This window comes from Allobranchiibius sp. GilTou38 (genome assembly GCF_017565325.1).
Lineage (GTDB): Bacteria > Actinomycetota > Actinomycetes > Actinomycetales > Dermatophilaceae > Allobranchiibius > Allobranchiibius huperziae.
In genome coordinates this window covers 1-57,671 of record NZ_JAGEKN010000008.1, presented here as the reverse complement: position 1 = coordinate 57,671, position 57,671 = coordinate 1, and the positions used below count along the sequence as shown (strand labels likewise).

General features: G+C 67.8%; 52 protein-coding genes and 1 pseudogene (1 of these 53 running past the window's edge). 26 read left to right on the top strand and 27 right to left on the bottom strand.

All coding sequences use genetic code 11. The features are described from left to right. Positions 1-453, bottom strand: partial view of a mannose-1-phosphate guanylyltransferase gene (locus tag JOB34_RS11805; protein WP_208052916.1) — the beginning only. Its footprint begins 657 nt before the window's first position; only the first 453 of its 1,110 coding nucleotides appear in the window; the start codon lies at positions 451-453; its stop codon lies beyond the left edge, outside the window. Between the two features lie 170 nt (positions 454-623). Between JOB34_RS11805 and JOB34_RS11800 the strand changes: the two genes are divergently transcribed. Beyond that, positions 624-1,757: a glycosyltransferase family 1 protein gene (locus JOB34_RS11800; protein WP_208052915.1), complete on the top strand. Its 1,134-nt coding sequence runs from the start codon at positions 624-626 to the stop codon at positions 1,755-1,757. Between the two features lie 45 nt (positions 1,758-1,802). Here the strand turns inward: JOB34_RS11800 and JOB34_RS11795 are convergent, their stop codons facing one another. The 5 genes from JOB34_RS11795 to trpS all read right to left on the bottom strand — a co-directional run bounded on the left by JOB34_RS11795 (position 1,803) and on the right by trpS (position 7,026). Beyond that, the gene (locus JOB34_RS11795) at positions 1,803-2,546 is read right to left on the bottom strand and encodes a succinate dehydrogenase/fumarate reductase iron-sulfur subunit (RefSeq protein WP_208052914.1); all 744 of its coding nucleotides are present in this window, start codon (positions 2,544-2,546) and stop codon (positions 1,803-1,805) included. Between the two features lie 2 nt (positions 2,547-2,548). Beyond that, positions 2,549-4,534: a fumarate reductase/succinate dehydrogenase flavoprotein subunit gene (locus JOB34_RS11790; protein WP_208052913.1), complete on the bottom strand. Its 1,986-nt coding sequence runs from the start codon at positions 4,532-4,534 to the stop codon at positions 2,549-2,551. 9 nt (positions 4,535-4,543) lie between these two features. Continuing rightward, positions 4,544-5,269: a succinate dehydrogenase cytochrome b subunit gene (locus JOB34_RS11785; RefSeq protein ID WP_208052912.1), complete on the bottom strand. Its 726-nt coding sequence runs from the start codon at positions 5,267-5,269 to the stop codon at positions 4,544-4,546. A gap of 165 nt (positions 5,270-5,434) precedes the next feature. Further along, on the bottom strand, positions 5,435-5,986 hold the full coding sequence (locus tag JOB34_RS11780) for a 2'-5' RNA ligase family protein (protein ID WP_208052911.1): 552 nt from the start codon (positions 5,984-5,986) through the stop codon (positions 5,435-5,437). Between the two features lie 5 nt (positions 5,987-5,991). Beyond that, on the bottom strand, positions 5,992-7,026 hold the full coding sequence (gene trpS / locus JOB34_RS11775; RefSeq protein ID WP_208053077.1) for a tryptophan--tRNA ligase: 1,035 nt from the start codon (positions 7,024-7,026) through the stop codon (positions 5,992-5,994). 109 nt (positions 7,027-7,135) lie between these two features. Between trpS and JOB34_RS11770 the strand changes: the two genes are divergently transcribed. Further along, positions 7,136-7,918, top strand: coding sequence for a DeoR/GlpR family DNA-binding transcription regulator (locus JOB34_RS11770; protein WP_179482234.1), 783 nt, complete (start codon positions 7,136-7,138; stop codon positions 7,916-7,918). 52 nt (positions 7,919-7,970) lie between these two features. On the opposite strand, the gene JOB34_RS11765 is transcribed toward JOB34_RS11770, so the two are convergent. Both JOB34_RS11765 and JOB34_RS11760 read right to left on the bottom strand, forming a co-directional pair. Next, positions 7,971-9,020, bottom strand: coding sequence for a hypothetical protein (locus JOB34_RS11765; RefSeq protein WP_208052910.1), 1,050 nt, complete (start codon positions 9,018-9,020; stop codon positions 7,971-7,973). Positions 9,021-9,155: 135 nt separating this feature from the next. Continuing rightward, entirely contained in the window at positions 9,156-9,719 is a 564-nt protein-coding gene (locus JOB34_RS11760; protein ID WP_208052909.1) for a low molecular weight phosphatase family protein, read from the bottom strand. A 455-nt stretch (positions 9,720-10,174) separates the two neighbouring features. On the opposite strand from JOB34_RS11760, the gene JOB34_RS11755 reads away from it, so the two are divergent. The 8 genes from JOB34_RS11755 to JOB34_RS18145 all read left to right on the top strand — a co-directional run bounded on the left by JOB34_RS11755 (position 10,175) and on the right by JOB34_RS18145 (position 19,501). Beyond that, positions 10,175-11,590: a polysaccharide biosynthesis tyrosine autokinase gene (locus tag JOB34_RS11755; RefSeq protein WP_208052908.1), complete on the top strand. Its 1,416-nt coding sequence runs from the start codon at positions 10,175-10,177 to the stop codon at positions 11,588-11,590. Positions 11,591-11,601: 11 nt separating this feature from the next. Then, positions 11,602-13,497 (top strand): nucleoside-diphosphate sugar epimerase/dehydratase, encoded by a 1,896-nt coding sequence (locus tag JOB34_RS11750; RefSeq protein ID WP_208052907.1) that lies wholly within the window; start codon positions 11,602-11,604, stop codon positions 13,495-13,497. After that, positions 13,494-14,627 (top strand): aminotransferase class I/II-fold pyridoxal phosphate-dependent enzyme, encoded by a 1,134-nt coding sequence (locus JOB34_RS11745; RefSeq protein ID WP_208052906.1) that lies wholly within the window; start codon positions 13,494-13,496, stop codon positions 14,625-14,627. Before JOB34_RS11750 ends, JOB34_RS11745 begins: the two co-directional genes overlap by 4 nt. Further along, positions 14,627-15,241, top strand: coding sequence for a sugar transferase (locus tag JOB34_RS11740; protein ID WP_208052905.1), 615 nt, complete (start codon positions 14,627-14,629; stop codon positions 15,239-15,241). The genes JOB34_RS11745 and JOB34_RS11740 overlap by 1 nt, the downstream gene beginning before the upstream one ends. Then, positions 15,238-15,870, top strand: coding sequence for an acetyltransferase (locus JOB34_RS11735; protein WP_208052904.1), 633 nt, complete (start codon positions 15,238-15,240; stop codon positions 15,868-15,870). Before JOB34_RS11740 ends, JOB34_RS11735 begins: the two co-directional genes overlap by 4 nt. After that, complete coding sequence (locus JOB34_RS11730) at positions 15,867-17,051, top strand: glycosyltransferase family 4 protein (protein ID WP_208052903.1); 1,185 nt, start codon at positions 15,867-15,869, stop codon at positions 17,049-17,051. Before JOB34_RS11735 ends, JOB34_RS11730 begins: the two co-directional genes overlap by 4 nt. Before the next feature lie 38 nt (positions 17,052-17,089). Then, a complete protein-coding gene (locus JOB34_RS11725) occupies positions 17,090-18,163 on the top strand; it encodes a glycosyltransferase family 4 protein (protein WP_208052902.1) in 1,074 nt (357 codons plus the stop codon). A gap of 66 nt (positions 18,164-18,229) precedes the next feature. Beyond that, positions 18,230-19,501 carry an O-antigen ligase family protein gene (locus tag JOB34_RS18145; protein WP_208052901.1) on the top strand — a complete coding sequence of 424 codons (1,272 nt, stop codon included), beginning with the start codon at positions 18,230-18,232 and terminating at the stop codon, positions 19,499-19,501. Between the two features lie 21 nt (positions 19,502-19,522). Here JOB34_RS18145 and JOB34_RS11715 read toward each other — a convergent pair whose 3' ends face one another. The 7 genes from JOB34_RS11715 to JOB34_RS11685 all read right to left on the bottom strand — a co-directional run bounded on the left by JOB34_RS11715 (position 19,523) and on the right by JOB34_RS11685 (position 27,284). Continuing rightward, positions 19,523-20,806: an oligosaccharide flippase family protein gene (locus tag JOB34_RS11715; RefSeq protein WP_208052900.1), complete on the bottom strand. Its 1,284-nt coding sequence runs from the start codon at positions 20,804-20,806 to the stop codon at positions 19,523-19,525. Beyond that, a complete protein-coding gene (locus tag JOB34_RS11710; protein WP_208052899.1) occupies positions 20,803-22,293 on the bottom strand; it encodes a hypothetical protein in 1,491 nt (496 codons plus the stop codon). Before JOB34_RS11710 ends, JOB34_RS11715 begins: the two co-directional genes overlap by 4 nt. Positions 22,294-22,313: 20 nt before the next feature. Continuing rightward, the gene (locus tag JOB34_RS11705; protein ID WP_208052898.1) at positions 22,314-23,312 is read right to left on the bottom strand and encodes a Gfo/Idh/MocA family oxidoreductase; all 999 of its coding nucleotides are present in this window, start codon (positions 23,310-23,312) and stop codon (positions 22,314-22,316) included. 1 nt (position 23,313) lies between these two features. After that, positions 23,314-24,402 (bottom strand): DegT/DnrJ/EryC1/StrS family aminotransferase, encoded by a 1,089-nt coding sequence (locus tag JOB34_RS11700; RefSeq protein ID WP_208052897.1) that lies wholly within the window; start codon positions 24,400-24,402, stop codon positions 23,314-23,316. Beyond that, positions 24,399-25,004: an acyltransferase gene (locus tag JOB34_RS11695; protein ID WP_208052896.1), complete on the bottom strand. Its 606-nt coding sequence runs from the start codon at positions 25,002-25,004 to the stop codon at positions 24,399-24,401. Before JOB34_RS11695 ends, JOB34_RS11700 begins: the two co-directional genes overlap by 4 nt. Continuing rightward, positions 25,001-26,305: a nucleotide sugar dehydrogenase gene (locus JOB34_RS11690; protein ID WP_208052895.1), complete on the bottom strand. Its 1,305-nt coding sequence runs from the start codon at positions 26,303-26,305 to the stop codon at positions 25,001-25,003. The genes JOB34_RS11695 and JOB34_RS11690 overlap by 4 nt, the downstream gene beginning before the upstream one ends. 181 nt (positions 26,306-26,486) lie before the next feature. Then, positions 26,487-27,284, bottom strand: coding sequence for an SGNH/GDSL hydrolase family protein (locus tag JOB34_RS11685; protein WP_208052894.1), 798 nt, complete (start codon positions 27,282-27,284; stop codon positions 26,487-26,489). Between the two features lie 146 nt (positions 27,285-27,430). On the opposite strand from JOB34_RS11685, the gene JOB34_RS11680 reads away from it, so the two are divergent. Both JOB34_RS11680 and JOB34_RS11675 read left to right on the top strand, forming a co-directional pair. Beyond that, positions 27,431-28,804: an HNH endonuclease signature motif containing protein gene (locus JOB34_RS11680; protein ID WP_208052893.1), complete on the top strand. Its 1,374-nt coding sequence runs from the start codon at positions 27,431-27,433 to the stop codon at positions 28,802-28,804. A gap of 157 nt (positions 28,805-28,961) precedes the next feature. Further along, a complete protein-coding gene (locus tag JOB34_RS11675) occupies positions 28,962-30,227 on the top strand; it encodes a choice-of-anchor P family protein (protein WP_208052892.1) in 1,266 nt (421 codons plus the stop codon). Positions 30,228-30,295: 68 nt separating this feature from the next. On the opposite strand, the gene JOB34_RS11670 is transcribed toward JOB34_RS11675, so the two are convergent. Further along, positions 30,296-30,763, bottom strand: coding sequence for a MarR family transcriptional regulator (locus JOB34_RS11670; protein ID WP_347813841.1), 468 nt, complete (start codon positions 30,761-30,763; stop codon positions 30,296-30,298). A 167-nt stretch (positions 30,764-30,930) separates the two neighbouring features. On the opposite strand from JOB34_RS11670, the gene JOB34_RS11665 reads away from it, so the two are divergent. Next, on the top strand, positions 30,931-31,542 hold the full coding sequence (locus JOB34_RS11665) for a hypothetical protein (protein ID WP_243758028.1): 612 nt from the start codon (positions 30,931-30,933) through the stop codon (positions 31,540-31,542). Positions 31,543-31,634: 92 nt separating this feature from the next. Continuing rightward, complete coding sequence (locus tag JOB34_RS11660) at positions 31,635-33,155, top strand: LamG-like jellyroll fold domain-containing protein (protein ID WP_208052891.1); 1,521 nt, start codon at positions 31,635-31,637, stop codon at positions 33,153-33,155. 2 nt (positions 33,156-33,157) lie between these two features. Here the strand turns inward: JOB34_RS11660 and JOB34_RS11655 are convergent, their stop codons facing one another. The 3 genes from JOB34_RS11655 to JOB34_RS11645 are packed head-to-tail and all read right to left on the bottom strand — an operon-like array spanning position 33,158 to position 35,040. Then, positions 33,158-33,961 (bottom strand): HAD-IIA family hydrolase, encoded by an 804-nt coding sequence (locus tag JOB34_RS11655; protein WP_208052890.1) that lies wholly within the window; start codon positions 33,959-33,961, stop codon positions 33,158-33,160. Positions 33,962-34,003: 42 nt separating this feature from the next. After that, entirely contained in the window at positions 34,004-34,780 is a 777-nt protein-coding gene (locus JOB34_RS11650) for an exodeoxyribonuclease III (protein WP_208052889.1), read from the bottom strand. 11 nt (positions 34,781-34,791) lie between these two features. Then, entirely contained in the window at positions 34,792-35,040 is a 249-nt protein-coding gene (locus JOB34_RS11645; protein ID WP_179482275.1) for a DUF3775 domain-containing protein, read from the bottom strand. Between the two features lie 114 nt (positions 35,041-35,154). Here JOB34_RS11645 and JOB34_RS11640 point away from each other — a divergent pair, with 114 nt between their 5' ends. The 3 genes from JOB34_RS11640 (at position 35,155) to JOB34_RS11630 (ending at position 38,403) form a co-directional block, all read left to right on the top strand. Beyond that, positions 35,155-36,327 (top strand): FAD/NAD(P)-binding oxidoreductase, encoded by a 1,173-nt coding sequence (locus JOB34_RS11640; protein WP_208052888.1) that lies wholly within the window; start codon positions 35,155-35,157, stop codon positions 36,325-36,327. A gap of 105 nt (positions 36,328-36,432) precedes the next feature. Then, positions 36,433-36,864: a hypothetical protein gene (locus tag JOB34_RS11635; RefSeq protein WP_208052887.1), complete on the top strand. Its 432-nt coding sequence runs from the start codon at positions 36,433-36,435 to the stop codon at positions 36,862-36,864. 39 nt (positions 36,865-36,903) lie between these two features. Continuing rightward, complete coding sequence (locus tag JOB34_RS11630) at positions 36,904-38,403, top strand: peptidase S10 (protein ID WP_208052886.1); 1,500 nt, start codon at positions 36,904-36,906, stop codon at positions 38,401-38,403. Here JOB34_RS11630 and JOB34_RS17900 read toward each other — a convergent pair. The 3 genes from JOB34_RS17900 to JOB34_RS11615 form a co-directional block, all read right to left on the bottom strand. Next, positions 38,393-39,355 carry a hypothetical protein gene (locus tag JOB34_RS17900; protein ID WP_179482283.1) on the bottom strand — a complete coding sequence of 321 codons (963 nt, stop codon included), beginning with the start codon at positions 39,353-39,355 and terminating at the stop codon, positions 38,393-38,395. The two genes, JOB34_RS11630 and JOB34_RS17900, sit on opposite strands and share 11 nt — an antisense overlap. A gap of 285 nt (positions 39,356-39,640) precedes the next feature. Beyond that, on the bottom strand, positions 39,641-41,185 hold the full coding sequence (locus tag JOB34_RS11620; RefSeq protein WP_208052885.1) for a hypothetical protein: 1,545 nt from the start codon (positions 41,183-41,185) through the stop codon (positions 39,641-39,643). Further along, entirely contained in the window at positions 41,185-41,991 is an 807-nt protein-coding gene (locus tag JOB34_RS11615; protein ID WP_208052884.1) for a hypothetical protein, read from the bottom strand. The genes JOB34_RS11620 and JOB34_RS11615 overlap by 1 nt, the downstream gene beginning before the upstream one ends. 650 nt (positions 41,992-42,641) lie before the next feature. Between JOB34_RS11615 and JOB34_RS11610 the strand changes: the two genes are divergently transcribed. From JOB34_RS11610 to JOB34_RS11570, 9 genes are all read left to right on the top strand, one after another. Next, complete coding sequence (locus JOB34_RS11610) at positions 42,642-43,079, top strand: adenylyltransferase/cytidyltransferase family protein (protein ID WP_208052883.1); 438 nt, start codon at positions 42,642-42,644, stop codon at positions 43,077-43,079. Between the two features lie 67 nt (positions 43,080-43,146). Further along, complete coding sequence (locus JOB34_RS11605; protein ID WP_208052882.1) at positions 43,147-43,890, top strand: CDP-alcohol phosphatidyltransferase family protein; 744 nt, start codon at positions 43,147-43,149, stop codon at positions 43,888-43,890. Further along, the gene (locus JOB34_RS11600; protein ID WP_208052881.1) at positions 43,887-45,080 is read left to right on the top strand and encodes a glycosyltransferase family 4 protein; all 1,194 of its coding nucleotides are present in this window, start codon (positions 43,887-43,889) and stop codon (positions 45,078-45,080) included. Before JOB34_RS11605 ends, JOB34_RS11600 begins: the two co-directional genes overlap by 4 nt. Next, entirely contained in the window at positions 45,077-46,252 is a 1,176-nt protein-coding gene (locus JOB34_RS11595; protein ID WP_208052880.1) for a DUF1972 domain-containing protein, read from the top strand. Before JOB34_RS11600 ends, JOB34_RS11595 begins: the two co-directional genes overlap by 4 nt. Continuing rightward, a complete protein-coding gene (locus JOB34_RS11590; protein WP_208052879.1) occupies positions 46,249-47,352 on the top strand; it encodes a Gfo/Idh/MocA family oxidoreductase in 1,104 nt (367 codons plus the stop codon). Before JOB34_RS11595 ends, JOB34_RS11590 begins: the two co-directional genes overlap by 4 nt. After that, positions 47,349-48,251, top strand: a complete 903-nt coding sequence (locus tag JOB34_RS11585; protein ID WP_208052878.1) for a hypothetical protein — start codon at positions 47,349-47,351, stop codon at positions 48,249-48,251. The genes JOB34_RS11590 and JOB34_RS11585 overlap by 4 nt, the downstream gene beginning before the upstream one ends. 2 nt (positions 48,252-48,253) lie before the next feature. Continuing rightward, positions 48,254-49,642, top strand: a complete 1,389-nt coding sequence (locus JOB34_RS11580) for a phenylacetate--CoA ligase family protein (protein WP_208052877.1) — start codon at positions 48,254-48,256, stop codon at positions 49,640-49,642. Beyond that, entirely contained in the window at positions 49,618-50,703 is a 1,086-nt protein-coding gene (locus tag JOB34_RS11575) for a glycosyltransferase (protein ID WP_208052876.1), read from the top strand. The genes JOB34_RS11580 and JOB34_RS11575 overlap by 25 nt, the downstream gene beginning before the upstream one ends. Positions 50,704-50,753: 50 nt before the next feature. After that, positions 50,754-51,707 carry a glycosyltransferase gene (locus JOB34_RS11570; protein ID WP_208052875.1) on the top strand — a complete coding sequence of 318 codons (954 nt, stop codon included), beginning with the start codon at positions 50,754-50,756 and terminating at the stop codon, positions 51,705-51,707. Positions 51,708-51,738: 31 nt separating this feature from the next. Here the strand turns inward: JOB34_RS11570 and JOB34_RS11565 are convergent, their stop codons facing one another. The 5 genes and pseudogenes from JOB34_RS11565 to JOB34_RS11545 form a co-directional block, all read right to left on the bottom strand. Further along, entirely contained in the window at positions 51,739-53,070 is a 1,332-nt protein-coding gene (locus JOB34_RS11565; protein ID WP_208052874.1) for a hypothetical protein, read from the bottom strand. 12 nt (positions 53,071-53,082) lie between these two features. Next, positions 53,083-53,757 (bottom strand): hypothetical protein, encoded by a 675-nt coding sequence (locus JOB34_RS11560; RefSeq protein WP_179482305.1) that lies wholly within the window; start codon positions 53,755-53,757, stop codon positions 53,083-53,085. A gap of 1 nt (position 53,758) precedes the next feature. Next, positions 53,759-55,252 (bottom strand): polysaccharide biosynthesis tyrosine autokinase, encoded by a 1,494-nt coding sequence (locus tag JOB34_RS11555; RefSeq protein WP_208052873.1) that lies wholly within the window; start codon positions 55,250-55,252, stop codon positions 53,759-53,761. Between the two features lie 22 nt (positions 55,253-55,274). Then, a complete protein-coding gene (locus tag JOB34_RS11550; protein ID WP_347813840.1) occupies positions 55,275-56,816 on the bottom strand; it encodes a lipopolysaccharide biosynthesis protein in 1,542 nt (513 codons plus the stop codon). 46 nt (positions 56,817-56,862) lie between these two features. Then, positions 56,863-57,671: pseudogene (locus tag JOB34_RS11545) on the bottom strand (hypothetical protein); the annotation flags it as partial.

The window sequence follows — 57,671 nt, the reverse complement described above, 5'->3', positions numbered from 1 at the left end:
GATGGTGACCAGCTTGCCGGTCCGCGCGACGTGCACCGCCTCGGTGACGCACTCGCAGAACGCGACCACGTCGTTGATGACGTGGTCGGCCGCGAAGGAGCCGATGATCGCGGCGGGGTTGCGCTGCTCCAGGATCGCGGCGGCCAGTCCGATGGCCGGCAGCGACTCCCGTCTCGAGGGCTCGGTCAGGAGGTTGTCGAAGCCCAGGGTGGGCAGCTGCTCGCGTACGGCGTCCACGTGCGGTACGCCGGTGACCACCATGAACCGCTCCTCGCAGAGCGGGACGAGGCGGTCGACGGTGCCCTGCAGGAGGGACTGGCCGGATCCGGTGAGGTCGTGCAGGAACTTCGGCGACGACTCCCGCGAGAGCGGCCAGAGCCTCGTACCGGAACCGCCCGCAGGGATGATCGCCCAGAAATCGGGGATCGCCGTCGGCAGGAGGGATTCGGACATAGTGGAACGCTAACCGAAAGGTCAGCGCATCGGAGCCATCCGGCCTGCTGCTGGACACCTCGTCTGACGGGCGCCGCTCACCGACCGTCGACCGCTCTTCACCGGATGATCACCCGGCCCGGCACCACGCGTTCACCCGCGCGTCGTCAGGCGCCGCGACCGTCGACGACATGCGGGTCGCCATCGTCTCCGAATCGTTCCTGCCCACCCTCAACGGCGTCACGACCAGCGTGTGCCGCGTCGCCGACCACCTGTTGGACGGCGGGCACCAGGTCCTGATCGTCTGCCCCTCACCCGCCCCCACGTCGTACCGGGGAGCACGGGTGCACACCGTCCCCGGAGTCACGCTGCGCGACTTCCGGGTCGGTGTGCCGTTCCCCGACCTGTCGAAGGTCCTGGCCGACTTCCGGCCGGACGTGGTGCACGCGGCGTCGCCGTTCGCGCTCGGCGCCCGGGGCATCGCGGCGGCCCGCGACCTCGGCGTGCCCACCATCGCGGTCTTCCAGACCGACATGGCGACCTACCTGTCACAGCACGCCGGCACCGCCTCGAGCGCCGTGGAGCGCGTCGTCTGGCACTGGCTGCGTCGCGTGCATTCCCTCGCCGACCTCACGCTGGCGCCCAGCGCCACCTGCGCGGCGGACCTGGAACGGCACGGCATCCCGCGCGTCGCGCCCTGGGGTCGCGGAGTGGACACCGACCTCTTCCGCCCCCGCGAAGCCGCCGACACGGCGACCCACAAGCTGCGCCGCTCCCTCGCGCCGCAGGGACAGACGATCGTGGGGTACGTCGGTCGCCTGGCGCCCGAGAAGGAGGTGCACCGGCTCGTCGAGATCGCCGACCTGCCGGAGGTCGCGCTGGTCGTCGTCGGTGACGGGCCGGGCCGCGCCAAACTGGAGCGGCTGCTCCCCCGGGCGCGCTTCCTCGGCTACCGGCAGGGAGCCGAGCTGGCCCGGGCGTACGCCGCGTTCGACGTCTTCGTGCACACCGGCACCTGCGAGACGTTCGGGCAGACACTGCAGGAGGCCATGGCCTCCGGGTTGCCGGTCGTCGCACCGGCCAGGGGTGGGCCGCTGGACGTCATCCGCGCCGGCGTGCACGGCCGACACTTCGACCCCGACCGGCCGGGCGCGCTGCAGGAGGCGGTGCGCGGGGTGCTCGCGGACCCGCTCGGCCGCCGCCGGATGGGTGCGGCCGGTCGTCAGGACGCGCTGCAGCGAGGTTGGGCGCCGGTGGTCGATCAGCTGCTGTCCTACTACGGGCTGGTCACGCACCCGGCGTACGACCGGCGCGTCGCCATATGACAGCGCCCGGGTCGCAGGGACCCGGGCGCCGCACAGACCGGTCGCTCAGTGAGCGCCCTTCTTGGCCTTGCGGAAGTCCTTGTTGAGCTGGTTGATCACGTCGAGCGGGATCTCCTTGGGGCACGCCGCGGCGCACTCCCCGATGTTGGTGCAACCGCCGAAGCCCTCGGCGTCGTGCTGGTTGACCATGGAGACCACGCGCGAGTCGCGCTCCGGCTGACCCTGGGGCAGCTCGCCCAGGTGGGCGATCTTGGCGCCCATGAAGAGCATCCCGGACGCGTTCGGGCAGGCCGCCACGCATGCGCCGCAGCCGATGCAGGTCGCGGTGTCGAACGCGCGGTCGGCGTTGGCCTTGGGCACCGGCACCGAGTGCGCCTCGGGGGCGGCACCGGTGTTGACCGAGATGTAGCCGCCGGCCTGGATGATCCGGTCGAACGCCGATCGGTCGACCACCAGGTCGCGCAGCACCGGGAACGACGACGCGCGCCACGGCTCGACGGTGATCGTCTCGCCGTCGCTGAAGGAGCGCATGTGCAACTGGCAGGTGGTGGTGACCTCGGGGCCGTGCGCCATCCCGGAGATCATCAGTCCGCACTGCCCGCAGATGCCTTCGCGACAGTCAGAGTCAAAGGCGACGGGCTCCTCGCCCTTGCCGATGAGGTCCTCGTTCAGGACGTCGAGCATCTCCAGGAACGACATGTCGTCGGAGATGTCGCGCACGTCGTACGTCGCGAAGTCGCCGCTGTCGTCGGGCCCGGCCTGACGCCAGATCTTGAGGGTGAGATTCATGGTTACTTGTAGCTCCGTTGCTTCAACTCGATGAAGTTGTAGACCAGGTCCTCTTTGTGCAGCGTCGGCGTGAGGGCCACGTCGTCGCCGTCACGGTCGGCGCCGAACTCCCACGCCGCGACGTACGCGAAGTTGTCGTCGTCGCGCAGCGCCTCGCCGTCCTCGGTCTGGCTCTCGCTGCGGAAGTGACCGCCGCAGGACTCGCGCCGGTGCAGCGCGTCGATGCACATCAGCTCGCCGAGCTCGAGGAAGTCCACGACCCGGCCAGCCTTCTCCAGCGACTGGTTGAGCGTGTCGGCGCTGCCGAGCACGCGCACGTTGCGCCAGAACTCCGCCCGCAGCGAGCGGATGAGGTCGATGGCCTTGTTCAGCCCCTCCTCGCTGCGCTCCATGCCGCAGTACTCCCACATGATGTGGCCGAGCTCGCGGTGGAAGGAGTCGACCGAGCGCTCGCCGTTGATGGATAGCAGCTTCTCGATCCGCTCGGTGACCTCGTTGCGCGCCTCGACCACGGCCTCGTGCTGCTCGTCGACCTTCTCGAACGGGCCGGAGGCGAGGTAGTCGCGGATGGTGTTGGGCAGCACGAAGTACCCGTCGGCAAGGCACTGCATCAGCGAGGACGCGCCCAGCCGGTTGGCGCCGTGGTCGGAGAAGTTGGCCTCACCCGCGGCGAAGAGCCCTGGGATCGTGGTCTCCAGGTCGTAGTCGACCCACAGCCCGCCCATCGTGTAGTGCACCGCGGGGTAGATGCGCATCGGCACGTCGTACGGCGACTCACCGGTGATCCGCTGGTACATGTCGAAGAGGTTGCCGTACTTCGCGGCGACCTGATCGCGCGACAGCCGCTCCATGGCGTCGGCGAAGTCGAGGTAGACACCGCGGCGGAAGTCGCCCACCTTCGGGCCGACGCCGCGTCCGTCGTCGCACATCGCCTTGGCCTGGCGCGAGGCGATGTCTCGCGGGACCAGGTTGCCGAACGCCGGGTAGATGCGCTCCAGGTAGTAGTCGCGGTCCTCCTCGGGGATGTCCCGGGGGTCCTTGTCGCAGTCGTCGCGGTTCTTCGGCACCCAGATGCGGCCGTCGTTGCGCAGCGACTCGCTCATCAGGGTCAGCTTCGCCTGGTGCTCACCGGAGACCGGGATGCAGGTGGGGTGGATCTGCGTGTAGCAGGGGTTGCCGAAGAAGGCGCCCTTGCGGTGCGCGCGCCACGTCGCGGTGACGTTGCAGCCCATCGCGTTGGTCGACAGGAAGTAGACGTTGCCGTAGCCGCCGGAGGCGAGCACCACGGCGTCGGCCAGGTGGGTCTCGATCTCGCCGGTCACCATGTCGCGGGCGATGATGCCGCGGGCGCGGCCGTCGACCACGATCACCTCGAGCATCTCGTGACGGGTGAACGCCTCCACGGTGCCGGCGGTCACCTGCCGCTCCATGGCCTGGTACGCGCCGATCAGCAGCTGCTGACCGGTCTGGCCGCGGGCGTAGAAGGTGCGCGCGACCTGCACGCCGCCGAACGAGCGGTTGTCGAGCAGGCCGCCGTACTCGCGGGCGAACGGGACGCCCTGCGCGACGCACTGGTCGATGATCGCGGTGCTGACCTCGGCCAGGCGGTAGACGTTGGTCTCGCGGGAGCGGTAGTCGCCGCCCTTGACCGTGTCGTAGAAGAGCCGGTAGACGGAGTCGCCGTCGTCGTTGTAGTTCTTCGCGGCGTTGATGCCGCCCTGCGCGGCGATGGAGTGCGCCCGACGCGGGCTGTCCTGGTAACAGAAGGACTTCACGTGGTAGCCGGCCTCACCGAGCGTGGCGGCGGCGGCACCGCCGGCCAGCCCCGTCCCCACGATGATCACCGAGAGCTTGCGCCGGTTGGAGGGGTTGACGAGCTTGTTCTCGAACTTCGCCTCGGTCCAGCGGTTCTCGATCGGGCCGTCGGGACACTTGGTGTCCGCGATCGGCTCGCCCTCGCGGTAGAGGTCTTGGATCAGGTCAGACATCTGCGGCCCTCACTTGATGACGCCGAACAGGATGAACAGGGGCGGGACGATGAAGCCGACGGCGACGATCACGCCGATGGCCAGGCCCGCGAGCTTCCAGTACCGCCGGGCCGCGGGCGTGCTCGCGAGGCCCAGGGTCTGCGAGGCGCTCCAGACCCCGTGGTGCAGGTGCATGAGCAGCGCGGCCATCGCGACCAGGTAGATCAGCGTCATCCACCACGTGTTGAACGTGTGCACGACCAGCTCGAACGGGTCCTGCGTGACCGACGCGCTCTGGCCGCCGGAGCCGACGTTCACCTTGAAGAAGGTGAACTCGATCAGGTGCCAGATGATGAAGAGCAGCAGCGCGAGCCCGCCCCAGCGCATCCACTTGGACGAGAACGACTGCACGACGGTCTTCTTCACCGCGTAGCGCTGCGGCCGGGCGGCCTTCGAGCGCTTCCACAGGGTGACCGCGGCGTAGATGTGCAGCACCACGCTGACCCCCAGCACGATCTCCATGATCGTGAGGAAGCCGTGCCGCGGCAGCTCCGGAGTGCCCAACGTGCGCAGGCCCTCGGCGTACTCGTTGTAGGCGGCGTGCCCGGCGAAGAGCTTGAGGTTGCCGTACATGTGCGCGAGCACGTACAGCACGAAGATGATGCCCGTGACCGCCATGACGGTCTTCAGGTAGACGCTGCTGCCCGTCTTCCCCGTGCGCTTGGCGCGCTTCGCAGGGAGGGTTGAAATAGCCACAGCCTGGAGATTACTGCGCAGTTGCGCGCGCCCCGCGCTTAGGTGGGCCTCACCCGGCGGATGTGGCGTGCGACACAGGTTGTACGCCGCGAGCGTCGGTTGTCGGCGCTGCGGCCACTTTCCTGCGTCTGTCGTCCGCGGCCGGGTGGGTTGTCGGTGCTGCGGTCACTTTCCCGCAGAGACGGGCACCCCGCGGGCGGCAGGCGTCCCGGCGAAGGAGAAGTGGCGCACGGGACGCCACACCTCGTCCGCACCGTGCTCGTAGAGGTCGAAACCCTCGACCTGGAACCGCGCCTCAAACCCCGCCAATTCGTTGAACGCGCGGTCCAGACCCTCTTCGGGTACGTCGTGGGCGACCGTCACGTGCGGGTGGTAGGGGAAGAGCAGCGTGCGGGCGACCGGGCCGGAGCGCACCTGCGCCTCGATCTGCTCGCAGCTGCTGATGCCCTCGGCGACCGCCACGAAGACGACCTCGGAGGTCGGCCGGAAGGTGCCCGTGCCGCGCAGCGTCATTCGAAAGGGGCTGTGCTGCGCGGCGACCGAGGCCAGGTGATGCAACAGCGCGTCCCGGTCGGCCTCCTCCAGTTGCGTCGGCGGCATCAGCGTGACGTGCGGCGGCACGGCATCGGCGAGGTCGTCGCCCGCGCGGCGCCGGGCCTCCTGCAACTGGGCCGCCCACGGCTCGGGCACCGCGAAGGAGACTCCGATGGTCGGCATGCAGGTCAGGCCCGCGGGAGGAAGCCGACGGCGTCGTACGCGCGCTCGAGGACGACGGAAGCGACCTCGCGAGCGCGGTCGGCGCCCTTGCGCAGCACTGCGTCCAGCTCGGCAGGGTCCGCCAGCAGCTCATCGACACGTGTCTTGAACGGCCTTTGCAGCTCGGTGACGAGTGTGGCGACGTCGCCCTTGAGCGCGCCGTACCTGTTCTCACCGGCGTACTGCTCGACGAGCGCTTCGACGGACTCACCCGACAGTGCGGCGTGGATGCGCAGCAGGTTGGCGATGCCCGGCTTGGCCTCCGGATCGAAGCGCACCTCGTTGTCGGTGTCGGTGACCGCCGCCTTGAGCTTCTTCACGTTGGCCTTGGGCTCATCGAGCATCCACAGGCTGCCGTTCTGGTTCTCCGCCGACTTGCTCATCTTCGACGTCGGCTCGACCAGGCTCATGATCTTCGCCGTACCGGCCGGGATGTGCGCCTCGGGCACCACGAACGTCTCGCCGAAGCGGGCGTTGAAGCGCTGCGCGAGATTGCGGGTGAGCTCCAGGTGCTGGCGCTGGTCCTCGCCCACGGGCACCGCGGCGGTGTCGTAGAGCAGGATGTCGGCCGCCATCAGCATCGGGTAGGTGAAGAGCCCGACGTTGGCGGAGTCGGCGCCGCCTCGCACGGACTTGTCCTTGAACTGCGTCATGCGCGATGCCTCGCCGAAACCGGTGATGCAGTTGAGGATCCAGGCGAGCTGCGCGTGCTCGGGCACGTGCGACTGTACGAAGACGGTGGAGATCTCGGGGTCGATGCCGCCGGCGATGTACTGCGCCGCCGTGACCCGGGTACGCCGTCGCAGGTCCTCCGGCGAGACCTGCCCGCCGGTCAGGGCGTGCAGATCGACCACACAGAAGAACGCCTCGAAGTCGGCCTGCATGGCCACCCAGTTCACCTGCGCACCGAGGTAATTGCCCAGGTGGAGCGAATCGTGGGTGGGCTGCATCCCGGACAGGATGCGGGGCCGATGTGCTGGCGTAGCGGACATGGCCGTCATTGTGCCAAGACCGCTCACGCGTGGCACGTTCTGGGCGCTCGACTGCTCAGTACCGCGCTGTCCCACCGAGTACAGTCCGTTGGCAGATCGAGGCAGGGAGGGACCCACGATGCTTGCGCGGCAACGGCAGGAGGTCATCCTCACCACGGTCGAACGCGACGGGGGCGTGCGCGTGGCCGACCTGGTGACCGAGCTCCGGGTGAGCGACATGACCATCCGTCGCGACATCGAGGCGCTCGCCGAAAAGGGCCTGGTGCACAAGGTGCACGGCGGCGCGACGCTCGCCGACCGCAGCATCGACGAGCCCGGCTTCAGCGTGAAGTCGGAGATGAACCCGATCCAGAAGTCCGAGATCGCGCGCACCGCAGCCTCGCTCATCCCACCCGGTACGGCCGTCGCCGTCTCCGCCGGCACCACCGCGTACGCGGTGGCGGTCGAGCTGCGTGCCATCAAACGGCTCACGGTCGTCACGAACTCGCCCCGCGTCGCGGAGCTGCTCTACGACCCGACCCGCGACGACCAACTCGTGGTGCTCACCGGTGGTGTGCGTACGCCGTCGGACGCGCTCGCCGGTCCCGTCGCCAACGCGATGCTCGCGACCACGCACGTCGACACGCTGATCCTGGGCGTGCACGGCATCGACCTCGAGGCGGGCCTCACGACGCCGAATCTGCAGGAAGCACAGACTAATCGGGCGCTGATCAAGTCGGCGAAGAAGGTGCTGGTCGTCGCCGACCACAGCAAGTGGGGCGTCATCGGCCTGTCCACCATCGCGACCCTGGATCAGGTGGACACGCTGGTCACCGACGCGGAGCTCGACGAGGAAGCGCGGCGCGAACTGTCCGGGCACGACATCAACCTGATCGTGGCGCCCCGCTCCGACGACGACTGACGCTCCCGCCCTCCCCAGCCCGAGTGGCATACATATGTTTGCGGTGCACTCCTTACGAGTGCGCCGCTCGAGGGGTTTGTCTGCCACTCGAAAGGTCGGGCACTGGCCACTGCTGCGAGTGCCCCGTGCGCAGCCCTACTGCGCGCAGGCGTCGCAGCATCGGGGTCGCGTTCCACGCGTCGTCCCAGATCCACCGGACCACTGTGAGACCAAGTGCCCGGAGGCGGTCTTCGCGCTGTTTCTCACGCCAGAGGATCCCTGCCGCCAGCGCCGATGACTGCCTGTCGTCGACGCCGTACTTCGTCTTGCCGTCGAATTCGCCCACGACGCCGAGTTCCTTCCAGAACATGTCCACCCGCCCGATGAATCCCCGGTCGTCGCGGAACTCCACCTGCAGGCTCGGCCGCGGAAAGCCGGCCGTGTAGAGCTGCACCCGGCTCAGGGACTCCCCGGCCGATTCGCCTCCGATGTCGGCGAGCGCAAGTGCCAGCGCGGCGAGCTGCCGCCCCCTACCGCCGCGCGGCACAGCGCGAAGCTCGGCCCGGAGCTCGTCGTGCGACGCGAGTCCTCGCGTGAGGACGCTGTCCATCACGCTCACCCCGGAAGCGAGTGACTGCGCCCTCGCAATGTCCACCGCCGTACGCGCCGGGCTGGTCACGCACAGACCGTCGAGCTCGATGCCGTGTGGCAGGTTCTGGGTGCGTCGGCGAATCAACCCGGGTGACCTGCCGGTCCGACCATCAGCGACCAGCATTTCGACGGACGATTGCTGCTTGCCGACGGTGGGCAGACCCCAAGCCCGGGCCGCCGTGCAGTGGGAGAACAGGCGGCCCCGCTCGGCCGAGGCGGAGATTGCGTGCGCCAGTAGCAGCAGCTGCGCATTGGCCGACAGCTGCTCCCAGCCGTCGCGATCGACGTAAGCACCGCGACGGACACGCTGCAATCGGGCGGCGTTCGATTGCTGGTCCGCCGGGCCATCCCCGTCGGTAGCGACATTGCCCGGCCCTCCGGCCACCAGGGGGAGGGCTGCAGCGGCGTCAGCGTCGATCAGTTGGATGCGGCCCGAGGGGTACGGCCGGGCAGTGAAGGAGGGCTCGTCCATCCGGCACGGTGGCATGAACGAGCGATCGCCCGCAGGCGTCATCCACAGCCTCGTCGAGTGGCATACATATGTTTCGACTGGCGTACCTACATGTGGTGCACCCGATACATATCTATGCCACTCGACAGGAGCGCGTCAGTAGGTCGGCGAGAGCTGCCTGAACGCAGCCACGATCGGCGGCAGCACCTGCTCCACCTGTGAGGCCATCCGCGCGTACGCCTCGTGCCCCTGTCGGAACGGGTCGTCGATGCCGGAGTCGTCGACGTCACGCGCCTCGACCTCTCCCCGGCGCGACGAGGCCAGCGCCACCAACCCGGCGACCCCACTCACGCCGGAGGGCACGTCAGCGGCTCCCACCAGATCGCTGAAGTCGGCGAGAGCGAAGACGTAGCGCAGGCCGCGCGGGGCGGTGCGGACCACCTCGCTGCGGTGTTCCCGCGTCGCGGTCAGCACCAGATCAGCCTGCTCGACCATCGCGGGGGTGAGCTGACGCGCGACGAAACCCTCCGCGTCGACACCACCTTGGGTGAGGAGCTCGGCCGACTCCTCCGACATCGGCTCCCCCACGAGCGCCATCGTGCCCGCGCTGGAGACCTGGACGCCGAGGTCACCGATCGACGCGCGCAGCAGTCGCTCGATGTAGGGCGAGCGGCACACGTTGCCCGTGCACACGACCAGGACGGCGCCGACATCAGTCATGCCCCGCATCGTAAAGGTCGCGCGATGCGTCTATTCAGCTGGATCGAAAGTAAAGAATTCGTCAAGAAATGGTCCGCATAAGACAGATAAACAACGGGCTCTCCAGCGATCTGCCCGCCCTGCAAAAGAGACCATGCTCTAAGGCGTCTGAGTCCTCGAAACGGCTGTTAGCGTCTACCGCGTTCTACCCGCCAGGCTGCCCACTCAGCGACGGCCATCCTCCGTGAGAGGTCTGCCTTATGGTTACGCTTCCACCCCCTGACGACCGTCGTACGACGAGCCGACACCAAACGGTGCAAAGCGGATTCGCTAAGTGACGCAAGAGTAACCTAGCCCCGCTGCAGACTCACCATGGGGGAGAGTCACGCCGTCCGGCATCACGCAGCGCCGACAATCCGCCGTCGTTATGTCGCGTGAACGACCCATTCTCAAGCTTTAGTTCGGAAAGGTTTTCCGTGGATCTTCGGACCTATCTGCGAGTCCTGCGCAAACGGTGGAGAATCGTGGTCACCACCACGATCGTCATGGTCGTGCTCGCGTCGGCATACACGCTGGCGAGCACGAAGTCCTACCAATCCACTGTGCAGTTCTTCGTGTCGACCTCCGACTCGAGCGACTCGGCGCAGCTGGCCCAGGGCAGCACCTTCAGCCAGGCCCGCGTGACGTCCTACACCCAGCTCGTCACGGCCCCCGTGGTGCTGAACCCGGTCATCGAGCAGCTCAAGCTGCCGACGACGGCCGCCGATCTGGGCGCGAAGGTCTCGGCGACCGTGCCGCCCAACACCGTGCTGATCAACGTCGCGGTGACCAATACGAGTGCGTACCAGGCGCAGCGCATCGCGGCGGCGATCGCCCAGCAGTTCCCGAAGACCGTCGAGGGCATCGAGCGCGTCTCGGCAAAGTCGGCGAGCCCGGTCAAGGTGACCACCACCAAGTCGCCGATCATCGACCGCTCCCCCGTGAGCCCGCGGCCGGTGCGCAACGTGCTGCTCGGTGTCGTGCTCGGCCTGCTGCTCGGCATCGGCCTCGCCGTGCTGCGTCAGCTGCTCGACAACCGGGTCCGCACCAAGGAGGACGTCGAGGAGCTGGCCGACAACCTCACGGTCATCGGCACGATCCCCTTCGACTCCGACGCCGCCAAGCACCCGCTGCTCCTGGCGTCCGACACCCACTCCACCCGGTCGGAGTCCTTCCGGTCGCTGCGCACCAACCTGCGCTTCGTGGATGCCGCCCACCACCACCGGATCATCGTGATGACGTCGGCGTTGGCCGGCGAGGGCAAGACCACCACCACCGCCAATCTGGCGTTGACACTCGCGGAGAACGGCCTGAGCGTCTGCCTGATCGAGGGCGACCTGCGTCGTCCGCGTCTCCTGGACTATCTGGGCCTGGAGGGCGCCGTCGGTCTGACCGACGTCCTCATCGAGCAGGCGTCGCTGGCCGACGTGCTGCAGCCGTACGGCAAGCACCGCCTCTCGGTGCTCGGCGCCGGCCAGCTCCCGCCCAACCCGAGCGAGCTGCTCGGCTCCCCCGCCATGGGCGAGACGCTGCTTCGACTCAGCGAGCAGTTCGACTACGTCCTCATCGACGCGCCGCCGCTGCTGCCCGTCACCGACGCCGCCGTGCTCAGCACTCAGGCGAGCGGCTGCGTGCTGGTGGTCGGCAGCGGTCTGGTCACCCGTGACCAGCTCGGCGCGGCACTCGGGTCGCTGCAGGCCGTCAACGGCACCGTGCTCGGTGTGGCGCTCAACCGCGTCCCCCGCGCCAATCGCGTCGCCGGTTACTACGACTACTACACCTACCGGCCGAACCCGGGTGGCACGCGCACCGCCAGCCACGCCAAGTCCGAGCACGCATCGAGCCGGAAGTAAACGACACGACCATGGACCAGCACAGCGCGGAGGGGCAGGCCGCGCACCCCCTCGTCGTGGCACACGAGCCTGCGCCGCGTACGAAGCTGCCCCTGACCTCACGCAAGCGTGAGTGGCTGGTCCAGGCAACCTGGGCGTCGGCCGACGCCGGTGTCGTGATTCTGGCGACGTATGCCGCGACGTGGTTGCGTTACGACCTGCGCTTCAACCAGTTCCTGACGATGGCGATCGTGCAGTTCGCGATCGTGGCGGCTCTCGTGCACGTGCTCGCGGGCGTTGCGGCCGGTCCCTACCGGATCGGCCACCAGCGGGGCTCGTTCGAGGAGACCGCGGACATCGGTCTGACGATCGTCTTCGACGCCGCCGTGCTGATCCTGGTCGTCATGACCACCCCGCTGTTGCACGGGGCGCCGCGCAGCCTGGCGCTGCTGGTGCCGGCGCTGTCGCTGGTCGGCATGTTCACCCTGCGCTTCATCGTGCGCTCCTACCGATGGGGTCGCACGGTGGCGAGCGACAGCACCCAGAAGGTCATCGTCTTCGGTGCGGGCGAGGCGGGTCGGCGCCTCGTGCGCGACCTGCGGCGGGACAAGCACGCGACGTACGCGCCCGTCTGCCTGCTTGACGACGACCCGCGCAAACGGCATATCAAGATCGACGGAGTCACCGTGCGTGGCGGACGCGACCGGCTACGCGAGCTCGCTGAGGCAAGCGGTGCGACGTCCCTGGTCATCGCGATCCCATCGGCCGACACCGACCTGATCCGAGACCTGCGGGCGCTGGCTGCCGACGCCGGCCTCACGGTGTTGATCCTGCCCACGCTGAGCGAGCTCATGGGTCACACGCCCCGCAAGGCGGACCTGCGGCGGGTGAACCTGGAGGATCTGCTCGGTCGACGCCGGGTCGTGCTGGACGAGACGGCGATCGCCGAGTCGATCAACGGCAAGACGGTCCTCGTGACCGGCGCGGGCGGCTCGATCGGCTCGGAATTGGCACGCCAGATCTCGCGATTCGGCCCGAAGAAGCTGATCCTGCTCGACCGCGACGAGTCCGCGCTGCACGGCGTGCAGATGAGCATCACCGGCCGCGCCCTGCTGGATGACGGCACGCTGGCTCTGGCCGACATCCGCGACCTGGATGCCCTACGCGAGGTGTTCTCCCGCGAGCGCCCGCAGATGGTCTTCCACGCCGCGGCACTCAAGCACCTCACGCTGCTCGAGCAGTATCCGCTCGAGGGTTGGAAGACCAACGTGCTCGGCACGATGAACGTGCTGCAGGCCGCACACGAGATCCATGTCGAGACGTTCGTCAACATCTCGACCGACAAGGCCGCACGCCCGACCTGCGTCCTCGGCTACAGCAAGCGAATCGCCGAGCGGCTGACCGCGGACTTCGCCGAGCTGAGCACCGGGCGATATGTCAGCGTCCGGTTCGGCAACGTGCTGGGCTCGCGCGGATCGGTCATCACCGCGTTCACTGCGCAGATCGAGCGGGGCGGCCCGATCACGGTGACCCACCCCGATGTCGAGCGCTACTTCATGCTCATCCCCGAGGCGAGCCAGCTCGTCCTCCAAGCGTCCGCGATCGGTCGGGATGGTCACGTGATGGTGCTCGATATGGGCACACCGGTGAAGATCGCCGACGTCGCCCAGACCCTCATCGACCTCTCCGGCGAACGCCACATCGAGATCGTCTACACCGGCCTGCGTCAAGGCGAGAAGTTGAGCGAGGAGCTCTTCACGCCCGGTGAGGACATCCACCGCTCCGCCCACCCACTCATCGACTACGTCGACGCGCCGCCGCTGTCCACCTGCTCCGTCATCACCGCCGAACCCCAGGATGGTGCCGAGGCGGTGGCCCTCATGCGCTACGAGGCCACGCAACCCATCCACGTGAAGGAACAGGCGTGACGCGCATCCATCTCTCCAAGGCGGATGTGTCCGTCCTGGAGGAGACCCTCGTGCTGGAGGCGTTGCGCTCCGGCTGGGTCGCCCCCCTGGGTCCGATGGTCGACCGCTTCGAGGCCGAGGTCGCGCAGCGGGTGGGAGTCGAGCACGCCCTCGCGCTGTCCTCCGGCACGGCGGCACTGCACCTCGCGCTGCTGCACCACGGCGCGGGACCGGGCACCGTCGTCGTACTCCCCTCGATGACCTTCGCCGCGACGGCCAACGCGGTCCTCTACACCGGTGCGGAGCCCGTCTTCGTCGACTCCCGGCTGGACGACGCCAACCTCGACGTCGAGCTCACTCTGGAGGCGGTCGACGAGTTGGCCGCCCAGGGCCGAGAGGTCAGCTGCGTCCTGTCCGTGGATCTGTTCGGACGCAGCGCCGACTATCAGGCACTTATGCCAGCGCTCGCGCAGCGCGGCATCCCATTGGTCGAGGACGCTGCAGAGGCGCTGGGCGCGACCCACCGCGGCAAGGGCGCCGGGTCGTTCGGCACGGCCGCCGCGCTGTCCTTCAACGGCAACAAGATCATGACGACCTCCGGCGGCGGCATGCTGCTGAGCAACGACGGCGACCTGATCGATCGAGCCCGCTACCTGTCGACGCAGGCCCGCCAACCTGCCCCCTGGTACGAGCACACCGAAATGGGCTTCAACTACCGACTCTCCAACATCCTGGCCGCGATCGGCGTCGGTCAACTCTCGCGACTGGACGAGATGATCGGCCGGCGGCGGGCGCACCGCCAGCTGTACGCCGACGCCCTGGGCGCGCTGCCCGGAGTGCGCTTCCTGGGGCGCGGCGACGGCCTGTCGGACAGCGAGGACAACTGCTGGCTGACCTGCATGGTGCTCGCCCCGGACAGCCCCGTCAGTGCGAACGACGTCATCGCCGGCCTCGAGGCCGCCGATATCGAAGCCCGCCATCTCTGGAAGCCGATGCACATGCAGCCGCTCTACGCCAAGAGCCGCATGTTCGCCGGGGGCGTGTCCGAGTCGCTCTTCGCCTCGGGCATCACCCTGCCGAGCGGGTCGGCATTGACCAGCGCGGACATCGACCACGTCATCGATGTCACGTCGACTTTGATCCAGCAGTAATGCCCACCTCCGCTGTCGCGAAGCGGGCGTTCGATCTGGCGCTCGCTGTGCCCGCGCTCATTCTCACCGCGCCCCTTCAGGCCGTCGTCGCTGTCGCCGTACGACGGCGGCTGGGCAGCCCGGTGCTCTTCCGTCAGACCCGCCCGGGATTGCACGGGCGACCGTTCCAGATGCTGAAGTTCCGCAGCATGCTCGACGAGGACCCTGCGCTTGGGCTGGTCACGGACGCTGAGCGGCTCACGCCGTTCGGCGCGAAGCTGCGCGCGACCAGCTTGGACGAGCTGCCCGCCCTGTGGAACATCGTGCGCGGCGACATGTCGCTGGTCGGGCCCCGGCCGCTCTTGATGCGCTACCTCGACCGCTACTCCCCCGAGCAGGCCCGCCGTCATCATGTGAAGCCCGGCCTGACCGGCCTCGCGCAGGTCTCCGGCCGCAACGCGGTGGAGTGGGAGGAGCGTCTGCGGCTCGACGTGCATTATGTCGACAATCACTCGATTGCCGGTGACCTGCAACTGATATGGCGCACGATCCGCCCGGTGGTCGCCCGCGACGGAGTCGCCGAGGCCGGATCGGTCTCAATGTCAGAGTTCATGGGCAGCGAGGTCGCCCGATGATTCGCGACCTCGTGGTAGTCGGATGCGGTGGCTTCGGGCGCGAGGTGCTTGAGATCGTCGCGGCGATAAACCACGACAGGGCCGACTGGCGCATCGTCGGAGTGCTCGACGACGCCCCTTGCGACGCTGACCTGCGACTGCTCAAGGAGCGCGACGTCGACCACCTCGGTGGTGTGGGCGTCCTCGCCGAACTGCCGCCCACAACGTATGCGGTGCTCGGCATCGGATCGCCGGCCGCCCGCCGTGTCATCAGCTCACGTCACCCCGGTCGGCGGTGGGCAACGCTGGTGCACCCCGCGGCCACTCTGGGCTCCGATGTGACCGTCGCGCCAGGTGCCGTGATCGCGCCCGGCAGCCGCCTGAGCACCCACATCAGCGTGGGCGCCCACGTGCAGATCGACCAGAACGTCACGGTCGGCCACGACAGCCGGCTCGGCGACTTCTGCCGTCTCAACCCCCAGGCCTGCATCTCGGGAAGCGTCGACATCGGCGCCGGCGCGTACGTCGGGGCGAATGCCACCGTCCTGCAGGGCCTGCACGTCGGCGAGGGCAGCATCGTCGGCGCCGGAGCAGTCGTTGTGCGCGATGTGGATTCAGCACGAACCGTCAAAGGAGTCCCCGCACGATGAAGCAGGTCCTTGTCCTCAACCAGTTCGCGCTACCGCGCTCACAGGGCGGTGGGACTCGTCATATCGACCTCTTCAGCCGCCTCAAGGGCTGGGAGCCGAAGATCGTCGCGGGGGATCGCAACCACTACACGCAGGAGCAGTACGCCACGGACGACGGCAGGTTCCAGCTCGTGGGTGTGCCCACCCAGTCCGGCGGTGCGAAGGCACGCCTGCAGACCTGGCTCGTCTACTGCGGCAAGGCTGCCGTCGAGGGCATCAAATATCGTGACCTCGACGTGGTCTTCGCGTCGTCCCCGCATCTGCTCACACCGTTGACGGGCTGGGCGGTGGCTCGACTCAAAGGCGCAGCATTCGTGCTCGAGGTGCGCGACCTATGGCCAGAGTCCTTCGTCGCCGCGGATCTGCTGGAGCGTGACTCCCTTCTGCACAAGGCTCTGCAGTATCTCGAAGCCTTCCTCGTGTCACGCGCCGACGAGGTCGTCGTCGTGACCGATGGCTGGGAAGACCACCTGACCAGCATCGGAGCCGACCTCGACCATTACAACGTGATCCGTAACGGCACCGAGCCATCCGACTTCACCATCGAAGGCTTCGACCGGGAGGCAGAGCGAGCGAAGCTGGGCCTCGAACGGACCACCGCGGTATTCGCCGGTGCGCACGGCCCCAAGGACGGCATCGATCTCATCCTCGATGCGGCCAAGGAAGTCCCGGACATCGACTTCCTGCTCGTCGGGGACGGACCGATCAAGGTTGCGGCCATCGAACGTGGTCGAGTCGAAGGGATCACGAACGTGACCTTCCGCGACTCCGTGCCCAAGGATCAGCTCGCGAGACTTCTCCGGGCGTGCGACATCGGCATTCACGCGGTCACGCCCCTCCCGGTCTTCGAACTGGGGATGAGCCCGAACAAGTTGTTCGATTACCTCGCGGCCGGCCTGCCGATCGTCAGCAACGCCGGCGCTCCCGTGCGTCAGCTGATTGGTGAGTCCGAGGTCGGGTACGTCGGGCCGTCCGATTCCCTTCCGAAGGGCCTGAGGACAGCCATTGACGCTGACACCGCCACCAAGACCGCGTGGAAGGAGCGCGGCACAGACATCCTCGCTGCGCAGTTCAACCGGGCAGACGCCGCAGCACAACTCGAGACCGTCTTGAACCAAGCGGCCGACCGGAGCAGAAGATGACCGCTACGCGGGCCGTTCACCTCACGACAGCGCACCCCGTGCAAGACAACCGAATCCTGCATCGAGAGTGCCGCGCGCTCGCCCAGGCAGGTTTCGATATCACTTTGGCGGCTGTGGCGGACAGCGCAGAGCCCATTGGCGGCGTGAAGATCCACCCGCTGCCCAGGCACTCCGGTCGAGCACGCCGGATGGCCCGAGGACCGTTCGATGCCTACCGATCGCTGGCAGCGCTGCGCCCCGAGGTCGTGCACGGTCACGATCCTGAGCTGATTCCGGTCCTGGTCGCGTGGAAGCTTCGCCATCCCCGCACTACGGTCATCTTCGATGCGCACGAGGATCTGCCCAAACAGGTGGCGGGGAAGACCTATATCCCACGACGAATCCGCCCTTTGGCCGCGGCCGGGGCTCGTGGAGTCGAATTGCTGGCAGATAGGTTCCTCGACCACATCGTCGTGGCCACGCCGTCCATCCGAAGGAACTTCACCAGCTCGAAGACCATCCTCGTGCAGAACTTCCCATGGCTGGCCGACTTCCCCGCCCCGCAGCCGGCGGCGGTCACGGAGCGGCCCCGCCTTTGCTACATCGGCAGCATCTCACCGGAGCGTGGTGTGGCCGCGATGGTGGACGCTGTGAACCATTCGGAGCCCGCCGCCGAGCTGGTGATTGCTGGTAAGGCCACCGACCGCGCAAAGGCCATGCTCGACGAAGCCGGACCCAGGACTTCGTATCTTGGCGCGCTCCCCCCTGGCGAGATGCCTGCGCTGCTGGCCTCATGCTCCGTAGGGCTGGCGCTGCTCGATCCCCTCCCAAACTACCTGGAATCCCAAGCGACCAAGATCTTCGAGTACATGGCCGCCGCACGCCCGTTCGTAGCCTCGAACTTTCCGGCGTGGCGCGAGATGTTCGAGGAAATCGGCTGCGGGTTCCTAGTGGACCCCCACGACAAGGATGCCGTGAGGCACGCAGTCGACACGCTCTTGCAGAACCCGGCTCTCGCCATGGAGATGGGACTGCGAGGCCGTCGCGCTCTGGAAGCCGGGTTCACTTTCGATGGTGAAGCAGCACGGTTGACCACGACGCTGCAGAAGGACAGGCGCCGTGTTGCGGTGTGATCCTCGGTCCATGCGAGCCTTAGTGGGCGAGGCCGTCGGGGTCGGGCTGATGGTTAGGGTTCCGGCGTGACTGTCGTGCGCACTACCGTGAAGAGCTCGGTTCCGACCGCCCCTGCCACCGGCATCCGGGTGGGTGAGTTGTTGCCTATCGGTGCGTTGCTGCTTCTCGGGTTCGGCGGATACGTGAAGGGTTCGAAATATCTGCACTGGATGCCCGTTGACATCACGCTGCTAGGGGCTGTCCTCGTAGGGCTGCTCGTATTCGTCCGAACCCTGACTGGGCACGCCCGCAGGCCACACGGCTGGTTCCTGCTGATCTACACGGCTGGGGCGTTCGCGGTCGGATGGCCGGCGTCCCCGTGGCACCCGTACACGCAGACAAAGGTGTCGCAGCTATGCACCCTGGTCCCACTGTGCGTGCTTGGTGGAGCGATCCTCCTGGACACCCCTCAGGCCCGGCGACTCTGGTTGTGGGCGAATGTCGCGCTCGGCTTGCTCATCGCCGGCCTGGTTCACGTCGACCCATCCCTGTCGGCGGCCAGCGTGGGCCGTGCCGCGATCGACGGCGGCAACACAATCGGTACTGCCCGCGGCGTCGGGGCAGCATTCGTCGTGCTCGTCGTGGTTGCGCTGATGAATCGCACATATCGCGTATGGGCGTCCATCGTCGCCGTGCTCGTGGCGACTGTCCTCGTCGACGCGGCATCACGTGGGCCCGCCCTGGGTGCGGTGATTGCAATCATCGCGGGTGTCGCGTTCAGCGCGCGTGCGGGCCGGTCAGCGCAGCGCACGTTTGCCGCTGTCACTGCGGTTGTCGCTGCTGCTTACTTGCTTATCAAGCAGTCGACCACTCCACGACGGTTGACTGACTTCAACGACACATCGACCCAAGCTCGCCAGGTCCTCTGGGGCAGGACAGCCCGCTTAATTACTGACCACCCGCTGGGCGTTGGCTGGGGCAAGTTGTGGGATGCTATCCCATCAAACGAGGCGTTGTCGTCCGGATACACCCAGTACCCCCACAACCTCTTCTTAGAAGCGGGATCTGAAGCGGGGTGGCTGGCGCTCGTCATGGTGGTCGTTTTGGTGATTACGACCGTCCGATTGCAGCGGCAGAGGGCCACAGGGTGGGTGGAAGTCGCAATGTTCTGCCTGTTGCTGTTCCACCTCGTGAACGCACAGGTGTCGGGGGACATTACCGCCAATCGCGGCCTCTGGGTTGCGTTCGGTGCAGCCTTGGCGGCGTCCGCAGGAGACTCGAAACTTCGTGATGGCCGTGTGCGCCGCGCTTACGGCCATCTCCGGCAAGGCAAAAGACCCATCGAAATACGGGCTTAACCAGTGCCGAACTCTTGCGCCTCAGAGCGGACCATTAGCGGCGGACCTCATGCAACCAGGCAACTCAATTGCGAGTAGCCCGTATACCAAGCACTGGCCCGCCGAGTAGCACCAGATCGCCGACGTTATCGACGAACCAAGCAATGCGGGTGCGGCGAGTGACGCCAAGACGACGGCGAGCCGAGTGACATCCCATCGCAACAGCTTATTGCTGTGCCCACTGAGATTCATGAGTTGGGAGAATGGCGACACTGCGAATTGCGCCCACGCGCCCACCGAAAGAGCCGCCAAAATACCTCCGACCCCATCCCATTTGCTGCCCAAAACGACCGGACCGAGAATGGGGCCGAGAACAAGCGCCAATGCACATGGGATGGTGCCCAGAATTGCCTGATCCCGCATTCCTTTGAGCACCGTCATGCGAGCACGGCCGCGATCGCCACGTCGCAAGATTGCGCCAACCTGGCCGACGCTAGCGGTGGCCACGGCCTGGCTGACGAGGCTAAGCGGGCTGACCAGGACACGGACACCCATTGCGAGAATCCCAACCGCAGCGTGGCCGAAAAGAATTGAAGTCGCCAGCACGACGAGTTGGCTCGCGAGGCTGTTCACAAGAGCGCTGCTTCCCGCGACTGCGGCGGTTGCGCGGTGCCTTTTCCACACCGTCCTTGACTCACTGCCGCGAACAGAGGAAAAGGCCGGGCGGGCCCAGACCGCACGCGCTGCGAGGAATCCAAACAACAAGGAAGAAACGCCACTACGGGCGACGCCAAAGGCGGTCTGAACCACACCAAGGCCAGCACCTTGCAAGAAGTTCGCGATCCCCAGACGGCGATACTGACCTTCCCGGGTCAGCGCTGCCGACCCCACGAGCTGCAGGCTCGCCACAAGGACCAGCACCCCGGTAAGCGCCCACCACCAGCTTGTCTTGAAGAGCACAGATATGCCGATACCGACGACGGTCAGGAGTAGGCCCGCAACGATGCTCGCCAGCAGACTGAGCCGCAGGAGTGAACTGCCTTCCGCGTGATCAGGCACTTTCTGAGCGATAATTTCGAGCCGGAGCGTCGAGACTCCGACGAATACAGACGCGACCGCAGTAATCGTTGCGAAGAGACCGTAGTCCGCCGGGGAATAGAGGCGACTGATCACCGGGGTAAGGCCCAGCGAGACAGCGAAACCGGCCGCCGACCCTATGAAGACAGTGGCGGAAGCTCGTCGAACACTGGTCTCGGCTGGTGCTCCGAGCTCCAACTCATCCTGGGCCGCGACCGCACGCTCGATTTCACCCCCGGCCGACGTCACACCACGCTCCGCGGTGAAGCCGCTGCCACAAGCGCAGCACCAAGCAGATTAACTCCCGACGGATCGCCCTTCCGTGCCTGGTGCAACTGCGCCCGGGTTGCTTTGTCGAGGGCGCTCGACCCAGGAACGAGGGAGCCGGCCCACAGTCCGGCCGCGCTGCCATTGCACCCGTGAGCGCCGGGGGAAAGACTAGCGGCGAAGCATCCTGAACTCACCAGGCGACCGTATGTGTTGGCCAGGATCTTGATGGTGGAGTCGCTCACACCCGCATTGTTGGCCCGCCCAGCTACCAGAGCCATGACGTCGATAGCTCCGTGCTGGGTGTCCTCGGCGGCCTTCGTCGCGGGCATCGACGGGGTGAATTCAGAAACGTTCGAATCAGACGAGAAGCCGGAATAGCAGCTGCTCTTGGACCAGTAGTACGGCCAGATGACCCCTTCTTCACCGGGCACTGGGCGCATGTCACTGATGACAGTCTTAAACAGCTCGGCGGAGACCGAGGAGATCGTCGCGTCGCCGTAGGATCGGCCCACCCCGGATCCAAGGCGTGCGTAGGCCAGACTTTGATTGTGCGGAAGGGGTGTGCCATCCACGCGAGCCGGGGTTCCCCTGGGCATCACCATGCAGGTGTACCCATCGACGTTCTTGATCTGAGCCCGATGGTGCGCCCATGCCGCCGACGCGGCGGACCGATAGGCTTCGGCGTCACTCGTGTACGAACGCAGCTTTGCATTCTGCGAGACCGTGGTTGCGAACTCCATTAGCGGGGCTGCGATCATGCCCGTGTGAACTGCGAAAGACACCCGGGCAGGCGCCATCGTGTGCTCGGCTGCCGCGAGTTGGACCGAATCGGTCGAGGAACCGCGCATGTCGCGGCACGTGAGCCAAGCCGAGGTCGGCGAGAGAGCCCGCAGTCTCATGGGCGCGTAAGCAGGGTCGCCTCGGTGCGTGGACAACCCCTTGACGCGGTCCAACAACTGGCCGTTTCGCGCGTCAAAAACATAGAGGTCGAAATGACCGTCTGCATTCGGCTCGACCCGTAACCGCTGAGGTTGGGCGACCCCCGGGGCGGCTGAGCTCACGAGGAGACACGGTGCGCCCCCGTTGTCATTCAGCGTCGCCTGCAACACGGTGTACCGGTCAGCAACGCTCCAAACCGGGCCGGACTGACCGTCGAAGGCTACGTGACCAAGCTCCTGATCCCGAAGGCTCAGCACCCGGCGGGAAATGCGCACAAAATCATCTGCATACCGACGCTCACCTGTCACACGCACCATGGTCTGCAGCGCCTGAAGGATGTACGAAGTTTCCCATGGAAGTACCTGAGGCCCGGAATTCGGCCCCGGATACGCTGAATCAGGATGGGCTTTCCGCACAGCGGCCCAAGCATTGTCGAACACGTCGATGGCAGTCTCGGGTTTACGAGGTTCGCTGCTGCACCCGGCGGAAACGCCGGCGGCAATCACACCTGCCGCCCCGAGCACCATGAGTTCCCTTCGACGCATCGTCAAGGCGTTGCGTCGAGAAATACTGTGCGACTTTCCGCGGCTGACTCGATGCATGCTTGCGCGACCCGCACCGTCTCGAGTCCCTGCTGCAGGGTGACGATGTCCGCGTCCTTCCCGAGCACGGCGTCACGGAAGTTCTCGTGCTCGACGCGCAGCGGCTCGGGCTTGGCAATCGCATAGCGCACGATGTCCCCTTCTGAGACCCCGCGGAACCGGCTGATGTCGCTCCAGGTCGTTTCGACCTGACCGTTCGCGTAATAGGTCAGGTCGGCGGTCAGCGTATCGGCCACGAAGGTGCCCTTCTCCCCCGTGATGACAGTGGTGCGCTCTTTCAGCGGCGACAGCCAGTTCACGAGGTGGTTGGTGACGGTGCCCTTGGACAGCTGGCCGACGACGGCGACCAGATCCTCGTGCTCGCGGCCCGAGCGGTGCGCTGTGCGAGCCGACACCGAGGTGTAGGCCTGCTGCGTCACCCACGCGGTGAGGTCGATGTCGTGGGTCCCGAGGTCCATGACAACACCCACGTCGGCGATGCGCCCGGGGAACGGCCCCTGGCGCCGCGTCACCACCTGGAAGACCTCCCCCAGGTCGCCGGCTTCGATGCGGCTTCGCGCCGACTGCAGCGCGGGGTTGTAGCGCTCGATGTGGCCGACGCCGCCCAGGACACCGCGACTGTCGAATTCCTTCGCCAGCTGCTCCGCCGTCTCGAGGTTCTCCGCGAGCGGCTTCTCGATGAGTGCGTGCACCCCGGCTTCAGCCAGGGCAGTGCCCACGAGGAGGTGGTATGCCGTAGGCACCGCGACCATGCAGTAGTCGACACCCACCGCGATCAGCTCGTCGATGCCTGCCAGCACCTCGCGGCCGCCGGCGACGCCGAACTTGTCACCACCGGGGTCGGCCACGGCCACCAGATCGACACCATCGAGGCTGCCGAGCACCCGGGCGTGGTTGCGGCCCATCATGCCGAGTCCGATCAGGCCAGCGCGCAGATTCGCCATCTCAGGCACCTGCCTTGGCGAGCGCATTGACGGCGCCGACGATCCGGCCAAGGTCGTCTTCGGACAGTGACGGATGCACCGGCAACGAAAGGCATTCCGCAGCCGCCCTAGCTGTCTCTGGCAGCTCGACGTCCACCTGGAACGGGCGCAGCTCATGGTTCGGCACGGGGTAGAACATGCCCGATCCGATCTTGTACTCCTCGCGCAGCGCCTTGGCAAAACCGTCGCGGTCCTGCGGCACCCGGACCGTGTACTGGTGGTAGACGTGCACCGCACCGTCGGCCACCGGCGGCGGGGTGACTCCTTCGAGGTTCGCCGTCAGGTACGCCGCGTTCTCCTGCCGCTGCTTGGTCCAGCCGCCGACCTTCTTCAGCTGCTCGCGGCCGATCGCCGCGTGGATGTCGGTCATCCGGTTGTTCAGGCCGACGACCTCGTTGTGGTACTGCTGCGCCATCCCCTGGTTGCGGTAGAGCCGCAGCAGGCGCTCGGTCTCAGCATCGGCCGCGGTGACCATGCCGCCCTCCCCCGAGGTCATGTTCTTGGTCGGGTAGAGGGAGAACATCCCGAACTTCCCGAACGCGCCGACCGGAGTCCCGTTCAACGAGGCGCCGTGCGCCTGCGCCGCGTCCTCGAAGACCGCCAGACCGTGACGATCGGCGATCGCGAGCAGCTGCTCCATCTTGGCGGGGTGTCCATAGAGGTGGACCGGCATGATCGCGACGGTGCGCTCGGTGATCGCCGCTTCCACCGCCGCCGGGTCGAGGCAGAAGTCGTCCGCGCTGATGTCCGCGAAGACCGGAGTCGCACCGGTGAGCGCGACGGAGTTAGCGGTGGCTGCGAAGGTGAACGACGGCACGATCACCTCGTCACCCGCCTTCACCCCCGAGGACAGCAGACCCAGGTGCAGACCCGACGTCCCGGAGTTGACCGCGACGCACGCGCGGCCGAGCCCGAAGTGCTCGTCGAACTCCTCCTCGAAGGCCTTGACCTCTGGGCCCTGCGCGAGCATTCCGCTGCGCATGACCCGGTCGACGGCAGCGCGCTCCTCGTCGCCGATGATCGGCTTCGCCGGTGCGATGAATTCCGTCATGGTGCTGATGCCTCCGTCAGTTGGTCCTGATGTTCGAGATAGCGCTCCCCGGTCTCGGGGCAGCGCCAGATGTGGTCGTCGAGCTGCTCCAGCGGCACGCCGGCGCGCCCGACCCAGCGGATGCGCCGTGCGGGCACTCCCGCGACGAGGGCGAAGTCCGGCACGTCCTTGGTGACCACCGACCCCGCGGCGACCATCGCCCAGCGTCCGATCGTCACCGGCGCCACGCACACCGCTCGAGCGCCGATGGAGGAGCCGGTGCGGCACGTGACACCGACCGCCTCCCAGTCGTCGCCACGCTTCAATGTGCCGTCCGGGCTGATCGAGCGTGGGTAGTGGTCGTTGGTGAAAACGACTGCAGGACCGACGAATACGCCGTCCTCCAGGACGGCCGGCTCATAGACCAGCGCATAGTTCTGCAGCTTGCAGGAGTCGCCCATCCGCACGCCCGTGCCGACGTACGCCCCGCGGCCCACGATGCAGTTGGTGCCTAGGACGGCGTCTTCACGCACCTGCGCCAGGTGCCAGATCGACGAACCGTCCCCGATCCGGGCGCTGTCCGCGACGTCTGCCGTGTCGACGATCCTCGGGGCCGCGCTCATGCCGTCGTGGACGGCTGACCGACGACCAGGAAGGTCAAATCGAGGAACCTCGAGCGGTCCAGGATCCGGCGCCCATCGACGATCACCCGCGCGCCCGGCACCTGCTCGGGTGCCAGATCGGCGTACTCCGCGTGGTCCGCCTGCACGATCACAACGTCGACCTGGCGGCCGTACACGTAGGCGTCCCAACCGAACCGGGCGAGCTCATCGGCGGAGTACATCGGGTCGTGCACGGTGACCCGCGCGCCCGCCTCCCGCAGTGCGTCGACCGTCGCGAAGACGCCGGAGAACGCCGTCTCCTTCACCCCGCCGCGGTAGGACGCCCCGAGGACGACTGCGGACATCCCCTCGAGGGTGCCACCGGCCGCGCCCGTTGCCAGACCGACGGTGTACGCCGGCATTGCCGCGTTCGCTTCGCGGGCCGACCGCACGACGGTGGCGTCGGGGTCGTTCCAGAGGTAGAGCCTCGGGTAGACCGGGATGCAGTGTCCACCGACGGCGATTCCCGGCTGGTGGATGTGACTGTACGGCTGGGAGTTGCTGGCCTCGATGACCTGGTAGACGTCGATGCTGTTCGCGGCCGCGAACCGACCGAACTGGTTGGCCAGGCCGATGTTTACGTCGCGGTAGGTCGTCTCGGCGAGCTTGGCCATCTCGGCGGCCTCGGCCGAGCCGAGGTCCCACACGCCGTTGCCGCGTGCCAGGTCGGGTCGCTCATCGAACTGCAACACCTGCTCGTAGAACGAGGTCGCCGCCTTGGCGCCCTCCGGGCTCAGCCCGCCCACGAGCTTGGGATACTTGCGCAGGTCCGCGAAGACGCGACCGGTGAGCACGCGCTCGGGCGAGAAGACCAGGTGGAAGTCGCGTCCCTCAGTGAGGCCGGATCCCTTCTCCAGCATCGGCTTCCACCGTGAACGCGTGGTGCCGACCGGCAGGGTGGTCTCGTAGACGACGAGCGTGTCCGGCGTCAGGCCGCGGGCGATGTCCGCCGTGGCGGAGTCCATCCATCCGAAGTCCGGTCGAGCCTCGTCGTCGACGAAGAGGGGCACCACCACCACGACCGCGTCACTCGCGGCCACCGCGGCAGCGGTGTCAGCCGTCGCGCTCAGATTCCCGGCGCTGACCGTCTCGGCAAGGTAGTCCGCCAGGTGCGCCTCCCCCGGGAACGGCTCCGAACCGGCATTGACCTGATCGACGACCTGGGTGTTGACGTCGGCGCCGAAGACGCGATGGCCGCTTCGGGCGAACTGGACAGCGAGCGGCAGGCCGATCTTGCCCAGCCCGACAACTGCGATCTTCACAAGAACTGCTTTCATGGGCCCGTCAGAACGCATGAAGAGTAGACGGCGGGCGGGCGCCAAAAGCCCTTCAAGGGCTGGTCATCGCGTGGTCCAACCCAGATCTTTAACTGGACCAGAAGCTTACGACCCGGTAACTTCCTAGCTTTCCTCTCACGGCGCGCCAACGAGTGTGACGCGGGTCTCAGGTCGCCTTGAGTGCGCCCTCGACGGCCTCCGCGATCGCCCGGTATCCGTCAGCGTTCGGGTAGACCCCACCGGAGCTCAACAGGCCGGCCTTGCCGCTCAGTGGCGAGCCCACGTCGACGTACTGGCCGCCCACCTGCCGCACCGCGCTGCGCACCTCGGCGCCGAGGGCGGTGAGGGGAGCGGGGTAGGAGCCGGAGTCCCAGAACGGTGAGACAGCGAGTATCCGCGCCTTCGGCAGGTCCCGCCGCAGCTGCTGGAAGATCTTGGGGATGTTGGTGGCGGCCTTGGCCTGGTTCGTCATGTCGTTGCGGCCGCCCGACACCACGACGATCGCGGGGTGGGCGGCGGCCGCCCGGCTCACGACCTGCAGATAGTCCGGGCATCCCGCGGCAGGGCAATCAGGGGCGTGGAATTCCATGCCGTAACCGGTCCCCCGGTAGCCCAGGTTGACCTCGCGCCACCCCTCGCGCTGAGCCAGCAGCGTGGTCCATTTCGTCCCGTCGCCGCCGGCGCCGGTCGTGTAGGAGTCTCCGATGAAGACTGCCGTCGGTCGGGCCGCTGTCGTCCCGGTCGTCGAGCCGCCGGCCGCGCTCGATGTGGTCGTGCTCGGCGTACGCACCGAGGACGACGATGAGGGTCGCGCGGAGGCGCCTGCGGTGGCGCGACCGTCCGCGATCGCCACTCCGGCGATGACCACAGCCGCGATCGCCCCGACAGCCATGGCCGCATCCGGAAGAGCGTGGCGCGCCGCGGACTCTAAGCGGGTGCTGCGACGGGCGGAAGCGCGGGTCATTCAACATCCTTTGTCGGCGGGCAATTCCAATCATCATGCCACCGGCCCGCTCCCAGACACGGGACGTCGCTGGCACGGTCGGTCGATGAGCGGGCACCCATGTCCTGGAGTCGGTGCCTGTCAGACCCCACCCCTACTCTGGAAACATGTTCGATCCACAGCAGACCGTCGCGGAGGAGGACTCCGAACCGCTCGCGAGTGCGGAGATCCGCACCTGGCTGATGCGGCTGCTCGGGGTCGACGACTGCCTGCCCGATGCTCAGCGGATCGACCAGATCGCCGCGCTGGAGGATCTGAAGGGCGCGGCCGCAGCAGCCCAGGCAGCTCTGACCGTCGATCTCTACGACGAGCAGCGCGCGACCGACCAGGCACGCGGGCTTCGCCAGGCCGACACCGCGCGGTCCGTCGGCGGACAGGTCGCGCTCGCGCGCCGCGAGTCGCCGTCCCGCGGTTCACGGCACCTCGGACTGGCACGCGCCCTGGTCGATGAGATGCCGCAGACCTATGGCGCTCTGCGCCGCGGCGAGATCAGCGAGTGGCGCGCCACCATCGTCGCGCAGGAGACCGCCTGCACCACCCGCGAGATCCGCGGCATCGTCGATGAGCAGCTCGCCGACGACCTGCCCCGGATGTCCGACCGCCGTGCCCACGCGATGGCCGCGGGCCTCACCTCGCGGCTGGACGCCGCGAGCGTCGTCGCCCGACGCTCGCGGGCCGTCGCCGCCCGTCGGGTCTGCGTGCGAGCTGCGCCGGACGGGATGGCGATCCTGACCGCCGTCCTGCCCTGCGCCGACGCGATCGCCGCGCACCTCGCGCTGCAGCGGGAGGCGGGCACGGACGTCGCCGACGGCACCGAGCGCTCGCGGGGCCAGCGGATGGCCGACCTGCTGGTCGCGCGGCTGACCGGGCGCGAGCCCGCCGGCCCATGCGACGTGCACCTCAACCTGCTCATGGACGCGGAGACGCTCTTCGCCGGCGGCACCACGCCGGCGCGGCTCGAGGGATACGGCCCCATCCCGGCCGATCTCGCACGCCAGCTCGTCGGAGCCGGGTCCGAAGGTGACCGCAACACCGCGCGGGTCACCCTTCGCCGCCTCTTCACCTCACCGCGCGACGGCGACCTGATCCGGATGGAGGCGACGACAAGGGCGTTCACCGGGCTGCTGCGCGAGCTGGTCACCGTGCGCGACGAGGTCTGCCGTACGCCCTACTGCGACGCCCCGATCCGACATGTGGACCACATCCGGCCGCACTCGGCGGGCGGATCCACGTCGTTCGACAACGCGCAAGGGCTATGCGAGGACTGCAACTACCGCAAGGAGCACCCCGACTGGCGTGCTTCCCGGGCATCGAGTGACGGCTACCGGCATGGCGTCCACGTCATCACCCCGACCGGACACGTCTACCGCAGCGAGCCGCCCCCGACGCCGGTCCGGCGACGATCACGGCTGGAGCACTCTCTCGCCAAACGGGTCGACGTCGCCCTCCTCACCGGGCGCATCTACCTCGAATCCGGCTGAGATAACTACAGTCAAGTAACTTACTCGATAGAAACTTACCCGCTGCTAAGCCCCCGCAATTTAGTACGACCGACGTACTTTCAAGTACCGGCCGCTTTGCGGCCGTGTCGATCTCGCCCCCACGCCGGTCGACCAGCACGTCCAAGGGGAAGAGCTCATGAGAAGAGCATCAGCAGCCGTCGTCGCAAGCACCGTCCTCGCAGGGTTCACCCTGAGCACCCATCCGCCTACCGCCTCGGCGGCTGCAGCGACCCCGGCACCCGTTGGCTACTCCGCCTACGGGTACGGCACCTACGTCAGTTCCTCTCTGGCAGCGCTCAATTCGGGCGCCACCGCATACTCAGCCATCTCCTGCACGACGACCTCCAACCTCACCAACTCCAACCAGGTGGCCTCGGTCGACCTGGGCAAGGTCGGCAAGGTCGGCACGGACTACAGCCAGAGCCGCAGCATCCTCGACGCGTCCGGCCGTACGTCCCAGGGCATTGCGCAGATCTCGGGGGTCAACCTCCTGGGTGGTCTCATCACGTCCACCTCGCTGAAGACCACGTCTCGCGCCACCTACACACCGAGCAAGACGTCGTACGGCTCCAACAGCACCGCGTTCGTCGGCATCAAGGTCGCGGGCAAGGGCTTCGCGAGCGGCGTCGGCCCCAACACGAAGGTGGCTCTCGCGCTCGGTGGCAAACCCTTCGCTTCGGTGGTGCTCAACGAGCAGTCCCAGGCCAAGGTCAACGGCCTGACCCAGGCGGTCACCACCGCGATCCACGTCACCGTCACGAACTCCAACAGCATGGGACTGCCCATCGGCACGACGGTCTACATCGGCCGTTCGTACGCCGCGTTGAAAGGCACGCCGGCCGGTTTCGCGACCGGGTCGGCGTATGGCACGCAGGCCACGCTGTCGGGCAGCGTCAAGAGCGGTCCCACCGCTCTCGCAGGAGTCGCCTGCGACGGGGGCGACCGCACGGTCAGCATCGCCTCGAGCGCGATCCCGAGCCTGCTGAGCCTCGGGGCGGTGAAGAGCACGACCTCGTCGGTGGCCACACCGAAACTGACCAGCTCAGCGACCGACCAGATCAGCGGACTCAATGTGCTCAGCTCCTTGATCGGCGCTCGCACCATCACGGCGTCGACGACGACCAGCCGGACGAGCTTCACGTCAGCGGCGACCTTCACTGACACATCCGGGTTCGTCGGCCTCAAGATCGCCGGCATGCCCTCGATCACCGACTCGGTCAAGCCGAACACGACGATCACCCTCAGCCAGCTGGGGACCGTCACCTTGCACAAGGTCACCAAAACCACGACCGGCATCCGAGTGGTGATGGTCTCGATCACCCTCGACAAGGCGCTCAGCAACCTCGCCAAGGGCACGCTCGTCGAGATCGGCGTCTCCAACACCGGGGTGCAGAACCGCTGACCCCTTCGACGCACGCAGGACGAGAGCCCCGGACCAGCGCTGGTCCGGGGCTCTCGCCGTCTGTGGGGTCAGCCGGCCGTGGAGGCGGTGCCCAGGATGTCCGCGGTCTGCTGCGCGAGCCCGGCTTCCAGCAGCTGCATGGACCGGGTGACCTCGGGGATGACCTTCGGACCGAGACGCTCGACCGCGTTGCTGAGCCAGTGATCCGACGCGGTCACAACCCCCTCACCCGCCGCCGTCAGCGTGATGACCGACTTGCGCCGGTCGGTGGGGTGCGCCTCACGCCGGGCGAAGCCGGCTGCCTCGAGCCGGTCCAGCAGTGACGTGACGGTTGAAGGCGTCAGTCCGAGCCGTTCGGCCAACTCCCGCGGGCCAAGTGGACCCCGCAGGTGCAGATGGCTCATCGCCAGGGTCTCTGGGACGCCCGTGCCGAAGTGCTCCGCGATGGCCTGGCGCAGGTGCTCGCCCGCAACGATCAGCGCGCGAAGAGCGTCGATGCCGTCCGCCAAGGGGTCCGCGGGGGGAGACGTGGACACGGTGGTCCTTTCGAAGTCGAATACGTGAAGCTGCAATCATACGTTCGCCGGATCGTTTGACAGTCGTACGGTTGACCGTTACTTTACCTTCTATTGACCCGCCGTGGGAGCGGTTCGGGTCCTCCTGAGCTCGTTCACACCGTGCAAAATCGAAAGGTCGTCCACCCATGTCTGCTTCCATCCGCCGCCCCCGCCGTCGTTCCGTCCGCGCCATCACCCTCGGCGCCGTCGCGACAGGGCTGGTCACCTCCGGCGCCCTGGTCTGGGGAGCGTCGTACTCCGCGTTCTCCGCCACCACGAGCAACGGGAGCAACAACTGGTCCGCCGGCACCGTCGCGCTGGCCGACGACAGCAACAACACCGCGATGTTCTCCGCGACCAACCTCAAGCCCGGCTCCACCGACTCCAAGTGCATCGCGGTCACCTCGAGCGGTTCCGTGGCCTCCGCGGTGAAGCTCTACGGCACGGGCGCGACGACGACCAAGGCGCTGTCCTCCTCGCTGAACCTCACGATCGTGCAGGGCACCGGCGGCGGCTCCGGCTCCTGCACCGGCTTCACCGCGCTCACCAGCGGCTCCGCGGTCTACACCGGCACCCTCGCCTCCTTCGGCAGCGCGGCCACCAACTACTCCACGGGCGTCGGCAACTGGGCCCCCACGGGCACCGCGTCGGAGACCCGCGTCTACAAGATCACCTACGGCCTCGACGCCAACACCCCGAACACGGCGCAGGGCGGCACCGCCTCGATCGGCTTCACCTGGGAAGCCCAGAACAGCTGATCGCCGAAGCGAGGCGGGTGCGGCCCCTACGGGTCGCACCCACCCCCGCTGCTGCCACCGGAGAACCGTCCGAACCGTCGAGGAGCCCGCCCGTGCCCGTTGCAGTCGTCCGCCCCACCGAGCCTCGGGTGCACGCCACCCCCGGCTCGACGTGGCGCGGCGGTTGGGGCGCCCTCGTGATCACTGCTCTCGCGCGCGCGGCACTGGCGATGCTCGCCAGCCTGCTGCTGTGGTCTGTGGTGCCGGTCGCGATCGGCTGGCACAGCACCGTCGTCATGAGCAATTCCATGGCACCGCAGCTGCAAACCGGTGACATCGTCGCCTCTCGCCCGATCGCGCCGCAGGACGTGCGGATCGGCCAGGTGCTCCTGGCCGACGACCCCGACCACGCCGGGCGACTGCGGATGCACCGGCTCGTCGCCGTACGCCCGGACGGGCGCCTCACGCTGCGCGGTGACGCGAACCGCACCGACGACTCCACCCCGATCTCCCGGAGCGCGGTCCACGGCGTCGCATCGTTGCGCTCGCCCTGGATCGGCAAGCCGGTCTTCCTCCTGCGCACCCACCAGGGCGCTGCCCTACTCCCGATCCTGGGCGCACTCCTCGTCCTGGTCTCAGCGGCGTTCGTCTTCCGCCCGGAGGACGAGGACGACGACGTCGAGGGGGATCGATTCGCTCCCTCGATCGCGCTCGCCTCTGCCGTCCCGTCCCACCTCGACAGCCCCCGCGCGACGACACCTCCGGGGTACGCCGCGCGACACGCGTCCGCTCCCGCCGCGCCGCGGCGTCGCGGCCGGCTCGTGCTCGTCGGCCTCAGCATCTGCGCCATCTCCGCCGGCGTCGCGCTGCCCGCGCAGGCCTCGAGCGCGTTCACCGCAAAAACGAGTAACTCGCCCGACACATGGTCGGCCGCCGATTACTTCAGTTGCGGCAGCGCCGTCCAGGCGGCCGATCCCTACCTCCTCTACCCCCTCGGCGAACAGAGCGGGAACACCGCGACAGACGCCTCGGGTGGCGGACGCAACGGCACCTACACGCCGAGCCGCACCGGTGGGACGACGGGCACCACCGCCGGTCCGTGCGACAGTGCGCGAGCGACGACGCTGAACGGCAGCTCCGGCTACGTGTCCACGCCGACGAAGCTCACCAATCCCAACAACTTCACCCTCGAGGTCTGGTTCAAGACCAGCACCACGCGCGGCGGTGCACTGATGGGCTTCTCCGACACGCGGACCGGGGACCCGACCTCGTACTGGGACCGGGTCCTCTACATCACCAACTACGGCCAGCTCGTCTTCGGCGTGAACCCCGGCCGAGTCACCTACGTCAACAGTGCACAGCGGGTGAACGACGGTGCATGGCACCTCGCGACAGCGTCGTTGTCCACCAACGGGATGCGGCTCTACCTCGACGGTGACCTGGTCGACAGCGACTCGAGCACCACTGCCGGCCGCAACTACGCCGGATACTTCCGGGTCGGCGAGAACGAGCTGCAGGGCTTCCCGGCCGCGCCCAGCAGCGACTTCATCGGCGCCAGCCTCTACGACGCCGCCATCTACAACAGCGCGCTCACCGCGACCCAGATCTCCGACCACTACAACGCGGCATCCTGACCTCAGCCCTCACCCGGAGCGAGCTCGTCGATCATCGGCACCACGTCGTGGATGCCGTCCTTCACCCAGGTCGGCACGTACGGGTAGCGACCCACCTGCTCGGCGCGGGTCGACCCGGACAGCACGAGGATCGAGCGCATCCCCGCCTCCAGGCCGCTGCGGATGTCGGTGTCCATCCGGTCGCCGATCATCACCGTCGTCTCGGAGTGCGCGTCGATCTGGTTGAGCGCGCTGCGCATCATCAACGGGTTCGGCTTGCCGATGTAGTAGGGGTCGACGCCGGTCGCCTTGGTGATGAGCGCGGCGATCGCGCCGGTGGCCGGCAGCGAGCCCTCCGCCGACGGTCCGGTGGCGTCGGGGTTGGTGGCGATGAAGCGGGCACCGTTGTCGATCAGGCGGATCGCGCGGGTGATGGTCTCGAACGAGTACGTGCGGGTCTCCCCCAGCACCACGTAGTCCGGGTCGCGCTGGGACATGATGTAGCCGACCTCGTGCAGGGCGGTCGTCAGCCCGGACTCCCCCAGCACGTACGCCGATCCGCCGGCCCGCTGGTCCTGCAGGTACTGCGCGGTCGCGAGCGCCGAGGTCCAGATCGCCTCCTCGGGCAGGTCGATCCCGCTGGCCAGCAGCCGCGCCCGCAGATCGCGGCGGGTGTAGATCGAGTTGTTCGTCAGCACCATGAATCGGCGCCCGCTCGCCTGCAGCTTCGCCAGGAACTCAGGAGCCCCGGGCAGCGCGTGCTCCTCGTGGACGAGCACCCCGTCCATGTCGGTCAGCCAGCACTCGACCGGTCTCCTGTTGGTCATGGCCGCATTCTTCCAGCACCGCACCGGCATCGGGCGCCGATCTCACCCCGCGCCGTAGTCGACGACGACTGGCGCGTGGTCGCTCCACCGCTCGGCGTACGACGGCGCGCGCCCCACCCGCACCCCCGTCACCGCGGCGGCCATCACCGGCGACGCCCACTGGTAGTCGATGCGCCAGCCGGTGTCGTTGTCGAATGCCTTGCCGCGCCAGGACCACCACGTGTACGGCCCGTCCACGGCGCCGGCGTCCGCGCGTACGACGTCCCGCCACCCGGCCGCCGCCCACCGGTCGAGGTGCGCCTGCTCCTGCGGCAGATAGCCGGACCTGCCGACGTTACCCTTCACGTTGCGCAGGTCCAGTGCGGTGTGGCAGATGTTGAGATCCCCTGTCAGCACAGCCTTCTCGGCCACCAGCTCGCTCATCCGCTCACCGATGCGGTCCAGGAAGGCCAGCTTCTCCTCCTCGCGCGGACTGCCCGCCTCACCGGTGTGCACGTAAGTCGAGGCCACCGTGACGTCACCGACGCGCGCCTGCACCCACCGGCCGGCCTGCTCGAAACCGGGCAGTCCGACCCGGACGTCGGTCAGCGGAACCGGTGCGAGGATCGCCACCCCTGCGCGACCGGCATCCGCCGCCTCGGTGTGCGCGACCGACCAGTCGCCCATCCCCACGTCGTCCAGCACCACGCGCAGCTGAGCGTCAGTGGCGCGCACCTCCTGCAACGCGACGACGTCCGGCTGCTGCTCGGCGATCCACGCCAGGCCGCCGCGGCGGTGAGCGGCGCGAATGCCGTTGACGTTGGCAGAGATCAGGCGCAAGAGTGCGGCGCTCAGCGAGGCTGGGCCGCGCGCACCGTGGGCGTGCCGGCGTTCTCGTCCTGAGCCAGCGCGTCGATCTCACCGACCAGCCGGTCGAACTCGTCCTGCTCCAGCGTCACGCCGGCCGCGTCCAGACCCTCGCGCAGCTTGTCGGCGATCTTCGCCTCGCCCGCGCTGTAGTCCCAGGACGTGGCGGTGTCGACCGCCTGCTGCGCGGCCTCGCGTGCCGCGTCGAGCTCTTCGGAGGTGTGCTCGCTCATGGTCATGACTCTCTTTCGCCGGGGGCGCCGCGCGCGGAGCGCGGACGTACGGCGACAGTAGTGAAGGACGCCGACAGCTCTCACGCCGGCGCGGCCCCGCGGAAGGAGCAGACGGTGCAGGAGATCTCGCACGACGTCGTCATCGTCGGGGCCGGCAACGCCGGCACCGCCCTGGCCGCCCAACTGTTGCGCCTCGGCGCCCGCGACGTGGCGCTGCTCGACCCGAGCCGGACCCACGTCTACCAGCCGCTGCTCTCCTACGTCGGCGCGGGGATGGCCACCACGGCCCAGACGCGCAGGCCCCGCAGCGCCCTCGTCCCGGACGGCTGCACCTGGCACACCCAGGCCGTCGCCTCGGTCGATCCCGACGCCGGCCACCTCACCACGACCGACGGCACCCGCATCGCGTACGGCGACCTGGTCCTCTGCCCCGGCGCCCGCCCCGACTGGGACGCTCTCCCGGGCTCGCGCGAGGCGATGGACGAGGCGCACGGCTCGACCAACTACCTGCCGGAGCTGGCGCCGAAGACCTGGGAGCTCATCCGCGGGCTGCGCTCCGGCACCGCGGTCTTCACCGTCCCCGACCGGCCGGTGCCGTGCGGCGGGGTCGCCTACAAACCCCTCTTCCTGGCGTGCGACTACTGGCGACGCACCGGGGTGCTGGACCGCATCGAGGTAGTGGCGCTCGTGGAGTCGCCGACCATGTTCGGCATCCCGCAGATCGACCGCCGGCTGGAGCGCGCGGCCCAGCGGTACGGCGTGCAGGTGCGCACCGGCACCTCCGTGCGCGCTATCCGCGCGGAGCAGCAGATCCTGGAGACGACGGCCGGCGAGCTGCACTACGACCTGCTGCATCTCACCCCCGAGCACCGTGCTCCCGAGTGGATCGCCGCTGCCGGTCTGAGCGACGGCGCCGGCAGCTTCGTCACCGTCGACGAACGCACCCTGCAGCACCCGCGCCACCGCCGCGTCTGGGGACTGGGCGATGCGGCCGACACCCACTCCAGCAAGTCCGGCGGGGCTCTGCGCAAGCAGGTGCCCGTGGTCGCCTACAACATCGCCGCAGCCCGGATGGGGCAGCCGCTGCACCAGTACGACGGGTACTCCGTCGCCCCCATCACCACCTCGAGGTCGCACCTGCTGCTGGCGGAGTTCGACCGCGACGGCGGGCTGGCACCGATGTTCGGCCTGCGCGACCTGGCCCGGCCACGACCCTGGACGCTCGCCTTCGATCGCTACCTGCAGCCGCAGCTCTACTGGCACGGGATCCTGCCCGGACGGCTCTAGCACGCGCGTCTCGACGTGCCGCCACGCCGCGCTACTTTGCAGTAACCTCAGGCGAACCGCGCCACCGTGGTGGAGTGCCCCGCTCATGATCGAGGAGAACGCCGCATGACTCACGTTTCGCCCGAACCCAAGGCCGCCCCCAGCTCGGACCTGAACGCGCGCCAAGAGGCACTGCTCTGGGCGGGCGCCGACGTGGTGTTCATCGTCATCCTGCTGCTGCTCAGCGCCACCTTCCTGTCGGTCAACTCCGACTCCTTCCTCACGGCCACGCTGATCGCGCCGTTCGTCGGATGGGTGATCGGCAACCTGCTCGCGTTCGCGGTCCCCCGCACGATCTCGACCCCGTCGTGGCTGATCGCGATCGTCGCGCTAGTGCTCGTCGTCATCTGCGCCGGCGTCTTCCACAGCGGGCAGGGCGTCATCGCCACCGGCCGCGGCCTCGCGGGCCTGATCATCGGCCTGGCCACCGGATTCCTCTTCCTTCGCGCGTGGCGCGCAGAGCACCAGGCACACCGCGTGGCACGCGAGACCGCCTGACGACCGCCTGACGACCGCCCGGCGTCGTACGCTGCGGAGATGGCCGACGCCGACAAAGCCGACACCGCCCCGACGAGTTCGCCTGCACCCGCACCGGATCCGGGCGATCACCTCACCCACACCAGTCACACCCTCGACCTGCCCGGCGGACCGTTGCACTACACGGCCACGACCGGGCGGGTCGTGCTGCGCGAGGAGTCCGTGGAGGACGGCGTGTGGAAGGGGCACGTGGCCCGCGCCCAGGTGGGGATCACGGCGTACACCCTCGACGACGCCGACCCGCACACCCGGCCGGTCACCTTCGCGTTCAACGGCGGCCCTGGCAGCTCCAGCCTCTGGCTGCACATGGGACTGCTCGGCCCCCGCCGGGTCGTCATGGGTGACGTCGGCGAGCTGGCCGCGCCGCCGTACGACCTCGCCGACAACACCGAGACCCTGCTGATCGACAGCGACCTGGTCTTCATCGACCCCGTCTCGACGGGTCGCTCGCGGGTCGTCGAGGGCGGCAAGCCCAAGGACTTCCACGCGTTCAAGCGCGACCTGGAGACCGTGGCCGAGGTGATCCGTCGGTGGGTCACCAAGGAGGGCCGCTGGATGTCGCCGAAGTTCCTGGCGGGCGAGTCCTACGGCACCACCCGTGCGGCCGGGCTCGCGCAGCTGCTGCAGGACGAGATGGGCATGTACCTCAACGGTCTGATGCTCATCTCCAGCGTGCTCGACTTCGGCACCGCCGAGTTCGACGGGCACGACGACCGCGGCCACGTGATGTACCTGCCGTTCTACGCCGCCACCGCGCACCGGCACGGCAAGCACCCGGGCCGCTCGTTGCAGGACGTGCTCACCGAGGCCGAGGAGTACGCAGCCCGCGACTACCCGTGGGCGCTCTCCCGCGGCAACCGGCTCACCGCCGACGAACGGGCTGACGCCGTACGCCGGATCGCCGACCTCACCGGTCTGTCCGAGGGGTACGTCGACCGGGCCGACCTGCGGATCGAGCACTGGCGCTACTTCGGTGAGCTGCTGCGCGACCAGGGCCTGACCGTGGGCCGGCTGGACTCACGCTTCACGGGTCCGGCCGCCTCCGGCATCGCCGAGCACATGGACGCCGACCCGTCGATGGACGCAATCGTGGGCCCGTACGCCGCGGCATACCAGGAGTATTCGCACACCGAGCTGCGCAATACCGACGATGCGCCGTTCAGCGTCTTCGGTAAGGGAGTGCTGGAGGACTGGAGCTACAAGGAGTTCGAGGGCCGCTCCGTCTACGTCGCCGACCGGCTGGAGCGGGCGATGCGCGCCAACGAGCACCTGCGCGTGCAGATCGCCTACGGCTACTACGACGGAGCGACGCCCTACTACACCGCGCAGCAGACGGTCGCCCACCTACGGCTGCCGCAGTCACGGCTGGACAACATCGAGCATCACTTCTACGACGCGGGGCACATGATGTACGTCCACCAGCCGAGCCGCGAGCAACAGAGCCGCGACCTGGCGGCGTTCGTCCGCTCGGCCTCCGGGGGCCCCCGAATCAGTAGGTGATGGTGGCCGACCCGTTCTGAGCGGCGTTGTTCGCGCTGCCGCTGCTGGTGACCGTGTTGCCCGCGCCGGCTGTGTAGCTGCTGCCCGAAGCGCCGGCGCCGCCGTACGCGGCATAGTTGGTGCCAGTCACCGCGCCACCGGCTCCGCTACCGCCACCTGCGTATCCGCCGCCGCCACCACCTGTGCCCACGACGCGCGTGCCGCCGGAGGCCGATGTCGGGATCGTCACACCCGTTCCGCCGTTTCCGCCGCCGTTCGCACCGGTGCCGTTGTTGCCACCCGCGTTGCCGTTGTAGCGAGTGGTGGGGCTTCCCGTGCCGGTGGCACCGTTTCCGCCGGCCCCACCCGTGGCGCCGCTCGGAGCCGCTCCGCCGACCGCGGTGAGGGCGGTGCCACCGGCGGTCGGGGTCAAGGTGACTGTTCCACCTGCGTTCGGGTTCGGTGTGGCGCTACCACCGGCGGTGCCGCTTGCGTTGTAGCCACTGGAGGATGCCGCCACCGCGCCACCGCCCCCACCAGCGACGACGAACGGCTTGCCGGTGGAGTCCAGGATCGCCGTGCCGCCTCCACCACCACGGCCGAGGTCGGCCGACGTCGATCCGCCGTTGCCGTACCCCGCACCGCCCGTGCCCACACCCGCGGCACCACCGACACCGCCGACCACCACCGTGATCGTCGTGGCGGTACCGGGCAGGGTGATCGTCCCCGAGATGGTCGCCCCCGAACCACCGGTCACCGCCGTACTCGCGTTGGCCCCACCAGCGCCGACGATCGTGTACGTCAATTTCGTCGTGCCCGCTGGGATCGAATACTGGGTCGAGCCCACAGCGGGGGTCAGGGTGACGGGCGGACTTGCAGCCTCGGCGGGTGCGGCAGCGCCGATGGCGATGACCGGCACCGTCCACGCGATGTGCCCGGCGATGACGCGCCGGGACGGGCCCGTGCGCTTCATGCGAGTCGGCTCCTGCGTACTCATCCCGAAATTCCTAGAACTTTCTCTTTACCACACAGAATTCTTTCAATGCGGATTCAGCTGATGTTCAGACCGCAACGCCGCATCTCTTGACCGCGACCAGACCAAAAATATACCAATGCCAGTCGAATCGGGCTCTTAGGCGTCCGCTAGTCGAGCGTTCATCGAGCGGTCACCGCCGAGGCACTCTCGCCCGAGGAAACCGGTCACCATGCGCAGCCGTCGGGTCCAGCCGGATGGACCACGGACCCGGCCGGCACGTGATCACCCGGCCAGACCCAGGTGGCCGCTGCCCGGCGCCGGCGTGACGTCGGTGATGGCGGGCCCTGTGCGCCCCCACCACTCGGCCATGTACTGCACTTCGCTGCCGGCGAGGCTCGGATTGGTGCGGAACCATTGCAGATCGGGATGGTTGCTCATCCCCGCGGCGAACACTGCCGCCGGTGCCAGCACCGGGTCGTCCGCCAGGCCTGCCAGGTCGACCTCGTCGGGTACGCACCCGGCGTGGGCGAGGGCCTGGAGCAGCGCGAACCGCTCGCCAGAGGTGACCATGAGCTCGACCAGTTGCTGCTGCTGCCCGGGGCGTGCGAGGTAGGTGAGCACATGTGCCGCCGCTTGCGCCGCATACGGCTCGGCCGGGTCGACCATCTGCTGCACGGCAACGTCGGCCAGGACGTCCCGGTAGGGACTGGCTGCCAGCATTAACAGCGAATGCTCCTGGCGTTCCACGAAATCGGGAGACAGCGCCTCGCGCAGGAGACGATCCAACATCGGGTCGTCCAGCCCCGACTCCCGCAATGCGGCAAGCCGGTAGCTGCTGAGAGCGGCCGGGCTCTGCACCCGAGCACCCGCAGCGGTCGGTGCCGGGTAGCGCCCCAGCCTGGCCACGACCTGCTGGGTGAGGGTCGCCGACAGACGCTGCGCGAGCATGAACGCGGGTCGGCCGCGATCCATCCCATCGCTCGCGGCATGGGTGATCGCGCGACTGAGGTCGGGGACAAGGTCCCCGGGGAGCGTGCCGCGGCAGATCGAGTTGAGCAGACCGTATGCCGCACCCCACTGCTGCTCGCCCTCGGATCGCTCGAAGAGGCCCACCAGCCAGCGGAGCACGGCAGGGTCGGCACTGGTGCCGAGGACGGCCACGACCCGGGCGGAACCCCGGGCTCCCTGCTCGGAGGAGACGCGCTCGACCGAGTCGAGCAGAATCCGACTCGCGTCGCCATCGGCCAGCAGCGACCCCACGGTGTGCAGTCGAGTCGTCGATGCGTGGTGCACCGATCGCATCGCCTCGGAGAGCAGTTGATCCACCCAACTGTTCAGCACCGACGGCGGGAGCACCGGCCCCGTCGGTCGCGTGATGACGTCGGCCACCTGCATCCAGTCGGTCCCGAGCATGGCGCCGGCGGGCACCCTGGTCTCCCAGTCGCCGAGGGCCGCGCCGAGCTGCACACGCGACATCGGTGCGTGCGCTTCCGGTGCGAGCGCCGGGCCGAACATCCGGTCGATGCCGCACACGACCCCGACAAGATGTCCGGCAGGCAGGCTCAACGCCGCTTCGTAGGCACGGACCACCGAGAGCGGGACACGTTCGGCCCCGGTCTCGTAACGGCACAGGGTGCTGGGGCCCAGGTGACAACCCTGCGCTCGAAGCATCTCGAGGAACTTCCCTGCCGGGCCCGGCACCGTCGCAAGCCTGCTGAGCCTCAGCAGCCACGCGATGCGCGCCTGCGGGTCGACGCTGCGCCCACGCAGCGGTGTTCTGTCATACGGCATGGCGACCGGACGGCCACGCCCCGGAACCCAGCTCATCACGCCCCCTCGACGCGAGCCGTGCGACTTCGCAGCTCGACGGGCGCACCCGGAACAGTTCCGTGCCGGCGTACGCCGGACGACGGCGGCGCGGGGTGATCCCGCAGGACCGCGTCGAGCATCTCCGGGTTCAGGCCACTGTGCGGCCCGAAGCACGCCTGCACATCGAGCACCATGGGCAGTCCGTCCGCGCCGCGCCGGACTCCCACCTCGAGGGGGCCGGTCAGGCCGAGAGCGCGGACCGCGGCCCGTGCGACTCCCTCCACCCCGACGGCGTGATCGTCCCCGACCAGAGTCATCGTGGTCGCCGTGTCGTCTCGGACGGACTCCTCCAACACCGTCGAGAGCCGGCCCTTGCCGTCCAGCGGCCGATAGAGGACGACGGAGTACGCCGGTCCGGGGACGAACCGTTGCACGAACCAGTCATCGCTCATGGCCGACCAGTCCACGTCGTCCGAGCCGTTGAGGACCGTCGCCGCTCGCGCTCCGCTGGCCCATCGGGAGCGCAGCGTCAGCTGCCCGCCCATCGCGTCTAGCGCATCCTCGGCGTCGGCGAAGTCGCTCGGGACGCCGAAATCGGGAACCCCCACTCCATGTGACCGCAGGCTCCACGCGGTCAGCAACCGGTCGTGCGCCGTACCGGTGGGCCCGGGGCCCGGGACGACGACATCGACGCCGAGTGACAGTCGACCGACCGAGATCGCCGGCAGGGCGTCACTGCTCGCGGGTATGACGAGGTCGATGCCGTAGCGCTGCACGATCCGGGCAAGAGCGGGCAGGAAGCCGGGGTTCGTCGGCTCGGGCATGAGATGGCACACCGCTGACGGAAGGCACATCGGCCGGCTGTCGGCGCAGTGCACTTGCAGTCCTCGGGTGGCCAGTTGCTCCACCAGGACACGTCCGGCGGCGCCCTCGGCGCCCGTAACGAGGACGCGGCGCCGTTCGGCCGTGAACTGCGGAGTCTCCCGCCCGTAACCCGCGTGCGGCTGATGCTCTGACAATGGGTGCCCCTTGGAAGGTCCCGAAAGGGAATAGCGCCGCGGCCCATGTGGTCGTGGCGCACTGATCTGGCGCACCGAGCCGGAAGGCCGGTGCGTTTCATGAGAGGAAGATCGCCGCCCCCAGGTGGCTCGGCTTCTTCAGGTCTTTACTGGCTGCGAACGTAAGCCCTTACCTTTTCCTGGTCAAGCGTTTACGTTTAATTTACCTTTTGTTGACTAGCACTTACCGCTGCCGGGCAGCGTCAAGTGTGTGTTACCGCAGGTCAGCGAGCCGACGGGCGCCCTTTCGGCCTACCGGACAATCCCAACGAGATGATGACCCCCTCCTGACGGAGAGGTGGGGGTATTGCCGATTTTTTGCAGGGGTTCTTTCGCGCTCGCAACAGCTCGGCGCCGTATTGGAAGGCTCCCTAGTCTGCTCGCCACACGGCCACCCGGCACAGGACGGGCGACCTATGAGAGGAGTCGGCGTGAGGGGTTGCGTTGGCTATGCGCCAGGGGTGTACGACCTCTTCCATGTCGGTCACCTCAACATCCTGCGGCGAGCCCGCGAGCGGTGTGATTACTTGATCGCGGGAGTCGTCTCCGACGAGATGGCCGAGCGGGCCAAGGGGCGGGCCCCGGTCGTCCCGACATCAGAACGGCTGGAGATCATCCAGCACATCGTCTTCGTCGACGAGGCGATCATCGAGACCGTCCCGCGCAAGTTGGACACCTGGCGCGAGCATCCGTTCGACGTCATCTTCAAGGGCGACGACTGGCGTGGTACCGCGAAGGGCGACCGGCTCGAGCAGGATTTCGCTGCGGTCGGAGTGACCGTGTGCTACCTGCCGTACACGATCCACACATCGAGCACGTTGCTGCGGGAGGCGTTGCACCATGCCGCGTCGTGAGGCAGCGGCGAGCACCTCGGTCACACCGGACGGGGCGAGCTGAGTGTCCGTCGCACAGCGCAGCCCGGTGACAAGCCGCACCCCCGATGAATCCCTGCGCCAGACGATCCAGCGGCTCTCCGGTGCGCAGAAGACCTCCAAGGGTGCACCGGCCTACTCCCGGTTCGTCAATCGCAAGGCGGGCCGCCTGATCGCCGCGGTCGCATACCACTGCCACCTCACGCCCAATGCCGTCACGCTGATCAGCGCGGGGTGGTCGCTGGCGGGTATCGCATTGCTCGTGTTCGGTTCACCGACAACGGCTCTCGGTATCGTGGTGACCCTGTGCCTGGCCATCGGGTACGCGTTCGACTCCGCCGACGGCCAGCTGGCCCGGCTCCGCGGCGGCGGCTCGCCCGCCGGCGAATGGCTGGACCACGTGGTCGACAGCGGGAAGATCTGCGCGCTGCACCTCGCGGTACTGGTGTCCTTCTATCGCGCCGGCGACTCTGCCCGTGAGCTGCTCGTCCCGTTGGTGTGGACCTGGGTCGCCAGCGTGCTGTTCTTCGTGATCATCCTCAACGACCAGCTGCATCGAGTGCGGGGCACCGCGCCGGCGAAGGATGCTGCGGCACCCGTCCTGCGCAGTCTGCTCGTCGCGCCCACCGACTACGGCGTACTGCTCCTGACCTTCGTGCTCATCGGGCAGCACCAGCTCTTCCTCTGGGTGTACGGACTACTGCTGGTGGCGAACATCGCGTATCTGGCAGCCGGCCTGGCGAAGTGGTTCCGCGCGTTGTCGCACCCCGAGACTTCGGGTGCGCCCGCATGACGCCGACCCTGCTCATCGCGAACCCTTCGGCGGATGTCTACGGCTCGGACCTGCAGATGCTCCAGACCGTCTCGGCGATGCGCGGCCGAGGCTGGCGTGTGGTCGTGGCCATCCCCGACGACGGACCGTTGGTGCCGCTCCTCACAGAGCGCGGCGCGGAGGTCGAGTTCCTTTCCTTCCCCGTGGTGCGCCGATCGAACATGTCCGCCGCCGGGATCCTCGCTCTGGGAGTCGACGCCGCGCGGTCCCTGCCGGGCATGCGGCGCCTCTTGAAGTCCGTTGCTCCCGACGCCGTCTACGTGAACACGGTCACCATCCCCTGGTGGATCACCGCGGCGCGATCCGGCCGGGTCGGTGTGGTCTGCCACGTGCACGAAGCGGAGGCGGAGGATCGCCGAGCGATCAGAGTCGCACTGAACACACCACTGCTCGCTGCCAATTCGCTCATCGCCATCAGTCCGTCGGTGGTGGATGCGACCGTTCGCGACGTGCCGGCGCTGAGGCGACGGACACACCTGATCTACAACGGTGTCCCCCAGCCATCCGCCGAGCCCACCGCCGCACCGGAACCACGGCCGTTCCGGCTGGTCGTCATCGGGCGCCTGTCGCCGCGCAAGGCGCCTCATATCGCACTGGAGGCTGTGGCTCAATTGCGTCGTGCCGGACGCGACGTCCGCCTGGAAGTCTGCGGGACGCCGTTCGCCGGGTACGAGTGGTACGAGGACGAGCTCCGCGCCCGCGCTGAGGACGACGACCTCGCAGGCTCCGTGACCTTCTCCGGATACGTCTCACCCGTCTGGCCGGCACTCGCCCGATCGCACGCCGTCCTCGCGCCGTCCCTGCGCGAACCCTTCGGAAACGCTGTGGTCGAAGCGCAATTCGCGTGTCGGCCGGTCATCGCTGCCGCCGCGATGGGACACCTCGAAACTGTCCAGCACGAGGCGACGGGCCTGTTGGTCCCCCCAGGGCAGGCCGATGCGATGGCTGCCTCGGCGGCTCGCCTGATGGATGACCCGGGTCTGGCGACGTCGCTGGCCGAGAGGGCGAGGGTCTGCGCTCTCGATCGGTTCACGGTCGACCGCTACGGCACCGAGGTCGCCGACCTCATCGGGGGCCTGTGCCGTGATCGCCGCCAAGCGCACAGGCACGTCGCGTCCACCCGACCACGAGAGGTCGTGCGTGGCGCATGAGTCATACGACAGCAGCCGGAGCGGTATCGCCGCCGACGGTCCGGATTCTGGGGACGCATGGAATCCCCGCCGCGTACGGCGGATTCGAGACCGCAGCGGAGAACGTAGCGCTCTACCTCCACGCCCACGGGTGGCGGGTGGTCGTCTACTGCCAGGAGCAGGGCGTAGGCCCGATCCGGGAGGACGTCTGGCGCGGCATCGAACGCGTCACCGTGCCGGTCGACCGCGACGGATGGCTCGGCACCTCGACCTTCGACTGGATCACCGTAAGGCACGCGGCACGCCATCGTGACGTGTGTCTGACGTTCGGGTACAACACCGCGATCTTCAACGTGCTGCAACGGATTCGTGGCATCCCCAACGTCATCAACATGGACGGCATCGAGTGGTCCCGTGCCCGGTGGGGGAAGCTGCGCCGGGCGATCCTCTACACGAACGAGCGCATCGCGTGCGCCGTGGGCGATCACCTCATCGCCGACCACCCCTGCATCAACGACTACCTCGAGCGCAAGGCGCCGGCACGCAAGATCTCGACGATCACCTACGGCGCCCACCGGGTCAGCAAGGCATCGACCGAGCCCGTGCTCGATATGGGGCTGACGCCCGGCAACTACCTCACCTTGATCTGCCGCCCGATCCCGGAGAACTCGATCCTCGAGCTGGTGCAGGCGTTCTCGGCGAAGTCCCGCGGACATCAGTTGGCGATCTTCGGCAACTACACACCCGACACCGATCCCTACCACCGGGCCGTGATGGACGCAGCGAGCGACGAGGTGCGCTTCGTCGGTGCGATCTACGAGCCGACGCAGGTCGCAGCACTTCGCCTGCACAGCGCGATCTACCTGCACGGGCACACGGTCGGTGGCACGAACCCGTCGTTGGTCGAGGCCATGGCAGTGGGCAATCCCGTTGTGGCGCACGACAATCCGTACAACCGTTGGGTAGCAGGTGACGGTGCGCTCTACTTCGACGACGTCGAGTCGGCGAGCAGCTGCATCACCGAGCTGCTCGACTCAGCCGACCTGCGCGAGTCGCTGTCGGCGGCGAGCCGAGCCCGGCACGCCCGTGAGTTCACCTGGGAGCACGTCGCCGGCCAGTACGAGGCCGTCCTGCGGCAGTTCGCGACGTCCCATGACACATCCGCCAGGACGAGAGCAGGAGTAGGAACATGAAGATCGGTGTCGTCGGACTCGGCAAGATGGGGTTGTCCCACCTGTCGATGATCAATGCGCATCCGGATGTCGAGGTCGTGGGCATCGTCGACTCGGCCGGCTACCTGCTGGACGTCCTCGGGAAGTACACCGGCATGCAGAGATTCAGCGACTACGAGACCATGCTGGACACGGTCGAGCTGGACGCGGTCCTCATCGCCACCCCGACCCGCATGCACGAGCCGATGGTCCGTGCCGCGCTGGAACGGGACCTGCACGTGTTCTGCGAGAAGCCGCTCTGCCTGACATCGGCCGAATCCGTCGCCTTGGGCGAACTCGCCGACGAACGTGGGCTGGTGACCCAGGTCGGCTACCACAACAAGTTCGTCGGGGCGTTCCAGGAAGTACGAAATCTCCTCGACGCCAAAGCGATCGGACAGGTCACCCACGTCCTGGCGGAGGCGTACGGGCCCGTCGTCCTCAGGGCGAAGGGGTCGACCTGGCGCAGCCGTAAGTCCGAGGGCGGCGGCTGCCTCTACGACTACGCGGCGCACCCGATCGATCTGCTGACGTGGTATCTCGGCGCACCGGTCGGCGTCGGCGGCTCCCAGCTGCGGCGCGTCTTCTCCGACCACACGGAGGACGAGGTGCTCGCGACCATGTACTTCGAGGAGGGAGTGAGCAGCCAGATCAGCGTCAACTGGTCGGACGAGTCCTGTCGCAAGATGACCACGAAGGTGACGATCTGGGGTACGGCCGGCCGCATCCAGGCCGACCGTCAGGAATGCCAGGTCTACCTGCGCGACACCGTCGAGCCCCCGCCCGGCTATCAACACGGCTGGAACACCAAGTACACCACCGAGTTGACCGACCCGACGTGGTTCTATCTGCGCGGGGAGGAGTACAGCGCGCAGCTGGACTACTTCGTGCAGCGCGCCCGGGCAGGCAAGGTCGAAGGCGTCAACACGTTCCAGAGCGCCGCGGTCACCGACCGTGCCCTCGAGCTCATCTCGCAGGATGCCGCCGTCGGGACCTCCCTGCGCGAGTTGCGCCCTGCGCAACCGACCCCAGCAACGACCGCCGATCGCATGAAGCGACGCATCTTCCGGAAGCAGCCATGACGACACAGATCGCCCCTTCCCTCGCCCACCGGACCGACCGGATGCCGCGACTGCTCTTCGGGGACAACCAGTTCTTCGGCGTGAACCACATGTCGGAGGAGAAGGCGCGCCAGCAGGCGATGCGCTTCCAGAACCTCGATTCCATCGTCCGGGTCCTCGATGCGGCATGTGACGAAGGCATCGACACCTTCATGTGCACCACGCACGACCGGATCGGCGAGATCTGCGCCCACGTGCGCGCAAACCCCGAGCGCTACGCAGACTTCACGTTCTACCCGTGCATGCCGTATGCGCACAAGTACGCCGATGCCGTCACCGAGGACGGGATGCTCGGGGCGATCCGCCGGTTCCTGCCCGAGGAGGGTCTGTTCAACGCCGCGTTCCGGGGTGGCCGCGCACTCGCGACCAAGGATGTCGAGGGCATCATCACGCTGCTCGTCGACGCCGAGATGGCAGCCTTCCGAGGTGTTCGCACCCCGGTGATCTGGCTGCAGAACGTCGTCGTCGATCTACTCCTCGGACTCGACTTCAAGGACGCCTTCTCGATCTTCGATGAGCACGTACGCACCCGGTACGGCGCCGAACCCGGCTACATCACGATGAACCTGCCGCGCGCGCTGGACATGTTCGACGACATCGGCCTGGTCAACCCCATCGTCTGCTCGAACATCAACAAGCTCGGATTCCGCATGTCGGGCGGGATCGAGGAGTACCAGGCCGCACTGCGCGACCGGCAGTTCCGTGCGGTCGCGATGTCGGTCTTCGCGTCCGGCGCGATCCCGCCGCGTGAGGCCCTGGAGTGGGTGTGCAGCCAGCCGCAGATCGAGTCCATCGTCTTCGGAGCATCGAGTCGGGCGAACATCGCCCAGACCGCCGAACTCGTTGCGGAGTTCTGCTGACCATGGCTGCGGGCACTGCATTCGCGTCGCCTCGGGCGCGGGGCCACGGGCTGCTGCATCCCGAGCCGCTCAGGAGGCCGGCGTTCGACGTGAAGGCGGCGACCGTCCTGCGCGCTACACGGACTGCCTACCGCGAGCACCTGGCGCATGAGCGGATGGATCCGGAGGCGCTGCAGACGCTGCAGGATCAGCGGGCGATCGCGCAGGCTTCGTTCGCCATGCAGCACTCGCGCTTCTACCGCGACCTCTACCGGTCCGCGGGATTCTCCGTCGGGGACCTGCGAGACCCTGCAGCCTTCTGCCAACTGCCCACCATCGGCAAGGAGGACGTCCGCGAGCGCTTCGCCGACTTCCGGACGGATGAGGCCATCAGCGCGAACACGGCGCTGAACGTCACCGGCGGCAGCACGGGAGAACCCCTGCGGATTCTGCGTGATGTGCGGGTGCCGGCGCGGGCCCTGGAGTGGCAGTTGTTCCACTGGTGGGGCTTGGACCCGTCCGTGGATATTGCGATCGTGCAACGCCACACGAAATCCCAGAAGGATCGGCTCCGCCATGCGGCGTCCTGGTGGCCGTCCATACGGTTCCAGCTCGACGCGTTCCGGATGAACGAGGAGACGATCGCGCAGTTCCTCTCGCAATGGCAGTCGGTCAAGCCTTCCTTGTTGATCGGCTACGCCGGTGCGATCAGCGAAGTAGCCGCCGAGCTCCTCGCGCGGGACATCCGTGTCCATCAGCCGCGCGCAGTCGCCACGACCGCGGCCCCGCTGACCGACCCCCAGCGAGCCACCATCTCGGAGGCGTTCGACGCACCCGTCTACGACCACTACCGGTCATCGGAGGTGCCCTGGATCGCGGGTGAGTGTGCCGCCCATGAGGGACTGCACGTCTTCGCCGACGTCCGCAAACTCGAGCTTCTCGACGCGACCGGCGTCCCCGTGGCCGCGGGCACCGTGGGTGACACCGTCGTCACCGACCTCAACAACAGGGTGTTCCCGCTCATTCGTTATCGACTCGGTGACCGAACCGCTGCGATCGACGCCCCGTGCGCGTGCGGTGTCACGCTCCCTCGGATCCAGCCCATCAGCGGGCGCCAGACCGACGCGTTGCGTCTGCCCGGTGGGCAGGTCGTGGCAGGTGAGGGCCTCGCGCAGATCTTCAGCCGACACCCCGGCGCGGTCCGACAGTTCCAGATACATCAGATCTCCGACCGCTCCGTGGTGCTGCGATGCGTATCGGCGCACCGGCCCGACTCGGCGCGCGACATCCAGGTGGTCGCGTCGAACCTTCGAGAGCTCCTCGATCACCAGGTGAAGGTCGCCGTCGTGCTCGTCGACCGGATACCTCACGCGGGTGGGAAAGTCAGATGCGTGACCAGCGACGCGCGGTAGCGGAGCTGGTGCGGGACTCGACCTCGACACCGTTGACGGTGCTGCAATCCGGGCCCCGACCGCTCCCGACCACCAATCCCTACAACATTCTGCTCGCCCAGAGTGTCGAGGCACGTGACGCCATCGACTATCGGTACTTCTCATGGAGAGAAGCGCTGCTGGGACGGCACGAGGTCTTCCACGCCCACTGGCCGGAGGCGATGCTGCAGGGCCGCACCCCGCTCAGATCGGTTGCTCGACAGGCCCTGTTCGCACTGCTCCTGGTCAAGTGGAAGGCGCGTCGTACGGCCGTCGTACGCACGGTGCACAACATCGGTCTGCCCCAGGGGATCTCGCGTCGAGAAACCCTGCTGCTGCACGCCTTCGAGCATCAGACCGTGCTCGGCATCTGCCTCAACGAGCACACCCCGGTACCCCACGCACGTGCTCGACATGTCATCCCCCATGGCCACTACCGGCCGTGGTACGACCGTTATCCCCGCAGCACGGCACGGACCGGACACTTCGCCTACTTCGGAATGATCCGGCGGTACAAGGGGGTGGACGGTCTCGTGCGGGCGTTCCAGGAGACGACCGATCCCGCCCTGAGTCTGACCGTCGCCGGCAAACCGTCGACGCCGGCGCTCGGCGCGGACCTGGAACAACTGGTCAGCACAGATCCTCGGATCCGCTTCGCCCCCGGCTTCCTGGAGAACCCCGACCTCGTCACCGCGATCACAGAAGCGGAGATGGTGGTCCTGCCGCATCCGGAGATGCACAATTCCGGAAGCGCGCTGGCCGCATTGTCACTGGACCGTCCCGTGCTGATCCAGGACAACGCGGTCAACCGCGATCTGCAGTCGGAGGTCGGCGCCGGCTGGGTCCACCTCTACGCCGGCAACCTCACGGGTACGGACCTGATCGACGCACTCGAGGCGCTGCGCGCGAATCCGCCGACGGGTCGCCCACGGCTGGAGACCCGTGAGTGGGACCTCTCCGCGGCCCTTCACGAGGATGCCTACCGTCACGCCGCATCCATCGTCAACGGGGGTCCTCGTTCCATGCGCCCGGGCCTGCGATGAGCACGACCGAACAGCACACCGATCTTCGCACCAGCCGAGAAGCAGGACCGGTGCATCGCCCTCTCACTCTCGTGGTCGCGGTACTCACCTTCCGCCGCTGTGAGGAGTTGCGCAGACATCTCCCCGAGGTCGCCAGACATGTCGAGTCTCTGACCGCCGCCGCGCCAGGACCGATCTCGGCGTCCGTCCTCGTCGTCGACAACGATCCGTCGGGGTCGGCCGGTCCCGTCGTCGAGGAGCTGGGCCTGGACGTGCGCTATGTGTGCGAGCCGGATCCGGGGATCGCAGCTGCCCGCAACCGCGCGGTCGACGAAGCGGCCGGAGCGGATCTCCTGGTGTTCATCGACGACGACGAACGACCGCTTCCGGGGTGGTTGCCCGCGTTGGTCGACACATGGGCGGTCCATCGCCCGGTGGCTGTTCCGGGACGGGTCCTCCCCCGATATGCCTCTCCCCCTGAGACGTGGTTGATCGCGGGCGGGTTCTTCGACCGCCCGGTCCGGGCCTCGGGCACGCGTATGCCGACCGCCGCCGCGGGAAACCTCCTGATCGACCTACGGCAGCTGCGCTCCTCGGGTCTTCGTTTCGAGGAGCCCTTCGGCAGAACGGGCGGTGAGGACAGCCTGCTGGGCAGGCGCCTTGTTCAGCAGGGACTGCAGATCATCTGGTGTGCCGAGTCGGCGGTCGAGGACGTCATCCCGGCCGAACGTCTGACGAGGTCGTGGGTACTTCGCCGAGCGTGGTCACAGGGCAATCTGCAGAGCCTGATCGACGTGCGTCTCGCGGCGGGTCCGTGGCGACGGGCGTACGTGACCGCCTACCGGCTCGCGGCAGGGTGCTCTCTCATCGGCAGGGGGATGCCGCGAGCAGCCATCGGCTACGTGTGTCGGAGGAAGCGTCTTCAGGCGCAAGGGTCGGGTGCGTCGTTCCGCGGGATGGGCATGATCGCCGGAGCCTGCGGACGTCGGTTCGAGCAGTACGCACGATCTGACGCATCCAACTGACGACCCCGGGCTTGCAGCCGGCTAGCACGCGTCATGGTTGTTCGCGACGTGCGCGCGCCACCACCGGAGCGCTGCCCAGGAGCAGCGTCAGCGTCGGCGCTGCTGTCCACAGGGGCGTGCCCAGCAGGTCCCAGACAGTGACACACGAGAGGAACAGCACCAGCGCATTGACCCGGCTCCCGGAGATGGCCGCCGTCAGGAAGCGGAGAGCGACGACCGCGATGATTCCTGCGAGGACCAACCCGAGGATCCCGTAAGGCGCCCACAGATCAGCCGTGATGCTGTGCAGTTCGAACTGACCCGAATAGAACATGTACTTGTCGAGACCGCCGAGCCGCGGGTCCGCACCGATGGCTTGCATGGCGTTCTCGGCGATCGAGATGTCGTGCATGTTGGGCTGGACGCCCATTCCGTAGCCGAGCGGATGCTCCATCAGCAGGCTCTTGAAACCCACCAGCTCGGGACGGCCGCCCAGGAGCAGCGATCCTGAACGGTTGAGTTGCAGGACGGTGCGCTGCTCGGTCTCGGCTCCCAGATACCCCCGGAGGATCAGAGTCTGGCCGAGAGTCAGGATCGCTGCCAGAACGACGACGAGCAGACCGGCCTTCGCGAATGACGCGCGAAGGTCGTCCCCCCACGTGTATCGACCCGCGCACAAGAGGAGGGCGCCGGTCACGATGTACGTCGCGAAGAGTGACCTGGAGTCGGTGCCCGCAGCGACCGCCATCAGACCAACGAGCGCTGCGAGTTGGGGCCACTTCATGCGCGTGGCCACGGCGATGCTGAGCACCACGATGGTCACGGGGGTCGCGTAGCCGAACTTCCACGACCCCGTCGAGTAGACGAAGGTCATCCTCGGCACGCTCATCAAACTGCCCAGACCGAAGCACAGCCCCACCAGCCACAACGGCAGGATGGTCCGCGCCCAGAGGACGGTGCACACCCCGAGGAGGATCCCCCCCAGAAGGGCAGCCGCAGCGATCTGTGCACGGCCCACCACGACATGGTCGACCGCAGTCGATCGGCTGAGGAACAACCCAGCGACCATGGCGGCCATTCCGCACGCGAGCGCCCATTTGGCTCCCCAGTACCGGCCGAGCGTGGGGAGTGACAGCGGAAGCAGGAGGAATGCGAGCACGTCCCCACTGGTGACCCCGTAATGCACCGTCAGCCGCAGTCCCAGCAGGAAGAGGCAGAGCACCGCAAGGACCTGCTCGATGAGGACGGTCCTGTTGACGATCCCGGTGTCACGTTCGAAACCGGCGTTCGAGCCCGCCCCGCCCTGTGTCGGCCCCGCCGGGGCGTCCGTCTCCCCTCGCGGCTCGTCCACGCGGCCCCGGGGGAATGCTGTGCTGTGCGACACGTCGGACCGACCTCAGACGCCGTTGTAGATCGGCGAACACTCCACGCAGCTGACGTCCGTGCTGCTGACGAGCAGAGGCTCTCGGTCGTGGCGCTCGGTCACCTGCTCGAAGGCTCGGGCGATCGGCTCCACACTCCGCGCGATCCGCTCGAGCACCTTCCTGCACTCACGGCGCGACATGCGCGCTGGGTCCTGGATGTCGTCGTCCCTTCCGGGGGCCCGGACCGCGCCTCGTGCGCGGGAGGCGTCCTCACGCAACTGCCGAAGAGCGTCGGACGGTGTCGCACCGCAGCTGTTCGAGCGGCACGAGCTGCGGTACGTCAGCGCATCATCCAAGAGACGTGCGAACTCCGGCACCGTGAAGACCTTTCGCACGACCGAGGGACACATGGAGACGACTTCCGAGCGGTGCACGCGCGTCATCACGAGAATGAGGTCGGCCTCCAGCAACATCGCGGCGGTCAGCCTGGTCGAGCGGAAGGTTGCTGCGCCGTCCGACAGATCCGCAGGAAGCTTCTGTTGCATGGCCGCGACCATCTCGGAACCCTTCAGCGCACGGGTGCCCGCACTCACTACCGAGATCGCGAGCGCATCCTGCAACGACGACCTCAGCAGCAGCGCTGTGGCGGGAGACCTGCAGATGTTCGCGGTGCACACCACCAGGACCTTGAAGCAGTCGCTCGCCACGTCATCTCACCCCCCTGCGGACACTTGCCTGCACGGTCGCGCCCGTGCGGACGCTCGGCTTCCCGACGAGCTCGACAGGAAGCTCGGGCGAGTCCAGTTCGGGTGCATCCGCCTGAGGTACCGCCGTGGTGTGCCGGCTCGATTCCGCGCCGCCGTACGTGCGGTCACGACCTGACCGGAAGCGCTTCCTCGCCAGGACCACCCCGAGCAGTTTGGCGCCCCCTTGCTCCAGCGCACGGACGCTCTCGGCCAGCCTCGACTGCGAGACGGATCCCGCACCCGCCACGAGCACCGCCCCGGAGGTGAGGTGGGCGATCAGAGCAGCGTCGGTCACGGGGCCGAGCGGCGGACAGTCCAGGATCACGATGTCGTAGTCGTCGGCCAGACATTGCACGAGCACCGCCATCTGCGGCGAGCTCAACAGCTGCCCGGGGTTCGGGGGCACGGCGCCGGAGGGCAGCACGAACAGCTTGTTGTCGGCGCCCGACGGCTGTACGACGTCCTCGAAGGCGGACAGCCCGGACAGGATGGACGAGAGGCCGGCGCTCCCTTCAATGCCGAGTCGTTGCGCCACCGCCGGTTTGCGCAGGTCGGCGTCGATCAGGAGGACTCGGTCGCCGGCCTCGGCGCACGCGAAAGCGAGGTTGAGCGCCGTTGTCGTCTTCCCCTCCGATTCCTCGCTCGAGGTGATGACCACCGAACTGTGCCCGCTCCCGACCTGCATGAACCTCAGGTTCGTCCTCAACTTGCGGTACGACTCCGCACGCCCACTCAACGGAACGTCGCGCACCGGCAGCTGAGCTCCTCCGGACCACCGAGACCGCCGTGGCATCGTCACCTCGCCGAGCACCGGCTTGTCGACGACCTCGCTGAGATCGGCGGCGCACCGCACCTTGTCGTCGAGCTTGTCCCGCAGCACCCCGATCGCGAAGGCGAGGATCAGGCCACCGAGGAAGCCGGCCGCGATGTTCCGTTTCGTCGCCGGCACGGCCGGTTTCGTGGGGACCCGCGCCGCACCGACCGCGTAGACGTCCACTGTCGGGCGCCCGCGAGAGTCCTTTGGCGACAGGCTTTTCGCGGTCACACCCAGGACGTCGGTGACCTTGTTCGCGATCGCCGCCGCGTGCTGTGGAGACCGGTCGGACGCACTGATGTGGATGATCACCGTGCCTGCGGCGACACTCGTGGACACTTCACGAGCGAGCTGCGCCTCGGTCGCCGGGAACGGGAGCATCGTCGCAACCTCCCCCAGTACCCGGGGGCTGGTCGCGAGCATCGCGTACGACTCCATCTGGGCCTGCGTGTAGGACGACCCCTGCGACAGATCGACCGCGCTGTTCCCGTACGACAGCGAGAAGTACACGCTGGCGCTGGAACGGTACATAGGTGTCGTCGTCACCGACCACAGCAGCGCAGCGATCACACACGTGGCGAGCAGGCCCAGCATGATGCGCCAACGCCGTCGAACGATCTGGGCATAGGTGTGAATCGTCATCGCGAACAGTCCCCTTCGACATTCATTGCGCTAACTTCCCCTTCCGGCGAACAACCGACTGAACGGTGTGAACGATGTCCTCGACGTCGCGGCGCACGGCCGGCGCGAGAGCCGCCGCGCCCGCGATGGCGGCCACGCACGCGCAGGCGCTCAACAAGATCTGTGTCAGGGGCGCCAACGGCACCACCGAGCAGGTGACGAAGCCGGCTGCGCCGCACAGGACAGCCATCGCGGTCACGCGCGTTGCGTCACGGACCATCGCGCGGACCGGACACTGCGTCTTGCGTGCGGCGAACCAGAGCGAGAACGGCCACTTGATGGCAGCGGAGACGGCGTACCCGGTCGCGACGCCCACCACGCCCCACCTGCTGCCGATCACCAGGCACGCGATACGAATTCCCGTTTCGACGTACGAGAGCTTGACGAGCTGGCCGGTGATCTCCCGCGACAGGTAGATCCAGAAGCAGGCGAAGGAGAACGTCTGGACAGCGCCCGCGACGGCGAGCATCCGGAAGATCGGGACGACCCCGCTCCATCGGTCTCCGAGGACTAAGACGATGACCGGCCTCGCCGCTCCGGCCAGGAACGCGATGGGAAGGACGAGCAGGTAGCCGAGGGCCAGTTGGCCGCGAAGCACATATCGGTCGTGCCGAACCGAATCGTCCCGCAGCCGCGACAGCACCGGGAGCGCGACGCTGGTGGTCGGTGAACGCACCTGGCCGAGAGGAGCCATCAGGAGCTGGAATCCCCGGTTGTACAGACCGAGCGGTCTTGCCCCGAACCGCGTCCCGATGATGAAGGAGTCGGCGTTGCTGCCTACGTACTGGATGAGCTGGGCGCTGACGTAATGCCACCCGAAACGCAGCAGGTGCCTCATTGGTTCGTGACGCGACGGTTTGCCGGGGATCCACCGCGAGACGCCGACGACGATCATGAGTCCGATCACCGCCTGCCCCAGCTGTTGGGCGACCAGGGCCCAGTAGCCGGCCCCCCACACCGCGAGCAGCACGGCGAGGGCGGCCGCCAGCATCACCGAGACGACGTCGGTCGCGGCCAGGACGCCGAATCGCATGTTCCGATTCAGGTCAGCGCGGTACTGGGTCGCCAGACCGTCGAACAGGAAGACGAACGACAGCACCATGGCGATCCGCCGCAGTTCGGGCTGGCCGTAGATCAGTGCGATCAACGGCGCCCCGGCGATGATGACGACGGTGAGTGACCCACCCAGACCCGTATTGATCCAGAACAGGTTGGTGCGTTGCCCGGCCGACAGGGTCCGCGCCTGGACCGCCGCGTAGGACAGACCGAAATCACGGAAGATCTCGGCCACCCCCACGATGGCGACCACCATGGCGAGCAGACCGTAGTCGCGGGGACTGAGGATCCGGGCCAGGGCGACGACCCCGGCCATCTGGATCAGGATGCGGACGACCTGTCCGCCCACAGTGACGATGGCGCCTCGTGCCGCGCGTTCGCCCAGCCCCTGGGAAGGGACCCTCGTCTCGTAATCACCTCCCTCCTCCTCGTCGACCTCAGGAGGAGGGAGCTCACTGACCCCGGTCACTGGCGACTGCCTGCGATCCCGTCTCGGTGGTACATCCCACGTCGGTTCATGAATCGTTCCACTTCGAGATCGCGTGGAGCTTCTTCGCGTTCTCCTTGGTGACGGTCTGCAGCCACTGCATCTTCACGCCCTTGGCCATCGCCTTCAGGGCCTGCTGGTTGACCGTGGTCGCGTCGTAGACCCGCAGACCGTCGAACGAGACGGTGACCGGGACGGTGGTCGCGTTACCGGAGAGGTAAGCGGCAAGACCCGGACTGCCGGCTGTCTGCAACCCTGCCGTGGAATCCGTCGCCTGCACCTGCCACGTGCTCGGTTCCGGGGTGCCGTCGGCCCAGACCTTCGCCCGCAGTGTGGTGGGGGTGGTGCCCGTTGCGTCGAAGCGCACATCGAAGGTCTTGCCGGGTGAAGCCGTCAGACCGGAGATCGCCTGAAGCGGGACGGTCGCCACTTCGGTGGTGCCCGCCATCCGACTGATCGCGAGGAACACCTGGCCGTCGTTCCTGATCCACACCTTCGCCCGGTAGTCACCCACGCCCGCGACCCGCCGGCCGAGAACGTACACGTACAGGCTTCCCGTGCTCTGCATGGTGTCGGAGGAGAACTGCACGCGTACATCCGACTGAGTCGTCGAGACCGCATTGGCGTACGCGCTCGGACCGGTTCCGGCCTGGGTGATCTTCATCCGCCCGACCCCGCCGCCGACCGACAGCCCCGAGCCGCTGGAGCTCCACGCCCCGCCGTTGTCCAGAGAACCCCACCCACTGGCGACCGTGCGACCGAAGTCGTCCGCCGCGAGGGTGGTGGGTGCCGCCTGGGCGACGGTCACGGCGTGGGACACGGAGTTGGTCGCACCCT

Bases quoted from the DNA above. Each gene is read 5' to 3' on its own strand.
- JOB34_RS11730 (WP_208052903.1), top strand. From the start codon at position 15,867: ATGAAGCAGGTCCTTGTCCTCAACCAGTTCGCGCTACCGCGCTCACAG.
- JOB34_RS11760 (WP_208052909.1), bottom strand. From the start codon at position 9,719: ATGACTGATGTCGGCGCCGTCCTGGTCGTGTGCACGGGCAACGTGTGC.
- JOB34_RS11635 (WP_208052887.1), top strand. From the start codon at position 36,433: ATGACTCACGTTTCGCCCGAACCCAAGGCCGCCCCCAGCTCGGACCTG.
- JOB34_RS11710 (WP_208052899.1), bottom strand. From the start codon at position 22,293: ATGGTGCTCGGGGCGGCAGGTGTGATTGCCGCCGGCGTTTCCGCCGGG.
- JOB34_RS11685 (WP_208052894.1), bottom strand. From the start codon at position 27,284: ATGACCCGCGCTTCCGCCCGTCGCAGCACCCGCTTAGAGTCCGCGGCG.
- trpS (WP_208053077.1), bottom strand. From the start codon at position 7,026: ATGACGGCCATGTCCGCTACGCCAGCACATCGGCCCCGCATCCTGTCC.
- JOB34_RS11740 (WP_208052905.1), top strand. From the start codon at position 14,627: ATGCCCACCTCCGCTGTCGCGAAGCGGGCGTTCGATCTGGCGCTCGCT.
- JOB34_RS11590 (WP_208052879.1), top strand. From the start codon at position 46,249: ATGAAGATCGGTGTCGTCGGACTCGGCAAGATGGGGTTGTCCCACCTG.
- JOB34_RS11655 (WP_208052890.1), bottom strand. From the start codon at position 33,961: ATGACCAACAGGAGACCGGTCGAGTGCTGGCTGACCGACATGGACGGG.
- JOB34_RS17900 (WP_179482283.1), bottom strand. From the start codon at position 39,355: ATGAAGCGCACGGGCCCGTCCCGGCGCGTCATCGCCGGGCACATCGCG.
- JOB34_RS11695 (WP_208052896.1), bottom strand. From the start codon at position 25,004: ATGAGCGCGGCCCCGAGGATCGTCGACACGGCAGACGTCGCGGACAGC.
- JOB34_RS11555 (WP_208052873.1), bottom strand. From the start codon at position 55,252: ATGACGATTCACACCTATGCCCAGATCGTTCGACGGCGTTGGCGCATC.
- JOB34_RS11585 (WP_208052878.1), top strand. From the start codon at position 47,349: ATGACGACACAGATCGCCCCTTCCCTCGCCCACCGGACCGACCGGATG.
- JOB34_RS11735 (WP_208052904.1), top strand. From the start codon at position 15,238: ATGATTCGCGACCTCGTGGTAGTCGGATGCGGTGGCTTCGGGCGCGAG.
- JOB34_RS11580 (WP_208052877.1), top strand. From the start codon at position 48,254: ATGGCTGCGGGCACTGCATTCGCGTCGCCTCGGGCGCGGGGCCACGGG.
- JOB34_RS11790 (WP_208052913.1), bottom strand. From the start codon at position 4,534: ATGTCTGACCTGATCCAAGACCTCTACCGCGAGGGCGAGCCGATCGCG.
- JOB34_RS11665 (WP_243758028.1), top strand. From the start codon at position 30,931: ATGTCTGCTTCCATCCGCCGCCCCCGCCGTCGTTCCGTCCGCGCCATC.
- JOB34_RS11620 (WP_208052885.1), bottom strand. From the start codon at position 41,185: ATGAGCTGGGTTCCGGGGCGTGGCCGTCCGGTCGCCATGCCGTATGAC.
- JOB34_RS11575 (WP_208052876.1), top strand. From the start codon at position 49,618: ATGCGTGACCAGCGACGCGCGGTAGCGGAGCTGGTGCGGGACTCGACC.
- JOB34_RS11800 (WP_208052915.1), top strand. From the start codon at position 624: ATGCGGGTCGCCATCGTCTCCGAATCGTTCCTGCCCACCCTCAACGGC.
- JOB34_RS11645 (WP_179482275.1), bottom strand. From the start codon at position 35,040: ATGAGCGAGCACACCTCCGAAGAGCTCGACGCGGCACGCGAGGCCGCG.
- JOB34_RS11600 (WP_208052881.1), top strand. From the start codon at position 43,887: ATGACGCCGACCCTGCTCATCGCGAACCCTTCGGCGGATGTCTACGGC.
- JOB34_RS11780 (WP_208052911.1), bottom strand. From the start codon at position 5,986: ATGCCGACCATCGGAGTCTCCTTCGCGGTGCCCGAGCCGTGGGCGGCC.
- JOB34_RS11750 (WP_208052907.1), top strand. From the start codon at position 11,602: ATGGACCAGCACAGCGCGGAGGGGCAGGCCGCGCACCCCCTCGTCGTG.
- JOB34_RS11680 (WP_208052893.1), top strand. From the start codon at position 27,431: ATGTTCGATCCACAGCAGACCGTCGCGGAGGAGGACTCCGAACCGCTC.
- JOB34_RS11615 (WP_208052884.1), bottom strand. From the start codon at position 41,991: ATGCCCGAGCCGACGAACCCCGGCTTCCTGCCCGCTCTTGCCCGGATC.
- JOB34_RS11595 (WP_208052880.1), top strand. From the start codon at position 45,077: ATGAGTCATACGACAGCAGCCGGAGCGGTATCGCCGCCGACGGTCCGG.
- JOB34_RS11610 (WP_208052883.1), top strand. From the start codon at position 42,642: ATGAGAGGAGTCGGCGTGAGGGGTTGCGTTGGCTATGCGCCAGGGGTG.
- JOB34_RS11705 (WP_208052898.1), bottom strand. From the start codon at position 23,312: ATGGCGAATCTGCGCGCTGGCCTGATCGGACTCGGCATGATGGGCCGC.
- JOB34_RS11630 (WP_208052886.1), top strand. From the start codon at position 36,904: ATGGCCGACGCCGACAAAGCCGACACCGCCCCGACGAGTTCGCCTGCA.
- JOB34_RS11770 (WP_179482234.1), top strand. From the start codon at position 7,136: ATGCTTGCGCGGCAACGGCAGGAGGTCATCCTCACCACGGTCGAACGC.
- JOB34_RS11795 (WP_208052914.1), bottom strand. From the start codon at position 2,546: ATGAATCTCACCCTCAAGATCTGGCGTCAGGCCGGGCCCGACGACAGC.
- JOB34_RS11765 (WP_208052910.1), bottom strand. From the start codon at position 9,020: ATGGACGAGCCCTCCTTCACTGCCCGGCCGTACCCCTCGGGCCGCATC.
- JOB34_RS11700 (WP_208052897.1), bottom strand. From the start codon at position 24,402: ATGACGGAATTCATCGCACCGGCGAAGCCGATCATCGGCGACGAGGAG.
- JOB34_RS11675 (WP_208052892.1), top strand. From the start codon at position 28,962: ATGAGAAGAGCATCAGCAGCCGTCGTCGCAAGCACCGTCCTCGCAGGG.